The 56,024-nt window shown below is 68.3% G+C and carries 52 protein-coding genes (2 of these 52 running past the window's edge); 30 read left to right on the top strand and 22 right to left on the bottom strand.

What is annotated here, in order from left to right; genetic code table 11:
- From C5C17_RS16580 to C5C17_RS16595, 4 genes are all read left to right on the top strand, one after another.
- On the top strand, positions 1-395 hold the end of the coding sequence (locus C5C17_RS16580; protein WP_104254475.1) for a uroporphyrinogen-III synthase. Its footprint begins 517 nt before the window's first position; the window shows 395 of its 912 coding nt (coding positions 518-912); the start codon falls outside the window, past its left edge; its stop codon occupies positions 393-395.
- A gap of 97 nt (positions 396-492) precedes the next feature.
- The gene (gene hemB, locus C5C17_RS16585; protein WP_104254476.1) at positions 493-1,518 is read left to right on the top strand and encodes a porphobilinogen synthase; all 1,026 of its coding nucleotides are present in this window, start codon (positions 493-495) and stop codon (positions 1,516-1,518) included.
- On the top strand, positions 1,515-2,867 hold the full coding sequence (hemL, locus tag C5C17_RS16590; protein WP_104254477.1) for a glutamate-1-semialdehyde 2,1-aminomutase: 1,353 nt from the start codon (positions 1,515-1,517) through the stop codon (positions 2,865-2,867). Before hemB ends, hemL begins: the two co-directional genes overlap by 4 nt.
- 6 nt (positions 2,868-2,873) lie before the next feature.
- Complete coding sequence (locus tag C5C17_RS16595; RefSeq protein WP_104254478.1) at positions 2,874-3,512, top strand: DedA family protein; 639 nt, start codon at positions 2,874-2,876, stop codon at positions 3,510-3,512.
- A gap of 199 nt (positions 3,513-3,711) precedes the next feature.
- Here the strand turns inward: C5C17_RS16595 and C5C17_RS16600 are convergent, their stop codons facing one another.
- Positions 3,712-4,371, bottom strand: a complete 660-nt coding sequence (locus C5C17_RS16600; protein ID WP_104254479.1) for an FMN-dependent NADH-azoreductase — start codon at positions 4,369-4,371, stop codon at positions 3,712-3,714.
- Between the two features lie 78 nt (positions 4,372-4,449).
- On the opposite strand from C5C17_RS16600, the gene C5C17_RS16605 reads away from it, so the two are divergent.
- A complete protein-coding gene (locus tag C5C17_RS16605; RefSeq protein WP_104254480.1) occupies positions 4,450-4,797 on the top strand; it encodes a helix-turn-helix domain-containing protein in 348 nt (115 codons plus the stop codon).
- Between the two features lie 43 nt (positions 4,798-4,840).
- Here C5C17_RS16605 and C5C17_RS16610 read toward each other — a convergent pair whose 3' ends face one another.
- Positions 4,841-5,860: an MDR family oxidoreductase gene (locus tag C5C17_RS16610; RefSeq protein ID WP_104254481.1), complete on the bottom strand. Its 1,020-nt coding sequence runs from the start codon at positions 5,858-5,860 to the stop codon at positions 4,841-4,843.
- A 54-nt stretch (positions 5,861-5,914) separates the two neighbouring features.
- Between C5C17_RS16610 and C5C17_RS16615 the strand changes: the two genes are divergently transcribed.
- Together C5C17_RS16615 and C5C17_RS16620 are read left to right on the top strand one after the other, a co-directional pair.
- Positions 5,915-6,391 (top strand): GNAT family N-acetyltransferase, encoded by a 477-nt coding sequence (locus tag C5C17_RS16615; protein ID WP_104254482.1) that lies wholly within the window; start codon positions 5,915-5,917, stop codon positions 6,389-6,391.
- Between the two features lie 110 nt (positions 6,392-6,501).
- Positions 6,502-7,854, top strand: a complete 1,353-nt coding sequence (locus C5C17_RS16620; RefSeq protein WP_104254483.1) for an ABC transporter substrate-binding protein — start codon at positions 6,502-6,504, stop codon at positions 7,852-7,854.
- Positions 7,855-8,451: 597 nt separating this feature from the next.
- On the opposite strand, the gene C5C17_RS16625 is transcribed toward C5C17_RS16620, so the two are convergent.
- From C5C17_RS16625 to C5C17_RS16645, 5 genes are all read right to left on the bottom strand, one after another.
- Entirely contained in the window at positions 8,452-9,258 is an 807-nt protein-coding gene (locus C5C17_RS16625) for an ABC transporter ATP-binding protein (RefSeq protein ID WP_104254484.1), read from the bottom strand.
- On the bottom strand, positions 9,255-10,280 hold the full coding sequence (locus tag C5C17_RS16630; protein ID WP_181028650.1) for an ABC transporter ATP-binding protein: 1,026 nt from the start codon (positions 10,278-10,280) through the stop codon (positions 9,255-9,257). The genes C5C17_RS16625 and C5C17_RS16630 overlap by 4 nt, the downstream gene beginning before the upstream one ends.
- Positions 10,273-11,253, bottom strand: coding sequence for a branched-chain amino acid ABC transporter permease (locus C5C17_RS16635; RefSeq protein ID WP_104254485.1), 981 nt, complete (start codon positions 11,251-11,253; stop codon positions 10,273-10,275). The genes C5C17_RS16630 and C5C17_RS16635 overlap by 8 nt, the downstream gene beginning before the upstream one ends.
- A 9-nt stretch (positions 11,254-11,262) precedes the next feature.
- Positions 11,263-12,537 carry a branched-chain amino acid ABC transporter permease gene (locus tag C5C17_RS16640; RefSeq protein ID WP_104254486.1) on the bottom strand — a complete coding sequence of 425 codons (1,275 nt, stop codon included), beginning with the start codon at positions 12,535-12,537 and terminating at the stop codon, positions 11,263-11,265.
- Between the two features lie 374 nt (positions 12,538-12,911).
- Positions 12,912-13,844, bottom strand: a complete 933-nt coding sequence (locus tag C5C17_RS16645) for a rhodanese-related sulfurtransferase (protein ID WP_104254487.1) — start codon at positions 13,842-13,844, stop codon at positions 12,912-12,914.
- 79 nt (positions 13,845-13,923) lie between these two features.
- Here C5C17_RS16645 and C5C17_RS16650 point away from each other — a divergent pair, with 79 nt between their 5' ends.
- Both C5C17_RS16650 and C5C17_RS16655 read left to right on the top strand, forming a co-directional pair.
- Positions 13,924-14,856, top strand: coding sequence for a DNA-3-methyladenine glycosylase (locus C5C17_RS16650; protein WP_104254488.1), 933 nt, complete (start codon positions 13,924-13,926; stop codon positions 14,854-14,856).
- A 160-nt stretch (positions 14,857-15,016) separates the two neighbouring features.
- Positions 15,017-15,430 carry an Hsp20/alpha crystallin family protein gene (locus tag C5C17_RS16655; protein WP_104254489.1) on the top strand — a complete coding sequence of 138 codons (414 nt, stop codon included), beginning with the start codon at positions 15,017-15,019 and terminating at the stop codon, positions 15,428-15,430.
- A 60-nt stretch (positions 15,431-15,490) separates the two neighbouring features.
- Here the strand turns inward: C5C17_RS16655 and C5C17_RS16660 are convergent, their stop codons facing one another.
- Complete coding sequence (locus C5C17_RS16660; RefSeq protein WP_104254490.1) at positions 15,491-16,930, bottom strand: xylulokinase; 1,440 nt, start codon at positions 16,928-16,930, stop codon at positions 15,491-15,493.
- A gap of 137 nt (positions 16,931-17,067) precedes the next feature.
- Positions 17,068-18,264 (bottom strand): xylose isomerase, encoded by a 1,197-nt coding sequence (gene xylA, locus C5C17_RS16665; RefSeq protein WP_104254491.1) that lies wholly within the window; start codon positions 18,262-18,264, stop codon positions 17,068-17,070.
- A 125-nt stretch (positions 18,265-18,389) separates the two neighbouring features.
- Here xylA and C5C17_RS16670 point away from each other — a divergent pair, with 125 nt between their 5' ends.
- From C5C17_RS16670 to C5C17_RS16715, 10 genes are all read left to right on the top strand, one after another.
- Positions 18,390-19,550 (top strand): ROK family transcriptional regulator, encoded by a 1,161-nt coding sequence (locus C5C17_RS16670; protein WP_104254492.1) that lies wholly within the window; start codon positions 18,390-18,392, stop codon positions 19,548-19,550.
- 164 nt (positions 19,551-19,714) lie between these two features.
- Complete coding sequence (locus tag C5C17_RS16675; protein ID WP_104254493.1) at positions 19,715-20,998, top strand: ABC transporter substrate-binding protein; 1,284 nt, start codon at positions 19,715-19,717, stop codon at positions 20,996-20,998.
- 61 nt (positions 20,999-21,059) lie between these two features.
- Positions 21,060-22,034: a carbohydrate ABC transporter permease gene (locus tag C5C17_RS16680; protein WP_104254494.1), complete on the top strand. Its 975-nt coding sequence runs from the start codon at positions 21,060-21,062 to the stop codon at positions 22,032-22,034.
- The gene (locus C5C17_RS16685; protein ID WP_104254495.1) at positions 22,031-22,912 is read left to right on the top strand and encodes a carbohydrate ABC transporter permease; all 882 of its coding nucleotides are present in this window, start codon (positions 22,031-22,033) and stop codon (positions 22,910-22,912) included. The genes C5C17_RS16680 and C5C17_RS16685 overlap by 4 nt, the downstream gene beginning before the upstream one ends.
- 14 nt (positions 22,913-22,926) lie before the next feature.
- Positions 22,927-25,275 carry an alpha-xylosidase gene (yicI, locus tag C5C17_RS16690; protein ID WP_104254496.1) on the top strand — a complete coding sequence of 783 codons (2,349 nt, stop codon included), beginning with the start codon at positions 22,927-22,929 and terminating at the stop codon, positions 25,273-25,275.
- Positions 25,272-26,687, top strand: coding sequence for a GH1 family beta-glucosidase (locus C5C17_RS16695; RefSeq protein ID WP_104254497.1), 1,416 nt, complete (start codon positions 25,272-25,274; stop codon positions 26,685-26,687). The genes yicI and C5C17_RS16695 overlap by 4 nt, the downstream gene beginning before the upstream one ends.
- Before the next feature lie 189 nt (positions 26,688-26,876).
- Positions 26,877-27,998, top strand: a complete 1,122-nt coding sequence (chvE, locus tag C5C17_RS16700) for a multiple monosaccharide ABC transporter substrate-binding protein (RefSeq protein ID WP_104254498.1) — start codon at positions 26,877-26,879, stop codon at positions 27,996-27,998.
- Positions 27,999-28,136: 138 nt separating this feature from the next.
- On the top strand, positions 28,137-29,678 hold the full coding sequence (gene mmsA, locus C5C17_RS16705; protein ID WP_104254499.1) for a multiple monosaccharide ABC transporter ATP-binding protein: 1,542 nt from the start codon (positions 28,137-28,139) through the stop codon (positions 29,676-29,678).
- 50 nt (positions 29,679-29,728) lie between these two features.
- Positions 29,729-30,883, top strand: coding sequence for a multiple monosaccharide ABC transporter permease (mmsB, locus tag C5C17_RS16710; RefSeq protein ID WP_104254631.1), 1,155 nt, complete (start codon positions 29,729-29,731; stop codon positions 30,881-30,883).
- A 131-nt stretch (positions 30,884-31,014) separates the two neighbouring features.
- Positions 31,015-32,166 carry an ROK family protein gene (locus C5C17_RS16715; RefSeq protein WP_104254500.1) on the top strand — a complete coding sequence of 384 codons (1,152 nt, stop codon included), beginning with the start codon at positions 31,015-31,017 and terminating at the stop codon, positions 32,164-32,166.
- A gap of 572 nt (positions 32,167-32,738) precedes the next feature.
- On the opposite strand, the gene C5C17_RS16720 is transcribed toward C5C17_RS16715, so the two are convergent.
- Both C5C17_RS16720 and C5C17_RS16725 read right to left on the bottom strand, forming a co-directional pair.
- Entirely contained in the window at positions 32,739-33,719 is a 981-nt protein-coding gene (locus tag C5C17_RS16720; RefSeq protein ID WP_104254632.1) for a beta-ketoacyl-ACP synthase III, read from the bottom strand.
- A 119-nt stretch (positions 33,720-33,838) separates the two neighbouring features.
- Positions 33,839-34,204, bottom strand: a complete 366-nt coding sequence (locus tag C5C17_RS16725; protein ID WP_258066264.1) for an META domain-containing protein — start codon at positions 34,202-34,204, stop codon at positions 33,839-33,841.
- A 169-nt stretch (positions 34,205-34,373) separates the two neighbouring features.
- Here C5C17_RS16725 and C5C17_RS16730 point away from each other — a divergent pair, with 169 nt between their 5' ends.
- Both C5C17_RS16730 and C5C17_RS16735 read left to right on the top strand, forming a co-directional pair.
- Complete coding sequence (locus tag C5C17_RS16730; protein WP_104254501.1) at positions 34,374-34,751, top strand: ankyrin repeat domain-containing protein; 378 nt, start codon at positions 34,374-34,376, stop codon at positions 34,749-34,751.
- 88 nt (positions 34,752-34,839) lie between these two features.
- Positions 34,840-35,763, top strand: coding sequence for an AraC family transcriptional regulator (locus tag C5C17_RS16735; RefSeq protein ID WP_219820525.1), 924 nt, complete (start codon positions 34,840-34,842; stop codon positions 35,761-35,763).
- Between the two features lie 95 nt (positions 35,764-35,858).
- Here C5C17_RS16735 and C5C17_RS16740 read toward each other — a convergent pair whose 3' ends face one another.
- On the bottom strand, positions 35,859-37,073 hold the full coding sequence (locus tag C5C17_RS16740) for an MFS transporter (protein WP_104254503.1): 1,215 nt from the start codon (positions 37,071-37,073) through the stop codon (positions 35,859-35,861).
- 107 nt (positions 37,074-37,180) lie between these two features.
- Positions 37,181-38,266 carry an AI-2E family transporter gene (locus C5C17_RS16745; protein WP_104254504.1) on the bottom strand — a complete coding sequence of 362 codons (1,086 nt, stop codon included), beginning with the start codon at positions 38,264-38,266 and terminating at the stop codon, positions 37,181-37,183.
- A gap of 173 nt (positions 38,267-38,439) precedes the next feature.
- Between C5C17_RS16745 and C5C17_RS16750 the strand changes: the two genes are divergently transcribed.
- From C5C17_RS16750 to C5C17_RS16765, 4 genes are read left to right on the top strand one after another with little or no spacing between them, the layout of a single operon-like run.
- Entirely contained in the window at positions 38,440-39,150 is a 711-nt protein-coding gene (locus tag C5C17_RS16750) for a GntR family transcriptional regulator (RefSeq protein ID WP_104254505.1), read from the top strand.
- Positions 39,147-40,682 carry an MmgE/PrpD family protein gene (locus C5C17_RS16755; protein WP_104254506.1) on the top strand — a complete coding sequence of 512 codons (1,536 nt, stop codon included), beginning with the start codon at positions 39,147-39,149 and terminating at the stop codon, positions 40,680-40,682. The genes C5C17_RS16750 and C5C17_RS16755 overlap by 4 nt, the downstream gene beginning before the upstream one ends.
- Positions 40,682-41,596, top strand: a complete 915-nt coding sequence (gene prpB, locus C5C17_RS16760) for a methylisocitrate lyase (protein WP_104254507.1) — start codon at positions 40,682-40,684, stop codon at positions 41,594-41,596. Before C5C17_RS16755 ends, prpB begins: the two co-directional genes overlap by 1 nt.
- Complete coding sequence (locus C5C17_RS16765) at positions 41,593-42,708, top strand: bifunctional 2-methylcitrate synthase/citrate synthase (RefSeq protein ID WP_104254508.1); 1,116 nt, start codon at positions 41,593-41,595, stop codon at positions 42,706-42,708. Before prpB ends, C5C17_RS16765 begins: the two co-directional genes overlap by 4 nt.
- A gap of 132 nt (positions 42,709-42,840) precedes the next feature.
- On the opposite strand, the gene C5C17_RS16770 is transcribed toward C5C17_RS16765, so the two are convergent.
- The 4 genes from C5C17_RS16770 to upp form a co-directional block, all read right to left on the bottom strand.
- Entirely contained in the window at positions 42,841-43,179 is a 339-nt protein-coding gene (locus C5C17_RS16770) for a helix-turn-helix transcriptional regulator (RefSeq protein ID WP_104254509.1), read from the bottom strand.
- Positions 43,157-43,621, bottom strand: a complete 465-nt coding sequence (locus C5C17_RS16775) for a MarR family winged helix-turn-helix transcriptional regulator (protein ID WP_104254510.1) — start codon at positions 43,619-43,621, stop codon at positions 43,157-43,159. The genes C5C17_RS16770 and C5C17_RS16775 overlap by 23 nt, the downstream gene beginning before the upstream one ends.
- A gap of 143 nt (positions 43,622-43,764) precedes the next feature.
- Positions 43,765-44,460 carry a winged helix-turn-helix domain-containing protein gene (locus C5C17_RS16780; RefSeq protein WP_104254511.1) on the bottom strand — a complete coding sequence of 232 codons (696 nt, stop codon included), beginning with the start codon at positions 44,458-44,460 and terminating at the stop codon, positions 43,765-43,767.
- 379 nt (positions 44,461-44,839) lie between these two features.
- A complete protein-coding gene (gene upp, locus C5C17_RS16790) occupies positions 44,840-45,475 on the bottom strand; it encodes a uracil phosphoribosyltransferase (RefSeq protein ID WP_104254513.1) in 636 nt (211 codons plus the stop codon).
- A gap of 81 nt (positions 45,476-45,556) precedes the next feature.
- On the opposite strand from upp, the gene C5C17_RS16795 reads away from it, so the two are divergent.
- Positions 45,557-46,018 carry a nucleoside deaminase gene (locus C5C17_RS16795; RefSeq protein ID WP_374953923.1) on the top strand — a complete coding sequence of 154 codons (462 nt, stop codon included), beginning with the start codon at positions 45,557-45,559 and terminating at the stop codon, positions 46,016-46,018.
- A 16-nt stretch (positions 46,019-46,034) separates the two neighbouring features.
- Here C5C17_RS16795 and C5C17_RS16800 read toward each other — a convergent pair whose 3' ends face one another.
- On the bottom strand, positions 46,035-46,334 hold the full coding sequence (locus C5C17_RS16800; RefSeq protein ID WP_146079215.1) for a hypothetical protein: 300 nt from the start codon (positions 46,332-46,334) through the stop codon (positions 46,035-46,037).
- A 114-nt stretch (positions 46,335-46,448) separates the two neighbouring features.
- Between C5C17_RS16800 and proC the strand changes: the two genes are divergently transcribed.
- The 3 genes from proC (at position 46,449) to C5C17_RS16815 (ending at position 50,262) form a co-directional block, all read left to right on the top strand.
- Positions 46,449-47,288, top strand: coding sequence for a pyrroline-5-carboxylate reductase (proC, locus tag C5C17_RS16805; protein WP_104254515.1), 840 nt, complete (start codon positions 46,449-46,451; stop codon positions 47,286-47,288).
- A gap of 89 nt (positions 47,289-47,377) precedes the next feature.
- The gene (locus tag C5C17_RS16810; RefSeq protein ID WP_104254516.1) at positions 47,378-48,931 is read left to right on the top strand and encodes a DnaJ domain-containing protein; all 1,554 of its coding nucleotides are present in this window, start codon (positions 47,378-47,380) and stop codon (positions 48,929-48,931) included.
- A gap of 101 nt (positions 48,932-49,032) precedes the next feature.
- Positions 49,033-50,262: a CPBP family intramembrane glutamic endopeptidase gene (locus C5C17_RS16815; RefSeq protein WP_104254517.1), complete on the top strand. Its 1,230-nt coding sequence runs from the start codon at positions 49,033-49,035 to the stop codon at positions 50,260-50,262.
- An 81-nt stretch (positions 50,263-50,343) separates the two neighbouring features.
- On the opposite strand, the gene C5C17_RS16820 is transcribed toward C5C17_RS16815, so the two are convergent.
- Positions 50,344-51,543: a M20 family metallopeptidase gene (locus C5C17_RS16820; protein WP_104254518.1), complete on the bottom strand. Its 1,200-nt coding sequence runs from the start codon at positions 51,541-51,543 to the stop codon at positions 50,344-50,346.
- Between the two features lie 55 nt (positions 51,544-51,598).
- The gene (locus tag C5C17_RS16825) at positions 51,599-53,173 is read right to left on the bottom strand and encodes an AbgT family transporter (RefSeq protein ID WP_104254635.1); all 1,575 of its coding nucleotides are present in this window, start codon (positions 53,171-53,173) and stop codon (positions 51,599-51,601) included.
- A gap of 109 nt (positions 53,174-53,282) precedes the next feature.
- Between C5C17_RS16825 and C5C17_RS16830 the strand changes: the two genes are divergently transcribed.
- Positions 53,283-54,302 (top strand): Lrp/AsnC family transcriptional regulator, encoded by a 1,020-nt coding sequence (locus C5C17_RS16830; RefSeq protein ID WP_181028652.1) that lies wholly within the window; start codon positions 53,283-53,285, stop codon positions 54,300-54,302.
- Here C5C17_RS16830 and C5C17_RS16835 read toward each other — a convergent pair.
- Both C5C17_RS16835 and C5C17_RS16840 read right to left on the bottom strand, forming a co-directional pair.
- Positions 54,295-54,963: a TrkA family potassium uptake protein gene (locus C5C17_RS16835; RefSeq protein WP_068478414.1), complete on the bottom strand. Its 669-nt coding sequence runs from the start codon at positions 54,961-54,963 to the stop codon at positions 54,295-54,297. The genes C5C17_RS16830 and C5C17_RS16835 overlap by 8 nt on opposite strands.
- Positions 54,956-56,024 carry the 3' portion of a TrkH family potassium uptake protein gene (locus tag C5C17_RS16840; RefSeq protein ID WP_104254520.1) on the bottom strand. It continues 389 nt past the right edge of the window, so only the last 1,069 of its 1,458 coding nucleotides appear in the window; the start codon falls outside the window, past its right edge; the stop codon is at positions 54,956-54,958. The genes C5C17_RS16835 and C5C17_RS16840 overlap by 8 nt, the downstream gene beginning before the upstream one ends.

Below are 56,024 nucleotides of genomic sequence, written 5' to 3' on the forward strand. Positions count from 1 at the left end.
CAGCCGCGGAAAGCATCCAGTACGACATCCGGAACAGCCGGATCCGAGCGATCCTCGTGACGAGCGGGTCCGTGGCCGAGCAGGTCGACAAGCAGTTCTCGCCCATCCCCGATGAGATCTACCTCGCCGCCATCGGCCCGCGCACCGCGAAGGACGCCAGGCAGCTCGGCCTCCGCGTCGACGTCGTGGCGAAGCAGCGGTCGGTCGCGTCGCTGCTCGACGGACTCGAATGGCTTGCCAGCGGCAGCGACATGCCCGTCACGGAGGCCATCGACCTCAAAGCGGTCCGGGCACTGGAGGCGGAGTTGCACGCCGAGCATGACAATCAGCCGGTGCCCAAGGAAGACATCCCCGCGCTCGACGAGGGCCGCGGTCAGACTCCGGGTGACCGCTGAGCTGCAGGATCGCAGCACGGCGCCGGAATCGGAATGAAGGCAGGGTCGGATCGCGGTCGCGAAGCCGACGCTGAACGTTGAGGAAGGACACGATCGCATGATCTCCCCGAGCCGCAGGCCACGCCGTCTGCGCCAGAGCGACGCCGTGCGCCGCCAGGTCCGCGAGGTGCGAGTGCACCCGAACGACCTCATCCTGCCCCTGTTCGTGCGCGAGGGGGTCAGCGAGCCCATCGACATCTCGTCGATGCCCGGCGTGCAGCAGCATTCGCTCGACTCGCTCCGTCGCGCCGTCGACGAGGCGGCGGGGCTCGGCGTGGGCGGGGTCATGCTCTTCGGCGTTCCGGAGACGCGTGACGCGGTGGGCTCTGGAGCCACCGACCCGAACGGCATCCTCAACGTCGCGGCGGAAGTGCTCGCGGACGAGTTCGGGGATGCCATCGTCGTGCAGACAGACCTCTGCCTCGACGAGTTCACCGACCACGGGCACTGCGGGGTGCTGGATGCAGCCGGCCGCGTCGACAACGACGCGACCCTCGAGCGCTACGACGCGATGGCGATCGCGCAGGCAGATGCGGGCGCCGCAATGCTCGGCATGTCCGGGATGATGGACGGCCAGGTCGCCAGCGCGCGTGCCGCGCTGGACGCCGCCGGACACACCGATGTCGCGATCGTCGCCTACTCGGCGAAGTACGCGTCGGCCTTCTACGGTCCGTTCCGCGAGGCCGTCGACTCGCAGCTGCAGGGCGATCGCCGCACCTACCAGCTCGACCCGGCGAACCGTCGTGAGGGCATGCGCGAGGCCCTCATCGACATCGACGAGGGTGCCGATGTCGTCATGGTCAAGCCTGCGGGCTCGTACCTGGACGTGCTCGCCGACGTCGCCGCCGAGTCGATCGTTCCCGTCTGGGCCTACCAGGTCAGCGGGGAGTACGCGATGATCGAGGCGGCCGCCGCGAACGGCTGGATCGACCGCGACCGCGCGATCGCCGAATCCATCACCTCCATCCGCCGCGCTGGGGCCGATGCCGTGCTCACCTACTACGCGAGCGAGCTCGCGCGCACCCTGAACCTGCAGGCGGGCACTGGAGTGTCGGCGGCCCATGGCAGAGTGGACGCACGATGAACCACGAAGCCTCAGCAGCCCTGTTCGCTCGCTCCCTCGACGTCACTCCGGGCGGCGTGAACTCCCCGGTCCGTGCATACGGCTCGGTCGGTGGCACACCTCCCTTCGCAGCTTCGGCCAAGGGCCCGTACCTCACCGACGTCGACGGCAACGAGTACGTCGACCTCGTCAGCGGATGGGGGCCCATGCTTCTCGGGCACGCCCATCCTGCGGTCGTTGCCGCAGTTCAGGACGCCGCGGCCCGCGGGCTGTCGTTTGGCGCGCCGACCCCGGCTGAGACGCAGCTCGCAGAGCTGGTCGTCGAGCGCATCACCCCCATCGAGCAGGTCCGTCTGGTCTCGACGGGCACCGAAGCGACCATGACGGCGCTCCGACTCGCGCGCGGGTACACGGGCCGCGACCTCATCGTGAAGTTCGCCGGCTGCTACCACGGCCATTCCGACGGCCTCCTCGCGGCCGCCGGCTCGGGACTCGCGACGCTCGCGCTCCCCGGTTCTGCCGGCGTGCCAGAGGCCATCACCTCGCAGACCATCGTCGTGCCCTTCAACGACCTCGAGGCCGTGCGTGCCGCGTTCGTCGAGCATCCCGGCGAGATCGCCGCCGTCATCACCGAGGCCTCGCCCGCCAACATGGGCGTCGTGCCTCCGGAACCCGGTTTCAACCGTGCGCTCGCTGAGCTCTGCTCGGCGGAGGGTGCGCTGCTCGTCTGCGACGAGGTGCTCACGGGCTTCCGAACGGGACCAGCGGGCTGGTGGGGCGAGGAGCAGAAGAGCGAGACCTCAGGCGGCTGGCAGGCCGATCTCTACACGTACGGCAAGGTCATCGGCGGCGGCATGCCCGTTGCGGCGCTCGGCGGGTCTCGCGAGATCATGAGCCACCTTGCGCCTCAGGGCCCCGTGTACCAGGCGGGAACGCTCTCGGGGAACCCGGTTGCGGTTGCGGCGGGTATCGCGACGCTTGCTCTTGCCGACGCCGACGTCTACGCACGGGTCGACGCGGCCGCGGAGCGCATCCGCACTGCCACGTCGGAGGCGCTCACGGCAGCCGGAGTCGCCCACTCGGTGCAGAACGTCGGCAACCTCTTCAGCTTCACCTTCGGTGACGGCGCGGCGCTCGGCTGGACCGGCACCGGCGGAGGGCCGCGCGACGAGGACGAGGTCAAGCGACAGGAAGCCTGGCGCTACCCGCCGTTCTTCGCCGCCATGCTCGACGCGGGGGTCAACCTGCCGCCGAGCGTGTTCGAGGCGTGGTTCGTGTCGGCGGCCCACGATGACGCGGCCATCGAGCGAGTCCTAGCGGCGCTGCCCGCCGCAGCGAAGGCCGCGGCAGACGCTGTGGCGCCAGAGTAGGGGCGCGTGGAAGAGCTCTCGGAGTGGGTGCTCGGCCTCCGCGGCTCCGGGTGGAGCTTCGCGGTGGCCGCGCTCGTGCTGCTCATCGGCGGTGTCGTCACGTTCTTGCCCAGCCAGTCGCTGGTCGTCGCGCTCTCCGCGCTGACGGCCGGGGATCAGGGCTGGACGGCGCTCATCAACCTGTTCGGCCTCTTCGTCTTCTGTGTCGCCGGCATGGTGCTGGGCGACATCGGCACGTACTGGCTCGCGCGAGGCATCGGCTTCGGCAAATGGAGTTGGATGAACGGGCGACGGCTCACCGCCGTGCGCACACGGGTCGGCGACCAGCTCAAGACCCGGCCGAAGTGGGTCATGGTGACGGTCAGGCTCCTGCCGATGGGCCGCATCGCGACCGTGCTCGCCGCATCCGACGCCCGCATGCCCATGCCGCGGTTCCTGCCGCTCTCCGTGCTGGCCAGCGCCGTCTGGGTCGGCTACGCGGTGCTCATCGGCGCGGCGTTCGGTTCGTGGAGTCAGAGCAACCCGCTCCTCATGATGGCGCTTGCCGTGGTCACCGCCATCGCCCTCGGCGTGCTCGCGCAGCTCGTCAACGGCTGGTTCGAGAAGCTCGCGGAGCGCCGGAAAGCGCACCACGTCGCCAGCTGAGCCCTGAGCTTTGAGCCCTGAGCTTTGGGCCCCCCGTTGACAACCGCTCGCTGCTGACACGCGTTTCGGGGTGGGTTGCGCGCTTCGGGATGGGTTGCAACCCATCCCGAAGCGCGGAACCCACCCCGAAAGAGGCCACTCGGTGAGCGAGGCCCGGCGGTCTGCCTGGCAGGGCGGCCCTGCAGGGCGGGTGCGCTGCCTACGCGGCGTCTGCCTTGCCGCGGAGCTCGGCCAGCTCACGGCCTGACTGCGTCGCCTTGGTCTCGGCATCGGACTTGAGGTCAGCGGCGAGGTCAGCGAACTGATCGAGGGCCGGGTTCACGCCGACGAGCGTGAAGGGGCGCTGGACGACGCGGAGGTCAAGACCCCAGACGTCCTGGAGCAGGCGCGTGAGGTACGGCGTGGAGTGGTCCCAGCCGGCCTTCGGGGTGCCCTCGTCGTAGTTGCCGCCGAGGACGGTCGCGAGCGTCGCCGGCTTGCCGTTGAGGGTCGTGCTGCCCGGGTTCGTGCGCGGGTCGGTGTAGGCGAGGTCGAACCAGAGCTTGAAGTGCTGCGAGACGCCGTAGTTGTAGAGCGGGACGGTGAAGAGGAGGGCGTCGGCTTCGATGAGCTCGTCGGCCAGCTGCGTGGCGAGGGCCACGGCGGCGCGCTGCTCTTCCGTGCGGTCCCCTTCCGGGGTGAAGCCGGCATAGACGGCGTTCTGCCAGGCGTCGGCGGGGATGGGGGAGTCGACGAGGTTGCGGCGGGTCACGACGGAGTCGGGGTGGGCTGCAACCCATTCGGCCTCGACGAGGTCGCCGAGGGCGCGGCTCGCGGAGGTGGCGGGCATGAGGCTCGCGTCGATACGCAGCAGGGACATGGTGCTCCAATCTGATTCGCAGAGTCGCTCTGAAAACCAGAGTGACTCTGTGCAGATTAGCACGGGTACACTGGCGGCATGGCAGAGAACGTGCAGGAGCACAGCGCGGTGACGTGCGACGGCGCCATCTCGCTCGCCTTCACCCTGCTCGGCAAGCGCTGGAACGGCATGATCATCGACGTGCTCGGCTCACAGCCGCTGACCTTCGTCGCCCTGCGCCGCGCTGTGACCGGCATCAGCGACGCCGTTCTCTCCGACCGTCTCAGCGAGCTCGCGGCCGCTGGCCTCGTGGAGCGGACCGTCAGCAACGGCCCGCCCGTGTCGGTCAGCTATGAGCTCACGACCGCCGGCCAGCGACTCATCCCGGTGCTCAAGCAGCTCGGCACGTGGGCATCAGAGAACCTCGCGCACGGTCCCCGCAACTGATCCGACGCTCCGCGGTGCGTGCCCGCAGCCGCGACCGCTCGACTCAGAGATCACCGCGCACGCGAACCACGGTCCTGCCGCGCACCTTGCCGTCCAGAATGGGGTGCGCGTAGTCGAGCGCCTCCTCCAAGCCGATGACCTCGGTCATCGACTCGAGCAGCTCGCTGTCGAGTTCCAGGAGCCGGTTCCAGGCCTCAGCCCGCACCTCGACGCTCTGCACCACCGAGTTGATGCCCCGCAACGTCACGCCCCTGAGGATGAACGGCATGACCGTCGTCGGCAGGTCCGTGCCCTGCGCCAGGCCGCACGACGTCACGATCCCCTCGCGCCTCGTCTGAGCGATCACGTTGGCGAGGGTGGTGGAGCCGACAGCATCGACGGCGCCCGCCCAGCGTTCGGTCTGCAACGGCTTGCCCACTGCATCCGACAGCTCGTGCCGGTCGATGATCTCGGCCGCACCGAGCCTCCGCAGGTAGTCGCCCTCCTGATCGCCACGGCCCGTGGAGGCCACCACCCGGTAGCCGAGGCTCGCCAGCAGCGCGACCGCGATGCTGCCCACCCCGCCGGCCGCCCCGGTCACGAGCACGTCGCCATCACCGGGCTCGACCTGCTTCTCCAACGCGAGCACTGAGAGCATCGCCGTGTATCCGGCCGTGCCGATCGCAGCACCGTCGACCAGCGACATCGCCTCCGGCAGGTGGATGAGGGACTCGTCGTCCACGAGGCACAGCTCGGCCAGGCCGCCGTGCCGGGTCTCGCCGAGTCCCGCACCGTTCAGCACCACGCGGTCACCAGGCACGAAGTTCTGGGTGCGGGACTCGCGCACGACTCCGACGACGTCGATGCCCGGCACGAGCACATCCGCCCGGCTCACACCGGGCTTTCCCGCAAGCAACAGTGCGTCCTTATAGTTGAGGCTCGTATAGGCCACGTCGACCAGCACCTGGTCTCGCCGCAGGTGGCCGCCCCCGAAGAGCTCATCGTCGAGCTCATCGAACGCGACATCGATGCGGGGCTTCCCCGCGTCGTCGGTGGACTTCGTCGTCAGGTATCCGCGAACCATGGCGCCATCGTAAGCGGCCAGTCTCCGAACTCCACCTCTGCGACACTTGCTGACATGATCACGGTTCGCACCTTCCCCGAACTCAGCGCGGCCGAGCTGTGGGGCATCCTGCACCTGCGCTCGAGCATCTTCGTCGTCGAACAGGACTGCGTCTACCTCGACCCGGACACCGCCGACTTCGCCGAGGGCACCCAGCACGCGTTCATCGGCGACGACCCCCTCTACCCCCACAGCTACGCCCGACTCCTTCCGCTCGGCTGGCCCGACGAGCACCTCCCGACGCATCTCTCGCGCGCGATCGGCCGGGTCGTCACCGCCGAGAACTCGAGAGGCCTCGGCTACTCGGCCAGGATCATCCGCCATCTCATCGAGATCGCAGACAGCGAGGGGGTGGCGACGGCCCTCAACGGGCAGGCGCACCTCGAATCCTGGTACGCCCGATTCGGGTTCGAACGATGCGGTGAGAACTTCATCGAAGACGACATTCCCCATGTCCCGATGGTGAAATACACATCGAGCCCCCACTCATGATTTACTCGCTCGTAACAAGCATGAATCAGTTCGTCGCAGTGCCGCGGCTAACTTGAGATCCGGGCGCCGCTGCGCGGCGCTCGCTCTCTGCTTACGTATAAAGGAGCACCATGAGTAACCTTGCCAAGTCGTCTCCCTCCAGGAAGTTGCGCATCACCACAGGAATCGCCGCCATGAGCGTCGGCGTGTTCATGCTGGCCGCGTGCTCTTCGACGACAGAAGGTGGCGAACCAGCCGCGGACGGCGACGCCGCTGCCGCGGTCTGTGGCCCGGACACGGCTGAGACCGTCACCGAGGTCTCGCCCGTCGAAGCCCCGACCGCTCAGGAGCGCTCCGAAGCGCTCAAGATCGGCTCGCTGCTTCCGCAGACCGGAACCCTCGCATTCCTCGGCCCGCCCGAGATCGCCGGTGTCGACCTCGCCGTCGCCGAGATCAACGCCTCACCGTCCGGCGTGCTCGGCGGCAACATCAGCGTCGTGCACCGCGACTCCGGTGACACGTCGACCGACATCGCCACGCAGTCGGTCACCGACCTGCTCAGCCAGAACGTGTCCGCCATCGTCGGCGCCGCATCGTCCGGTGTCTCGATGACGGTCATCGACCAGATCACCGGTGCGGGCGTCGTGCAGGTCTCACCGGCCAACACGTCCGCCGAGTTCTCCACGTACGCAGACAACGGCTTCTACTTCCGCACCGCCCCCTCGGACATCCTCCAGGGCCGCGTCAACGGAAACACGATCGTCAACGACGGCAACGCATCCGTCGGCATCATCTACCTGAACGACGCCTACGGCTCGGGCCTGTCCGAGAGCATCACCACGGCCGTCGAAGCCGCTGGCGGCGAGGTCGTCGCCTCTGAGGCCTTCAACGAGGGCGACAGCCAGTTCTCGGCACAGATCGACGCCGTCACGGCAGCCGACCCCGACGCGATCGCGCTCGTCGCGTTCGACCAGACGGCGACCATCGTCCCGCAGCTCATCGGCACCAAGGGCTTCCCCGCCGACAAGCTGTACATGGTCGACGGCAACATGGCCGACTACTCCGCTGACTTCGAAGAGGGCACGCTGAACTGCGCCAAGGGCACCATCCCCGGCGTCGTCGCCTCCGACGACTTCCGCGCGAAGCTGCTCGGCATCGACCCCGACCTGAAGGACTACACGTACGGCGCTGAGTCGTACGACGCGGTCATGCTCGCTGCCCTCGCAGCGCAGGCCGGTGGGGCAGCTGACCCGACCACCATCAAGGACAACATGCAGAAGGTCTCCGTCGATGGTGAGAAGTGCACCACCTACGCCGACTGCGTCACGCTCCTCGAAGCTGGCACCGACATCGACTACGACGGCGTCTCCGGCCCGATCTCGTTCGACGAGAACGGCGACCCGTCAGAGGCCACGATCGGCATCTACCAGTACGGCAGCGGCAACACCTACTCCAACATCGGAGAAGAGGCCGGCCAGCTCTAAGCTGACTCGCTGAACGAAGGCCCGGGATGCACGCATCCCGGGCCTTTCGCATGCCCCGACGCTGCCTTCTGCTTGGTGCCATCGCTGCCCGACCTCTGGCCGGTCGGAACCACTCGCGAGGGGCCAGACACCGGGCAGCGCTTGCGGGCGGAGGTCGCTGCTTCCCACCACCCGAGTATCCGACCGCTGCCAGTCAAGTGGCCGTTCCCGAGCGCTGTGAGGGGCACATCGGCTGGCAGCGTTCGGGATGGAAGCACGCGGAAGGGCACATCGGCTGGCAGCGTTGGGGTGTGGATGCGCAGCCAGGGCGCGACGCGGGGGAAGGCGACATGCGCAGGGGCAGGCAAGCGGGGAGCGCAGACATGCGCAGGGCGCAGACGAGCGGGGAGCGCAGACATGCGCAGGGGGGCAGACGATCGGGGAGCGCAGACAAGCGCAGGGCGCAGACGAGCGGGGGGCGCAGACAAGCAGGGAGCGCAGACAGGCGGGGGGGCGCAGACGAGCGGGGAGCGGAGACGGTGCAGGGCACAGAGACGGGCGGGAAGGTCTCAGCGTCTGCTGGGGGCCTCCCCGCCCGTCTGCGGTGGATGCTGGCGGCTAGTGGGCCGTGTCGCCGTCTTTCGCCTGCTCGTCGGCTGCGAGCGTGCCGAGGTAGAGGGCGATGACCTTGGGGTCGTTGAGCAGCTCGCGGCCGGTGCCCGTGTACGCGTCCTTGCCCTGGTCGAGGACGTAGGCGCGGTCGCAGATCTGCAGGCAGCGGCGTGCGTTCTGCTCGACCATGATGACGGAGACGCCGGCGCGGTTGATCTGGCGCACGCGCAGGAACGTCTCGTCCTGGCGGACGGGCGAGAGGCCTGCGGAGGGCTCGTCGAGCAGCAGCACCGACGGGTCCATCATGAGGGCGCGGGCCATGGCGACCATCTGCCGCTCACCGCCGGACAGTGAGCTGGCGCGCTGCTTGCGACGCTTCCCCAGCTCGGGGAAGAGGTCGGCGACGAACTCGAAGCGCTCGTTGAAGACCTTGGGTCGCAGGAAGAGCCCCATCTCGAGGTTCTCCTCGATCGTGAGCGACGGAAAGACGTTGTTGTTCTGCGGCACGAGGCCGACGCCCTTGGCGACGAGCTTGTCGGCGCGCAGGCCCGTGATGTCCTCGCCCTTCAGCATGACGCTGCCGCCGCGGATCTTGATCTGCCCGAAGATGGCCTTGAGCACCGTCGACTTGCCGGCACCGTTGGGGCCGATGATGCCGATGAGCTCACCGGGGTAGGCGTCGATCGAGCAGCCGTTGAGGATGTTCACGCCGGGCAGGTAGCCGCCGACGAGGTCGATGGTGGACAGCACTGCGTCGCCTCGCGGCGCGGTCGCCGTCGGTGCAGCGGATGCGGTGGGTTGCGTCTCGCTCATTTGCTGTCACTCTCCTTCGTCTCGGGCGCTGGCTCGGTCTTGGTCTCGGCGATCTCGTCGGCGATCGAGGTCGTCCCGAGCACTTCGGCCTCGTACTCGGCCGCCGCTTCCACGCCCTGTTCCTCTGCGATGCGCTCGACTTCCAGCTCCTGGATGTCGAGGTCGCCGAGGTCCTGGTCGTGGTGCGCGCCGAGGTACGCGTCGATGACGGCCTGGTCCTTCATGACCGTCTCGGGTGGGCCCTCTGCGACGATCTGGCCCTCGGCCATGACGACGACCCAGTCGGAGATGTTGGTGACCATGTGCATGTCGTGCTCGACGAACAGCACCGTGGTGCCGTCGTTCTTGAGCTCCTTGACGTGGCCGAGCAGCGACTGCACGAGCGCCGGGTTGACGCCGGCCATGGGCTCGTCGAGCATGATGAGCTTGGGGCTGCTCATGAGCGCGCGGGCCATCTCGAGCAGCTTGCGCTGTCCGCCCGAGAGGGACGCCGCATAGTCCTCGCGCTTCGCGTCGAGCTTGAAGCGAGCGAGGAGCTCGTCTGCCTTCGCCGTGATCTCGGTCTCGCGCTCGCGCCACAGCGGCTTGAAGAGCGCGCGCAGCATGCCCTCGCCGCCCTGCTGGTCGGCGCCGAGCAGCATGTTGTCGAGCACCGTCATGCGGCCGAGTGACTTCGTGAGCTGGAAGGTGCGGACCATGCCGGAGCGCGCCACCTTGAAGGCTGGCACGTTCGCGAGCGAGGTGCCGTCGAACGACCAGGTGCCTGTGTTGGGCTTGTCGAAGCCGGTCAGCAGGTTGAACATGGTCGTCTTGCCTGCACCGTTCGGACCGATGAGCGCGGTGATCTTGCCGCGCGGGATCTCGAGGTGCTGCACATCCACTGCCGTGTTGCCGCCGAACTGGCGGGTGACGCCGTCGGCGATGACGATCGGGTCGACCTTCTTGCAGCCGGGTCCGACCTTGCCGTCGACGAACTCGTGGGTGGGGAGGATGCCCGTTGGTGGGCTCGTCTGCTCAGGCACTGAAGCTCAGCTCCTTCTTGTTTCCGAAGATGCCCTGGGGTCTGAAGACCACCAGCAGCATGAGCGCGATCCCGACGATGATGAAACGGAGCTGGGCGCCCTGTGTCATGGAGAGGAAGGTGATCGCCCCGGATTCGATGAGTCCGTTGATCACGCCCTGCGTGAGGGAGAGGACCACCCAGAAGATCATGGCGCCCACGATGGGGCCGAAGATCGTCGCGGCTCCACCGAGGAGCATGATCGTCCAGATGAAGAACGTGAGGCCCGTCGTGTAGTTGGCGGGCTGCACGGCTCTCGGCAGGATGAAGATGATGCCGGCCAGCGAGCCGAGGAGACCTCCCGTGATGAGGGCCTGCATCTTGTAGGCGAAGACGTTCTTGCCGAGGCTGCGCACGGCATCCTCGTCCTCACGGATGCCGCGGACCACGCGACCCCAGGGGCTGCGCATGAGGGCCCACACGAGGAGCGTCGCGAGGAGGACGATGCCCCAGCCGACGATGCGAGTCCACCAGTCGTACGCGTTGTACGTGAAGGGACCGAAGCCGTAGGTGCCGTCCGGGATCGGGTTGATCGCGGCGAAGGTTCCCTTGAAGCCGTTGAGCCCGTTGGCGGCACCCGTGACCGAGGTGAGGCCCGTCGTCGTCACGATGTACCGGAGGATCTCGGCGGAGGCGATCGTCACGATGGCCAGGTAGTCAGCTCGCAGCCGCAGTGTCGGGACACCCAGGATGAACGAGAAGATCACCGAGACCACGATGACGCACAGCACGGCGGCCCAGAGCGGCCAGCCGAGGCTGATCGTCGGGATCGCGAACGCGTACGCGCCGATCAGCATGTACGCGGCCTGACCGAAGTTGAGGAGGCCGGTGTAGCCGAAGTGGATTCCGAGGCCGATCGCGGCGAGCGCGTAGGCAGCGGTGGTGGGGCTGAGGAGCTCGCCGACGGCGTTGCTCAGGATGTTTGACCAGTCCATGTTCGTCTCCTAGCCGACTCGCTCGCGGCGGCCGAGAATGCCCTGGGGCCTGACGAGCAGGACCAGGATGAGGATGAGGAGCGCCGCCGCGTACTTGAGGTCGGCGGGGATGAAGAGGGTCGAGAGCTCGACGAAGATGCCGACGACGAGCGATCCGACGAGCGCGCCGTACGCGGAGCCGAGGCCACCGAGGGTGACGGCGGCGAACATCAGCAGCAGCACCTGGAAGCCCATGTCCCACGACGACTGGCGGTACAGGGCGAGCATGACGCCGGCGAGGGCGGCGAGGCCACCTGCCGTGGTCCAGACGATGCGGATGATGCGGTCGACGTTGATACCGGATGCGCTCGCGAGCGACGGGTTGTCGGAGACCGCGCGGGTGGCCTTGCCCACTCGGGTGCGGGTCAGGAAGAGCCCGACGAGCACGAGGGTGACGATCGAGATGCCCATGCTCAGCAGCGAGCCGGTCGTGATGCGCACGGGGCCGAACTCGATGGCACCGCTGAGTCCCACGGAGCTCATCGGGAGGATCGCACCCCCGAAGAACAGCTGGTAGATGTAGCGCAGCGCGAGACCGAGGCCGATGCTCACGATCATGGCGGGCACGAGGCGCACACCGCGCTTGCGCAGCGGCTTCCAGAGCGCCGCATCCTGGACCCACCCGAAGGCGGCGCCGAGGATGACGACGATGATGAGAGCGACGAAGATGTTGAGGCCCATCACGACGGCGAAGAGCCAGGCCATGAGGCCACCGAACGTGACCAGCTCGCCGTGCGAGAAGTTGTTCAGCCCGGTCGTGCCGAAGATCAGCGTGATGCCGATCGCGCCGAGCGCGATGAGCAGGCCGAAGTTGAGCCCCGCGACGAGGCGCTCGATGAGCTGTGAGCCGAAGTTGCTGCTCTGCCTCGTGTCCTCACCGAGCGCGAAGAGGCGTCCGACGTTGGTCGTCGACCACTCGTCTTCCGTGACCTCGGCTGTCGCCCCGTCTTCGTTGCGGAGGTCCACACCGTCGGGCAGGGTCTCCGTGTCGAGCGTCACCGTGTAGTTGCCGGGGCCGGGGACGGGGACGCGCCAGCGTCCGTCCTCACCCGACTCCACCGTCTCGGTGTAGCCGTCGCCTTCGACGGTGAGTGAGACGCCCTCGACGGGTTCGCTCTCGAAGTTCAGGATGCCGCTGATCGAGTACGCCGACTCTTCCGGGGGCTCGGACTCCGCGTTCGCGGGGCCGGCCATCGTGAAGACGCCGAGGAACGCGAAGAGCGACATCGCGAGGGCTGCGAGCATTCGGTGTGTTTGGGTGAGCCGGGAGCGCCTGGCGGTCGCTGAGCGCGATCCGGCTGGCGGGAGCGGACTGAGGAGAAGGGGCACGGAGTACCTCCAGTGCGAGTCGGGCTGGGCACGACGACTGAACGAGATTCTGGAACTGCTATTGCTGCAAGCGAGGATTCGCCACTCTGCGAATCTACGGATGGTTTGTATCGGCAATGTTTCTTTGCCGCTACACACGATAGCCGTGTGGGAGTGCGGCCGTGCGTCGTATGCGGCCCGAATGCGCAATTTTGTTCTACGTCGCCACAAATGTGGCGGCTCAGCGGTTCAGAGACTGCGGATGGTGCCAAGATCCTCGGTTTGGGAAGAACGTGGTCGCCTTCGGCGTGTCACCGACCGGATGGTGCCCCGCTGCCGGTGGTCGCGTGCGCGAGAGCATGCCGAGCGCAGAAGATCGGCAGCTCGCCGCAGCGCTCGCAGGCGACGAAGCGCTCACGGCAGGAGGCGTCGCTGCAGTTCTGCGTGCGGTGCGTGGGCGCCGCGCACTCCCGGCAGCGCCCGAGCTTCTCGGTGTTCGGCCCGAACTCGAGGTGCTCGCGGGCGTCGAAGACGGCGAGCGATCCCTTCCAGAGGCCTTCGTCGCCGAACTGCTCGGCGTAGCGGACGATGCCGCCGTCGAGCTGGTACACCTCGCTGAAGCCGCGCTTCACCATGAGCGCGGAGAGGACCTCGCAGCGCACGCCGCCCGTGCAGTAGGTGACGACGGGCTTCGACTTGAGCTCGTCGTACTTGCCGGACTCGAGCTCGGCGATGAAGTCGCGGGTCGTGCCCGTCTCTGGCACGACGGCGCCCTCGAAGCGACCGATCTGGGCTTCGATGGCGTTGCGTCCGTCGAAGAAGACGATGTCGTCGCGCGACTCGACCAGTGCGTGGAGCTCGTCCGGGGCAAGGTGGGTGCCGCCGCCGACCACGCCGTGCTCGTCGACCTCCAGTTCCCCGGGGGCCCCGAAGCTCACGATCTCGTCCCGCACCTTGACGCTGAGGCGCGGGAAGTCGAGGCTCTGTTCGTTCTCATCGAGGCCGGTGCCCTCCGACCACTTGTAGTCGGCGTCCTTGAACGCCGCGTACTCGCGGGTGGTGCGCACGTACCGCTTGAGCGCGTTGAGCTCACCGCCGAGGGTGCCGTTGATGCCGTCCTTCGAGATCAGGATGCGCCCGCGCAGCCCCAGCGACGCCGCGAGGTCTCGCTGCCAGAGGCGGATCGCTTCCGGATCGGCGAGGGGCGCGAAGGCGTAGTAGAGCACGATCTTGGGGACAGCCATGCGGTCGATTTTAGGTGAGCGGCGGTGTTCCGAGCGCCGAGGGTGCGCGGATGTCGGTGGGTCTGCGTACCCTTGCCGCATGCCAGATCGGGTCATGACGCTCTATCGGCCGGCGCTGCCGGTCGATGTGGTGCAGACCCTGTCGCCGCTCATGCGGGGCAGGCGTGACCCGACCTGCTGGATGCACCCGGTGTCGCGGGATGTGTGGCGCACGTCGCACGCGCTCGCGGGTGGGGCGACGACCGTCTTCCGGCAGGCGCGGGACGGAGTCCGCATCGTGTCGTGGGGCGAAGCCGCCGAGATCGCGGTCGACGAAGCCCCGGTCCTTCTTGGCCGCGATGACGACTGGAGTGAGCTGCGCCTCGATGCGCTCCCCGAGCTGGCGGATGTGCGGCGTCGCAACGAGGGGCTCCGGCTCCCGAAGTCGGGGGCGGTCTTCGAGGCGCTCAGTGCCGCCATCATCGAGCAGAAGATCACGGGCCTCGAAGCGCATCGAGCGTGGGACATCCTGCACCGCGACTACGCCGACCCTGCCCCAGGCGCAGCCGGCCTCGTGCCGCGCCACCTGCGGCTTCCGCTCACCCCGGAGCAGTGGCGGCGCATCCCGAGCTGGGACTGGCATCGGGCGGGCGTCGACCACTCCCGGACGGGTACGGTCATCCGCTCGGCGACGGTCGCATCGGCGCTGGAGCGCACGGCGAGCCTGCCAACCGGGTCGGAAGAGCCCCTGCGCCGCCTCCGCTCGATCGTGGGCGTCGGCGTGTGGACGGCAAACGAGACCGTGCAACGCTCGCATGGCGACCCGGATGCGCCGAGCTTCAGCGACTACCACATCCCCAACATGGTGGGGTGGGCGCTCGCGGGTTGCGACGTCGACGACGACGGCATGCGGGAGCTGCTCGAGCCGTGGCGGGGGCACCGCGAGCGGGTCGTGCGCCTCATCAAGCTGGCTGGCAACCCGCGTCCGAAGCACGGCGCACGCATGACCGTGCAGGACCACCGCTTCCACTGAGGGGGTCGTTCGCCCACGGCTGACGCGGTTTTCAGCAAATTTTCTGGCACTCGACTTGGGTGAGTGCTAATTTTCTGACCAAGGAAGTTGACACCAGTCGACTCAAGTTCACCGCAGTCGCTCACGATCGTGAGTGTGCGTACAAGGAAGGGAAAACGACATGGCACGCGTCTTCGATCCGTTCCAGGAGATGGAACGACTTTTCCAGGGAGCACCGAACAGCCCGCGTTCGATGCCCATCGACCTCTACCGCGAGGCCGACCACTACATCCTCACCGCCGACCTGCCGGGCATCGACCCCAGCTCGATCGACGTCGACCTCGACGGACAGCAGCTCACGATCCGCGCCGAGCGCAGCACCGTGAACGCGGAGGGCGCCAAGTGGCTCGTGCGTGAGCGCAACGGGGGCAGCTACCTCCGCCAGTTCACGCTCGGCCAGGGCCTCGACACCGAGCGCATCGCTGCGAGCTACGAGCATGGCGTGCTCACGGTGACGGTTCCCGTCAGCGAGCGTGCGAAGCCGCGCAAGATCGAGATCGAGACCGGTACGAAGGTCGAGACCATCCAGGCGTAGCCGACAGGCGACGCAACAGAAGGGGGCAGTGCGAGATCGCACTGCCCCCTTCGTGATGTCTCAGACGGAACGCAGGCCCTTGCCTGACTCCTCGGCTTCCCGCGCGAGCTCCGCGGCCGCCGCGAACCGGGCTCGAAGTGCCGCATCAGGGGCCGGCTCGAGGCGCGCGATGGTCTCCACGGGCCAGTCGGGGCGGCTGCCGGTCGCGACCCAGGCGGCCTGGCGGGCCGCGCCGTCGGCGACGTACTCGCCGGGCGCGGGGATCTCGACGGGTACCTCGAAGAGGGTCGGGGCGACGGCGCGCACACCCTCGCTCAGGGCGGCGCCGCCGATGAGCATGACGCGCTTCGCGTCGACGCCGAGCGCACGGTGCGCGTCGAGCGCCTGAGCGAGGCTGCCGAGCATGCCCTCGACTGCGGCGCGGGCCAGGTTCTCGCGTGTGAAGGATCCACGCGTCATGCCGAGCAGGGATGCCGTCGCGTCCGGCAGGTCAGGAGTGCGTTCGCCGTCGAGGTACGGCACGAACGCGAGCCCGCCGGAGCCCACGGGGGCGGACGCGGCCAGCCGACCGAACTCCGCGTGGTCCACGCCGAGCACTGTCGCGGTCGTGTCGATGACGCGCGCCGCGTTGAGCGTGGCGGACAGGGGGAGGAACTCGCCCGTCGCGTCGGCGAAGCCCGCAAGACCGCCGTTCGGGTCGACAACCGGCCGCTCGGCGACCGAGAACACGGTGCCGGAGGTGCCGATCGAGACGACGACGTCACCGGCGCGAGCATTGAGGCCGAGCGCGGCACCCGCGTTGTCGCCGGCTCCCGCGGCGACGAGCGCGCCAGTCGGAGTCTTGCCGGCGACCTCGGACGGCCCGAGCACGCGCGGCAGGATCACGTCATGCCCGAGTGCGGCGACGAGCAGCTCGCGGTCGTACTCGCCCGTGAACGGCGACCAGTAGCCGGTTCCGGAAGCGTCGGAGCGGTCGGTTGTGAGCTTCGTCAGGTCGGGGCCGAGGGGGCTCTCGTCGGCGGGGCCGTAGCCGAGGAGCCGCCACGTGAGCCAGTCGTGGGGGAGTGCGACGGCGGCGACGCGTGCCGCGTTCTCGGGTTCCGCATCCCGGAGCCAGCGCAGCTTCGTGATGGTGAAGGAGGCGACGGGGACGAGGCCTGTGCGCTCGACGAGCGCCTCCTGCCCGAACTCCGCGATCAGGTCTCTGGCGGCACCGGCGCTGCGTGTGTCGTTCCAGAGGAGCGCGTCGCGCACGACGTTGCCGTCGGCGTCGAGCGCCACCATGCCGTGCTGCTGGCCGGCGACGGACAGTGCCGCGACGTCATCGAGCCCGCCAGCCGCTGCGGTCGCGTCCTGGACGGCGGCCCACCAGTTCTCCGGGTCCACCTCCGTGCCAGGGGCGTGGGACGCGCGGCCCTGGCGGATGAGCTCGCCCGTCACGGCGTCCCGGATGACGAGCTTGCAGCTCTGCGTACTCGAGTCGAAGCCGGCGACGAGCATGGTGGTCTGCTTTCTGTAGTGCTGGGGTGTGGTGCACGACAGAGCTGGGGCGAATGCATGCGCGTCGTTGGACGTGCGTGCATCCGCCACAGCTCTGTCAGGGGGGACGGGGGAGTCCGTCGGGCGAGCGGCGGGGACTAGCCGCGGGCGCCCATGAGGTGCTCGAGCGCGAGCTGCTGCAGGCGCACGAAGCCGAAGCCCTTGCCGTTGAAGTACGCGTTCGCGTCGAAGTCCTCGTACGCGGAGCGGTCGGCGAGGAAGTCGTCGTACGTCTCGCCCTCGCCGAGCGTGTTCGTGGAGAGCTCGTCGACGCGGGAAGCGGCGAGCGCCTCCTGCACCTCGGGGTCGGCGCGGAATGCCGCGGCGCGCTCCTTGAGGAGCAGGTACGTGCGCATGTTCGCCGCTGCCGACTCCCATACGCCCGTCTCGTCTTCGGTGCGCGAGGGCTTGTAGTCGAAGTGGCGCGGACCCGTGTAGGTCTGGCCGCCGCCCGGGCCACCGTTCTCGAGCAGGTCGACGAGCGCGAACGCGTTCTGCAGGTCGCCGTGACCGAAGACGAGGTCCTGGTCGTACTTGATGCCGCGCTGGCCGTTGAGGTCGATGTGGAACAGCTTGCCCTGGTAGAGGGCCTGTGCGATGCCGGCGGCGAAGTTGAGGCCGGCCATCTGCTCGTGACCGACTTCGGGGTTCACGCCGACGAGTTCCGGACGCTCGAGCGTCTCGATGAAGGCGAGGGCGTGGCCGACCGTGGGGAGGAGGATGTCGCCGCGGGGCTCGTTCGGCTTCGGTTCGATCGCGAAGCGGATGTTGTAGCCCTTGTCGGTGACGTAGTCGCCGAGCAGGTTGACGGCCTCGCGGTAGCGCTCGAGTGCCTGGCGGATGTCTTTCGCGGAGTCGTACTCGGCGCCTTCGCGGCCGCCCCACATGACGAACGTCTCGGCGCCGAGCGAGGCGGCGAGGTCGAGGTTGCGGAGCACCTTGCGCAGCGCGAAGCGGCGCACGTCGCGGTCGTTGGACGTGAAGCCGCCGTCCTTGAAGACGGGGGCGGAGAAGAGGTTCGTGGTGACCATGGGAACGACGAGGCCCGTCGAGTCCAGGGCGCCGCGCAGGCGGGAGATCTGGGAGTCGCGCACCTCGTCGGTCGAGCCGAACGGGAAGAGGTCGTCGTCGTGGAACGTGAGTCCGTAGGCGCCGGCCTCGGCGAGCTTCTCGACGACGTGCACGACGTCGAGGTCGGCGCGCGTCGGGCCGCCGAACGGGTCGGTGCCGTTGTAGCCGACGGTCCACAGACCGAACGAGAACTTGTCTGCGGGGGTGGGGGCTGGCGTGGACATGGTCCTCCTGGTTCGACATTGAACAAAATTGTTGCCGTCGCCAACATATACGTTCGCGGCCGAGATCGCCACTCCCGGTGCGTCTCGAATGCGATCAGTGCTCAGCGCGGGGCTAAGCTCGCGCAATGAACGACGCGCTACCCGCCTCATTCGAGTCGTGGCCCGAACTCGGCGAGACGCAGGGGGTCATCCTGCTCGAGCTCCTCCTCGGGGGGCCAAGGTCGCGTGCCCGCCTGGCTGAGGCCGCCGGGCTCTCGCGCACGAGCCTGACCCGCATCGCGAGGGAGCTGATCGAGGCCGGCCTGCTCGGCGAGGGTGAGCTCCAGCCGTCAGGGCATCGCGGACGCCCATCCGAGAGCCTCTTCCTCCGCCCGGAGCGTGCCCACTTCGTCGGTGTGAAGCTCACGGGCGAGGCCGCGTACGTCGTCGTCACCGACCTGACGGCGCAGGTCGTCGAGAAGGTGTCTGCCCCGCTCCCGAATCGCTCCGTGGATGCGGTGGTCGAGCTCGTCGCGGGGCTCATCGCCGAGGTGTCCGTCGGCTTCCCGCTCGTTGCGGCGGTCGGCATCGGCGTCGCAGGCGATGTGTCCGACGTGGGCGGCGTCGAGGTGCTGCACCGCTCGAACTTCCTCGGCTGGGACGGGATCGCGCTGTCGCGCCTCGTCGCGGAGGCCACGGGCCTGCCCACCTCGATGTCGAACGACGTGCACGCGCTCGCGGCCTCGCTGCACTGGTTCGGCGGCCTCGGCGCGCATCGATCGCTCATCGTCTACGGCCTCGGGGCCGGCATCGGAAGCGGACTCGTCGTCGCGAACGACGCGGCGCCGGGAGCGCACGGACGGGCTGGTCGCATCGGCCACAGTCGGATGTCCGGCAGTGGCGTGACGTGCGCCAAGGGGCACCAGAACTGCATCCACAGCTTCGTGACCATGCCGGCCATCGAGGCCAACGCCGGCGTGGATCCTGGCCAGTACGAGGTTGCCCTGCAGCGCGCTCGGGCGGGTGACGAGCGGGCGCTCTCGGCCTTCCGCAGCGCGTCGTTCGCGCTCGGTGTCGCCGTCGCTGAATCCGTGAACACCGTCGACCCGGAGATCGTTGCGATCATGGGCGAGGGGCGCCACATGCTCGACCTCGCGCCGGATGATTTCGTCTCGGCCGCGACGGAGTACCTGGAGCAGGTCGACTTCTCGCAGGTCCGGATCGAGCGCCCTGACTTCCACTTCGACAGCTACGCGCAGGGTGCCGCCGTCGTGGCCATCCGGAGGCTGCTCACCTCGCGAACCTAATTTGTTTCACTGCTTGACAAAAACAATGCGGTGACTTCAAACTGGTGCCCGTCGGACCCAAAGGAAGTGTCCGTCACGTCAGTTCGAGGCACTCGGTTCGGAGGGCTGGCGTCGAATCGTCGGCCCCGCCGACGCGTCTGCAGGAAGAACAAAGGAGTTCACTCATGCGAAAGAAATGGGCAGCCGCGGCCGTGATCGCGGTCAGCAGCCTGGCACTGGCTGGCTGCAGTCCAAGCGCTCCTGAAGGCGACGGAGTCCTGACGCTCTGGCACTTCGAGGCGGAGAACAGCGCGATGGGCATCGCCTGGGACGAGGCGATCAAGGTCTTCGAGGAGGAGACGGGTGCGACCGTCGAGTTCGAGGAGAAGAGCTTCGAGCAGATCCGCCAGACCGCAAGCCAGGTCCTCAACTCGGATCAGGCGCCGGACATCCTCGAGTACACGAAGGGCAATGCCACGGCCGGGCTCCTCGCCAGCCAGGGCCTGCTCACCCCCATCACCGAATCCGTCGAGGAATACGGCTGGGCCGACAAGCTCGCGCCCGCACTGCAGACCACTGCGCGCTACAGCGAAGACGGGGTCATGGGATCCGGCGAGTGGTATGGCGTGCCGAACTACGGCGAGTTCGTGACCGTCTACTACAACAAGGCGGCGTTCGCCGAGCAGGGCATCGAGGTGCCCACGACGATGGCCGAGTTCGAAGGCGCACTCAAGACGTTCGCGGATGCGGGCATCACGCCGCTCGCGCAGGCAGGCCTCGAGTACCCCCTCGGTCAGCTCTGGTACCAGTTCCTCCTGCAGGAATCCGACCGCGACTTCGTCGACGACTACCAGCTCTACGAAGGCGAAGTCGACTGGCAGAGCGAGGCGATGAAGAACGCGACCGACAAGGTCGTCGAGTACGTCGATGCCGGCTACATCTCCCCGAACGCCTCCGGGCTCAAAGCCGAGGACGCGGGCGTCTCGTTCATCAACGGCGACGCACCCATCTTCGTGTCCGGCAGCTGGTGGTACGGGCGGTTCGCCGACGAGATCTCGGGCTTCGACTGGGGCATCGTGCCGTTCCCCGAGACGGAGCTGAGCCTCGGCTCTGCCGGCAACATGTGGGTCGTGCCGGCGGCGGCCGGCGACCCCGACCTCGCGACGCAGTTCATCGAGATCACCATGCGCCCCGAGATCCAGGCGCTCATCGGCAACAACGGCGGCCTCCCCGTCGCCGCGAACGTCGACGACATCACCGACCCGAAGAGCCAGGAGCTCATCTCGGCCTTCAACGACATCAACGAGAAGGACGGGCTGGCGTTCTACCCGGACTGGCCGACTCCCACCTTCTACGACGAGCTCGTCGCGCAGCTCCAGGAGCTCGTGAACAAGACGAAGACCTCGGATGAGGTCCTCGACAGCCTCGGCCAGTCGTACGACTCGTACGCGGTCGACTTCCGCGAGTAATCAGATGCGGGGCCGGACGCTGTTCTACGGCCGGCCCCGCCCACTCTGAAAGAGACCAACCATGGCTCAGCTGCCGCTTGCGAAAAAACCAGGGCGTCGCCCGCTCCCCGCCGATGTCAGCTCCTTCCCGGAGCGAGGCGCCCCCCGCTGGGGGTGGTGGCTCTACCTCGTCCCCGGGGCGCTCCTGCTCATCGTCGTCATCGTCGTCCCCCTCTTCTGGAACGTCTACCTCAGCTTCACGGAGTACCGGGGCATCCGCCCGCCCGAGTTCGTCGGGCTCGAGAACTGGGTGAAGCTCTTCGGGGACTCCGCCTTCTGGGCGTCGTTCCGGAACACCATCGCGATGATCATCGCCATGGTCGTGATCCCCACCGCGCTCGGTCTGCTGATCGCCGTCGTGCTCTTCGACGTCATCGGCAAGAAGTTCGGCGGTCGCATCGCCAGCTTCCTGCGAGCCACCTACTACCTCCCGCAGATCCTGCCCATGGCGATCGCGGGCATCGTGATCGGGTGGATCCTGCGCCCGGAGAACGGCGCGCTCAACGTCATGCTCGAGGCGGTCGGGCTGGGCGGGCTCGCCAGCAACTGGCTCGGGAGTCCGGACACGGCGCTCCTGAGCATCATGCTCGTGCTCGTGTGGGTGCAGCTCGGCTACCCGATCGTCATCTTCATGGCCGCGCTGCAGCGCGTCGACCCCGAGCTGTACGAGGCGGCGGAACTCGATGGCGCGGGATGGTGGGACCGGTTCACGGCGATCACGCTCGGGCAGATCCGGCCCGAGGTGTTCGTCGTCACCCTCACCTGCACCATCGCGGCGCTGAAGGTCTTCGGCCCCATCTACGTGCTCACGCGCGGCGGCCCGGGCACCAGCACGCTCGTCCCCAGCTACTACGCGTACAGCGAGTTCTTCCAATCCCAGCAGGTCGGCTACGGGGCGACCATCGCCACAGCCCTCACCATCGTCATCGCGATCGTCGCGATCTTCTTCATCCGAGCGCAGACCTCGGTGGAGCGGAAGGAGCGTGCGGGACTATGACCGCAGACGCAGTGTCGAAGCAGCGCGCACCCAAGCGGCCGCGCTCCAAGTACCTCGCCCCGAACGGCAAGGACTGGATCGCGATCACCCTCACGGTGATCGGCGGGCTCATCATCCTCTTCCCGTTCATCCTCATCCTCCTGAACTCGTTCAAGTCCCCGAGCGACTACAGCGAGGGCGGCCCGCTCGCGTTCCCGTCGTCGCTGTACTTCGACGGCATCGTCGCGTTCTGGGAGCGCACGAACTTCCCGCAGAAGCTGTGGAACTCGATCTGGATCTCCGGCACGGTCGCCGTCGCCGCCGTCCTCATCTCGTTCCTCAACGCCTACGCCATCGGGGTTGGCCGCGTCAGGGGGCGGATGTGGATCATCGTCGCATTCCTCTTCGCGAACCTCCTGCCGCAGGAAGCGCTGCTCTACCCGCTGTACAACATGTTCAAGATGGTCGGCCTCTACGACAACCCGTGGAGCGTCGTGATCATCTTCACGGTCATCCAGAGCGCATTCGGCACCTACCTGCTCGCGTCGGTGCTCGGCACGTTCCCCAAGGAGATCCTCGAGGCCGCCGCGCTCGACGGCGCGAGTCGCTGGACCGTGCTGTGGCGTGTCGTGTTCCCGATCAGCATGCCGACCCTCAGCGTGCTCATCATCTTCTTCTTCATCTGGACCTGGAACGAGTTCCTGATCCCCCTCACCTTCCTGGTCAGCAACGCCTCCCAGACGGTCCCCGTCGCAGTCAGCGTGCTCCAGGGCGACCGAATGATGGACGTCACGACGACCAGTGCATCCGCCCTGCTCGGCGTCATCCCGACCCTCATCTTCTTCCTCATCTTCCAGCGCACGTTGACCCGCGGCATCACCGCCGGCGCGGTCAAGTAAGGCGAAAGGCAACCATGAAATTCACCGACGGATTCTGGCAGATCCGACCAGGCGTCGAGGTCCTCTACGCACAGGAGGTCTACGACCTCGAGCAGTCGTCCGACGGGCAGGGCCTGCAGATCACGGCCCCCACGAAGGTCATCGGCTCGCGCGGCGACACCCTCAACAGGCCGATCCTCACCGTCTCCATCCACTCGCCGCTCCCCGACGTGATCGGCGTGACCATCGAGCACCACCAGGGCGGCAAGCCCCCGCTGGGCTTCTCACTTCCGGGTGCGACGAGCGGTCACGCGCAAATCAGCGTGGACGAGACGGAGGGCACGCTCAGGAGCGGCAGCCTGACGCTGCGGGCTGCCCGCGGTGAGCCGTGGTCGCTCTCGTTCGAGTCGGGGGGACGCGTGCTCACGAGCAGCGGGCACCGCTCAGTCGGGTACGCGGGCCTGCAGGCGGATGCGCAGGTCGACGCAGGAGTCGTCGGGTCGCCGCGGTCCGGCATGGCGCTGCCTCTCGCCGAGCACTACGTGCACGAGCAGCTGTCGCTCGAGGTGGGCGAGCTCATCTACGGGCTCGGCGAGCGCTTCGGGCCACTCGTCAAGAACGGCCAGAACGTCGAGGTCTGGAACGCCGACGGCGGCACGTCGAGCGAGCAGGCCTACAAGAACGTCCCCTTCTACCTCAGCGACCGGGGCTACGGGGTGCTCGTCGACAACGCCGGCCACGTCAGCTTCGAGGTGGGGTCCGAGGCGGTCGAGCGGGTGCAGTTCTCGGTGCCGGGCGAGCGCCTCACGTACTACGTCATCGGCGGAGGCTCGCCCGAGGCGGTGCTCGATCGCTACACGCAGCTGACGGGACGCCCCGCGAAGGTGCCAGCGTGGTCATACGGGCTCTGGCTGTCGACGAGCTTCACGACCGACTACGAGGAGACGACGGTCACCGAGTTCATTGACGCGATGGCGGAGCGGGAGCTGCCGCTGAGCGTGTTCCACTTCGACTGCTTCTGGATGCGCGAGTTCAACTGGTCCGACTTCACGTGGGATGCGCGCACGTTCCCAGAGCCAGAGCGGATGCTCGCGAGGCTCCACGCGAAGGACCTGCGCGTGAGCGTGTGGATCAACCCGTACATCGGGCAGCGCTCGCACCTGTTCGCGGAGGCGAAGGAGCTCGGCTACCTGGTGCGCAAGCCCAACGGCGACGTCTGGCAATGGGACAAGTGGCAGGCCGGCATGGCACTGGTGGACTTCACGAACGCGGAGGCCACCGCCTGGTACCAGGGCAAGCTCCGCGCGCTCATCGACCAGGGCGTCGACTGCTTCAAGACCGACTTCGGCGAGCGCATCCCCGTCGACGTCGTCTACGCGGATGGCTCCGACCCCGTCGGCATGCACAACTCCTACACGCAGCGGTACAACGAGGCCGTCTTCGAAGTGCTCGAGGGCGCCAGGGGAGAGGGCGACGCGGTGCTGTTCGCGCGCTCGGCGACGGTGGGAGGACAGCGCCTCCCGGTGCACTGGGGTGGGGACTCCACGTCGAGCTACGTGTCGATGGCGGAGACGCTGCGCGGCGGCCTCTCGCTCGCGCTCAGTGGATTCGGATTCTGGAGCCATGACATCGGCGGCTTCGAGGGCACGCCTGACGCCGGCGTCTTCAAGCGCTGGGTCGCGTTCGGTCTGCTGTCGAGCCACTCGCGGCTCCACGGTTCGAGCTCGTACCGCGTGCCGTGGGTCTTCGACGAGGCCGAGGGGCTCGACGAGTCCGATCCGCAGAGCGCCGTCTCGGTGCTGCGGAAGTTCAGCCGGCTGAAGCTGCAGCTCATGCCCTACCTCTACGCGGCGGGCCTGGAGGCGCACGAGCGCGGCATCCCGATGCTCCGGCCCATGGTGCTCGCGTTCCCCGATGACCCGAGCTGCCGGTACCTCGACCGGCAGTACCTGCTCGGCGAGCACCTCCTCGTCGCCCCGGTCTTCTCGGCCGATGAGGACGTCGAGTTCTACCTTCCCGCCGGCCGCTGGACGTCCCTGCTCGAGGGCACGACCGTGCAGGGAGGCACGTGGCGGCGCGAACGGCACGGCTTCGACAGCCTCCCGCTGTACGTGCGCGAGGGTGCGGTGATCGCGCGGCATGAACGTTTCGACCGCCCAGACCACGACTACCTCGACGGCGTCGTCATCTCCGCGTACCCAGGGGCGGGCGCTGGATCCGCGGCGACGACCGTGACGACACCGGATGGGGCGAGCGCTGAGTTCGTCGTGAGCTGGGGCGACGACTCGGTCAGTGCGACCGGACCGACCACGAGCGCCTGGTCGCTGCAGCTCGGGGACATCCGGGTGAACGCCGACGGCGCAGCGGCTCGGATCGAACGATGAGCCGCGCTGGTGCGGACTTCCCTCCCGAGTTCCTCATCGGGGCGGCCACCGCGGCATTCCAGATCGAGGGCGCTGCTCGTGAGGATGGGCGTGGCCCGTCGATCTGGGACACCTTCAGCCACACGCCTGGCAAGACCTGGAACGGCGACACGGGCGACGTCGCGGCCGACCACTACCACCGCGTCGAGGCCGACCTGGACCTCATGGCGGAGCTGGGTCTCGAGGCCTACCGCTTCTCGATCTCCTGGCCGCGCGTGCAGCCGGGCGGATCAGGGCGGGTCGAGCCGCGAGGCCTCGCGTTCTACGACCGCCTCGTCGACGGGCTCCTCGAGCGGGGCATCAGGCCCATCGCGACGCTGTACCACTGGGATCTGCCCCAGGAGCTCGAGGACGTCGGCGGCTGGGCGAACCGGGAGACGGCGTTCCGCTTCGAGGAGTACGCCCGCATGGCCGCGGCGCACCTCGGCGACCGGGTGCACACGTGGACGACCCTCAACGAACCCTGGTGCTCCGCCTACCTCGGCTACGGATCTGGCGCTCACGCGCCTGGCCGGACCGACGGCGCTGACGCGCTCGCGGCGGTCCACCATCTCAACCTGGCCCACGGGCTCGCGGTGTCGGCCATCCGTGGCGCAGCCAGCAACGCCCCCGACGTCTCGGTGACCCTGAACTTCCACGTGACGCGAGGGGATGACCCCGACGCGAAGCGACGCGTGGATGCGCTCGCCAACCGCGCGTTCACGTCTCCCATGCTCCTAGGGAGATACGACGAGGACCTCCTGCGGGACACGGCCTCAGTCTCGGACTGGTCGTTCGTCGAGCCAGGGGACCTCGAGCGCATCCACCAGCCGCTCGACTTCCTCGGCGTGAACTACTACTCCACCGTCACCGTGCGCACCTGGGACGGCGTGAGCGAGCGGGTCAAGAACGACGGCCACAAGGATATGGGCGGATCCCCGTGGCCAGGGAGCCCGGACATCGACTTCCTGCCGCAGGCCGGCCCGTACACGGACATGGGCTGGAACATCGCGCCGGACGGGCTCGAGGAGCTGCTCGTCTCGCTCTCCGAGCAGTTCCCGGACCTGCCGCTCATGATCACGGAGAACGGCGCAGCCTTCGCCGACGTCGTGACGGTCGACGGAGATCGGCAGGTCGTCGACGACCCCGAGCGCACCGACTACCTACGGCGTCACTTCGCCGCCGCGCGTCGGGCCATGGATCGCGGCGTCGACCTCCGCGGGTACCTCGTCTGGTCGCTCATGGACAACTTCGAGTGGGGGTACGGGTACTCGAAGCGGTTCGGCGTGGTCCACATCGACTACGAGACGCAGCGGCGCACCGTGAAGAACAGCGGTCTGTGGCTGTCTGATCTCATCCGCAACCGGCAAATTTCGGGGGTTGTCCGCGAATAAGTTGGAGGAGACAACCAAGGCGTTTGACAGTCAGCATCCGCAGGATGGCAGGCTAGGCCCCGAATACAAGGTGGCCGTACGTCGCAGTTCGGTCACGAATCTCTCCGAAGAGGTCGCGCGCAAGCCCAAGTAGGTATATGTTTGGCGCGACAACTTAGGGCAAGACATTTCAGAGAGGAAATGACCTTCATGTCAGCAACGAAGAAGTTGCTCGGTCTCGCAGTCGTTGGAGGCCTCGCACTCGGCCTCACCGCCTGCGACGCGCCAGCAGACCCAGCAGCAACCGGCGACGCAGGAGCAGCAGTCGAGGTCGAGAGCGTCGGCATCTCCATGCCGACCCGCGAGCTCGAGCGTTGGATCAACGACGGCGCGCAGCTCCAGAGCAAGCTCGACGAGGCCGGCTTCACCACCGACCTCCAGTACGCCGAGAACGACCCGGACACGCAGATCTCGCAGATCCAGAACCAGATCGCCTCCGGAGTCGACGTGCTCGTCGTCGCCGCCATCGACGGCTCGGTGCTCGCACCGGTCCTCCAGGACGCGGCTGACGAAGGCGTCACGATCATCGCCTACGACCGCCTCATCAACGACACCGAGAACGTCGACTACTACGCGACGTTCGACAACTACGCGGTCGGCAAGCTGCAGGGCGAGTACATCGTCGACACGCTCGACCTCGAGAACCAGCCGGGACCGTTCTACCTCGAGCCGTTCGCCGGCAGCCCCGACGACAACAACGCCAAGTTCTTCTTCTCCGGCGCATGGGATGTCCTCAAGCCGTACATCGACGAGGGCAAGCTCGAGGTCGCCTCGGGCAAGGCACCCGCATCGAACGACGACTGGGCCTCCGTCGGCATCCAGGGCTGGGAGAGCGCTGGCGCTCAGGACGAGATGGAGAACCGTCTCGCCTCGAACTACAGCGACAAGAAGGTCGACGTCGTCCTCTCCCCGAACGACAGCCTCGCCCAGGGCATCTCGGAGGCGCTCGTCTCCTCCGGCTACACGCCCGGCTCCGAGTGGCCCATCCTCACGGGTCAGGACGCTGACAAGGCCTCCGTCGTGAACATCCTCGCCGACAAGCAGTCCATGACGGTCTGGAAGGACACCCGCCTCCTCGGCGACCAGGTCTTCGCCATGATCGAGTCCCTCAAGGCCGGCACCGAGGTCGACGTCAACGACACCGAGAGCTACGACAACGGCGTCAAGGTCGTCCCCTCGTACCTCCTCGACCCCGAGGTCGTCACCAAGGACAGCGTGCAGGAGAAGCTCATCGACAGCGGCTTCCTCAAGGCATCGGACGTCGGACTCTAACGAGTCACCGACACCACACACGGAACGCGCTCGGGCTGGCTGTGCCCCCACACCAGCCCGAGCGCGCTTCCGTGACAGCTCGCGCCTGAACGCGCAGAGCAACACCGAGCGTTGCAGCTCGGAAAGCGAGACGGAGCAATGGTGCAAGACGACAAGATCCTGAAGATGTCGAACATCGTGAAGGAATTCAGCGGTGTGCGGGCCCTCTCGGGCGTCAACATCGAAGTCCAACGCGGCGAGGTGCACGGCATCTGCGGCGAGAACGGCGCTGGCAAGTCGACGCTCATGAAGGTCCTGAGCGGCGTCTACCCCCACGGCACCTTCGAGGGGACCATCGAGTTCGATGGCCGCGAGGTGCGGTACAAGAACATCAACGACAGCGAGCACGACGGCATCGTCATCATCCACCAGGAGCTCGCCCTCAGCCCCTACCTGTCGATCGCGGAGAACATCTTCCTCGGCAACGAGGTGCAGCGCTTCGGCATCATCGACTGGGATGAGACCAACCGCCGCGCGGCAGAGCTGCTGAAGCGGGTCGGCCTCAACGAGAACCCCGCCACCGTGATCCGCGAGATCGGCGTCGGCAAGCAGCAGCTCGTCGAGATCGCGAAGGCGCTCTCCAAAGACGTGAAGCTCCTCATCCTCGACGAGCCCACCGCCGCCCTCAACGACGAAGACTCCGCCCACCTGCTCGGCCTCATCGAACAGCTGCGCGAGCAGGGCATCACCTCGATCATCATCTCCCACAAGCTCAAGGAGATCCGGCGCATCGCAGACCGCGTCACGATCATCCGCGACGGGGCGACGATCGACTCCATCGACATGAGCGAAGAGGATGCGACCGAAGGCCGGATCATCCGCGCCATGGTCGGCCGAGAGCTCAGCTCCATGTTCCCGCCGCGCGACGCGGTCATCGGGGAAGAGAAGCTGCGCGTCGAGAACTGGACCGTGCACCACCCAGCGGACCCGAGCCGCAAGGTCGTCGACGACGTGTCGTTCCACGTGCGCGCCGGCGAGATCATCGGCTTCGCAGGACTCATGGGTGCAGGCCGGACGGAACTCGCGATGAGCATCTTCGGCCGCAGCTACGGCACCAACATCTCCGGCGAGGTGTACAAGTCGGGGCAGCTGATCTCCACGAAGACCATCGACGAGTCCATCAAGAACGGCCTCGCCTACACGACGGAAGACCGCAAGCACCTCGGCCTCAACCTCATCGGCGACATCCAGGCGAACATCTCCGCCGCCGCCGCCAGGAAGGTCGCCCGCTGGGGCGTCGTCGACGGCATCAAGGAGAACGGCGTCGCCGAGGGCTACCGCAAGTCCATGAACATCAAGACGGCAAGCGTCGCGACCCTCACCGGCAAGCTCTCCGGAGGCAACCAGCAGAAGGTCGTCCTCAGCAAATGGCTGCAGACCGACCCCGACGTGCTGTTCCTCGACGAACCAACGCGCGGCATCGACGTCGGCGCCAAGTACGAGATCTACGGCCTCATCAACAAGCTCGTCGAACAGGGCAGGGCCGTCGTCGTCATCTCCTCCGAACTCCCCGAGCTGCTCGGTCTCGCCGACCGCATCTACACGATCTCCGAAGGCCGCCTCACCGGCGAAGTCACCAAGGAGAACGCAACCCAGGAACTCCTCATGCAGTACATGACCGCTGGAAAGGACGAGTCGTGACCACCACGAACACCGAGGCCGCGAGCGAAGCAGGCACCCGCAAAGTCAGGATGTCCGTCGACGTCCGCCAGTACGGGATCCTCGGCGCCCTCGCCGTCATCATCATCCTGTTCCAGATCCTCACCGGCGGGAAGCTGCTGCTCCCCGCCAACATCAACAACCTCATCCAGCAGAACGCGTACGTGCTGATCCTCGCGGTCGGCATGATCATCGTGATCATCGCCGGCCACATCGACCTGTCGGTCGGATCGGTGGTCGCCGTCGTCGGCGCCATCACGGCCATCGCCATCACCCAATGGGGCCTGCCGTGGTTCGCGGCCGTGCTCATCGGCCTCGCGGCCGGGGCGGTGATCGGCGTCTGGCAGGGATTCTGGATCGCCTACGTGGGCATACCCGCGTTCATCGTGACGCTCGCCGGCATGCTCCTCTTCCGAGGCCTCACCCTCGTCCTCCTCACGGGCGGCACGATCAACGCGCTCCCCGACGAGTTCGTCGCCATCGGCAAGGGCTCGCTGCCACAGTCGATGGGCACCATGCTGGGCGGACACGACGTCGTCACCATGCTCATCGCGCTCGTCGTCGTCGCCGCGGTCATCGGAAGCCAGCTCCGCACCCGCGCCCGCCGCAAGAAGCTCGACCTCCCGGTCGAACCGGGCGGAGCGCTCATCGCGAAGCTCGCCATCGTCGCGGTCGCCGTCCTCGCCTTCGCGTGGCTGCTCTCCGCACACAAGGGCCTCCCGATCATCCTGATCATCCTGGCCGTGCTCATCATGCTCTACACGTTCATCCTGCAGCGCACCGTCTTCGGCCGAAACGTGTACGCCATGGGCGGCAACCTCTTCGCGGCCAAGATGAGCGGCGTGCGCACCGAGCGCGTCAACTTCCTCATCTTCGTCAACATGGGTGTGCTCGCTGCCCTCGCCGGCATCGTCACGACCGCCCGCGCAGGTGGCGCCGTCGCCTCCGCCGGAAACACGTACGAGCTCGACGCCATCGCGGCTGCCTTCATCGGCGGCGCGGCCGTGACCGGCGGAGTTGGTACCGTTATCGGCGCAGTCATCGGCGCGATGATCATGGGTGTCCTCAACATGGGACTCTCGATCCTCTCGGTCGACTCGGCGTGGCAGTCGGTCATCAAGGGCCTCGTGCTGCTGCTCGCAGTCGCCATCGACGTGCTCGGCAAGCGCCGAGGCGGGCGCAGCTGATCAGTGCTCCGCCGCCCGCGCCCATCCGGCGCTGGCGGCGGAGCGGCTCGGCCGAGCGCCGACGTGCACGAACCAGGACAGCAGAAGACCAGAATCACCACCACCACGATGAGCGAGAGAAGGGGACGCGCATGCCCACCGATCGCGTCGCGTCGTCGAACCTCTCCCTCATCCTCGAGCGCCTCCACCGCGGCGGCCAGGCATCCCGAGCCGAGCTGACCCGCGAGACGGGCCTCAACCGCTCCACCATCGCCGCCCTCGTCGCAGAGCTCGCGGATCGACGCATCGTCGAGGAGCAGGAGCCCGTCGCCACGAACCTCGTCGGACGGCCCAGCCCCATCGTCAACGTGTGCGACAAGATCGTCGCCGTCGCCGTCGTCCCAGAAGTGGACGCGCTCAACGTCGGCGTCGTGAGCTTCCGCGGCGAACTGCTGAAGCGCATCCGCTTCGAGACCGAGAAGCCACCGACCGCCAAAGAGGCCGTCGCCATCGTGAAAGCGCTCGTCGAGGGGCTCAGCGAGAGCCTCGACACCCTCTACGAATGCGTCGGCATCGGCGTCGCCGTGCCCGGCCTCGTCCGCGCCTCCGACGGCTTCGTGCGCTGGGTGCCCCACTTCGAGTGGCGCGACGTGCCACTCGCCGAGCAGCTGCAGCAGGCGACGGGCCTCCCCGTCCTCGCCGCGAACGACGCCAACCTCGGCGCCGTCGCCGAGCACATCTTCGGCGCGGGCCGCGGCATCAGCAACATGCTCTACATGAACGGCGGCGCGAGCGGCATCGGCGGCGGAATCATCGCCGACGACCGCCTCCTGCACGGTGTCGCCGGGTACGCGGGGGAGTTCGGCCACAACCTCGTCGCGACCCCCGCCGCGCTCGGCACCTCCGGCGACGACGAACTCGAACGCGTCGTCAGCAGGCGCCGACTCCTCGCCGCGCTCGGCACCAAGAGCGCGAGCGACGACGAGCTGGAGCGCATGCTGCAGCAGAGCATCGACCCCGCCGTGAAGCTCGAGACGCACCGGCAGCTCGGCGTGCTCAGCGTCGGCGTGCGCAACATGATCAACATCCTCAACCCCGAACGCGTCGTCCTCGGCGGGTTCCTCGGCGTGCTCCTCGACCTCGAACGCGACTACTTCCTCGAGATCCTCGCCGAGCACACCCTCGCCCCGAACTACGGCGAGGTCGAAGTGGTGCGCGCCGGACTCGGCAGCGACCTGCTCTTCATCGGCGCCGCCGAGCTGCAGTTCCAAGCGCTCATCGAGCGCGCCCACCTGCACCGCTGACGCCGCGCGCGGCTCCGCGCCCCGTGGCCGCGTCGCCTCGTCCGCGTTTGCGCCGCGCGACCGCGTCGCGTCGAGTCGCGTCGCGTCGCCCGAGTTTCGGGATGGGTTTGTCGCTCTGTTGCGAGAAACTCCCCGCAACGGAGCGAGGTTCCCATCCCGAGATTGCGTGGTCGGGCTTGCGGGGCAGATTCCGCTGTCGGCCCCGACTCGGGATGGCTTTCACGCACGCGGATGGCTTGCAATCCATCCGGAGGCGCGAAACCCATCCGCAGACGTGGTAGATGGCGGCGTCCGCGGACTGTCGTCGAGATCTGCGTCTCGGGATGGATTTCTCGCTCTCTCGCGGGAAACTTCCCGCAACGAAGCGAGCTTCCCATCCCGAGATCGCGTGTTCGGGCTTGCGGGGCAGATTCCGCTGTCGGCCCCGACTCGGGATGGCTTTCACGCATGCGGATGGCTTGCAATCCATCCGGAGGCGCGAAACCCATCCGGAAACGCGAAACCGGTCCGCAGACGTGGTTGGCGGCGTCGGCCGCCGGGCAGGATCCCGGGGACTCGGCCGGCGCTCGCGCTTATGCGGGGTTGCGGACCTCGGGGAACGCGATGACCTGCCCGGAGTAGCAGAATCCGCCGCCGAAGCCGAGCAGCAGGGCGGGCCCACCTGGCTCGGCGACACCGGCTTCGACCTGCTTCGCGAGGGCGATCGGGATGGACGCGGCTGAGGTGTTGCCCGAGTAGACGACGTCGCGTGCGACGACCTCGTCGGCGAGGCCGAGCTGCTTGCCGAGGGCGTCGATGATGCGCAGGTTCGCCTGGTGCGGCACGAACGCGACGAGCTCGTCCGCTCGCACGCCGCCCTTCGCGAGGGCGTCGATCGCGACGTGCTGCGCCTGCGTGATGGCCCAGCGGAAGACGCTGCGCCCTTCCTGCTCGAAGCGGCCGGAGGGCTGCTGGATGCGCACCAGGTTGCCGAGCTCGGGCTGCGAGCCCCAGGCGACGGGCGCGATGCCGGGTGTCCCGCTGCGCTCGAGGACGACGGCGCCTGCACCGTCGGCCATGAGGATGGCTGTGGTGCGGTCGGTCCAGTCCATGAAGTCGCTCATGCGCTCGGCGCCGATGATGAGGGCACGGCTCGCGGAACCGGCCTGGATCGCCTGGTCGGCGACGGCGAGGGCCTGGGAGAAGCCGGCGCACGCGGCGTTGAGGTCGAAGGCGACAGGGTGGGTCGCGCCGATGCGCGTCGCCACCTGGGCGGCGGTTGATGGCGAGCGGTCCATTGCCGTCATCGTGGCGACGATGACCATGTCGATGTCCGAGCCCTGCACGTCGGCGGAGAGCAGCGCCTTGACGCCTGCTCCCGCCGCGAGGTCGGTGACGCTCTGCCCCTCTGCGGCCAGGCGGCGCTCGCGGATGCCGACACGCGAGGTGATCCACTCGTCGCTGGTGTCGAGAGTCTGCGACAGCTCGTCGTTGGTGACGACGCGCTCCGGCGACTCGTAGCCGACTCCGACGATGCGCGAGTGCACTGGCTGAGGTGGGGAGAAGGAAAGCATGATCAACGCAGAATCCTACCCTCCGGTCAGTGTCTGTCTCTGTGGGTGGTATTCGGAACGCGCGGGCTCGCCGGATTGCCTCTAGGCGCGGAGGTGGCGGGCGAGGATGCGGCGGGCCGTCAGCCGCGGGGCAGCGTGCCGATCTGGTCGCCCGCTTCGTTGTAGATCACGAGCGAGTCGCCGTCGACCTCGGCGGAGCTCGCGCCGAGCAGCCACGTGTCGACGCCCTCGCAGAACATCATCGTCGAGGCGAGCGCCCCGAATTCGACCGTGCCGTCGGTCTCCGTCCAATCGCCCATGAGGCGGTTGCAGCCGTCGTTGCCCGTGACCTTGCCGTCGTCGGCGAGGTTGAGGCCTGGTTCGCCTTGCCCGCTCGATTTCGGGGTGCCCCAGGCCCCGGCGGCGGATTCGGCGGGACTCGCGCATCCCGTCAGGAGCAGGAGAGCGGCTGCTGCGATTGCGATGCTGACGCCGATGGTCTTCACGGGGGCTCCGATGCTCAGGGGATGGCGACATCGTAGCGACCCGGGTGCAGAGGATCGGAGACGCCCGTCCGGCGCATCGTGCGACGGAGCGGACGGGGCAGCACCCCGCGCGGTTCCCCTCCGGGGCTCGCCTCCCAGCGGCACACGAGCGAGCGGATACCCTGTCGGCATGCCCGAACTGACCCCAGAGCAAGTGGTGGCCCTCAAGGAGCTCGCGATGGGCTGTGCTCGTCGCGGGGACAGCCAGACGCTGCTGGATCTCATCGATCAGGGCATGCCCGTCGATCTGCAGGATGCGGCCGGCAACACCGCGCTGATGCTCGCCGCGTACAGCGGTCACGCGGGCACCGTCGAAGCGCTCATCGGTCGCGGCGCGGACGTCGACCTGCGCAATGCGCGAGACCAGTCGCCCATCGCCGGCGCTCTCTTCAAGGGGGAGGACGAGATCGTTCGGCTGCTCCGGGCGGCGGGCGCCGACCTCGACGCGGGGACGCCATCCGCGCGAGCGACCGCGGACATGTTCGGGCAGGCGCACCTGCTGAGCTGATCGCCCGACGGCGAACCCGACGACCGGGATGCCCCATCGCTCCGGTGAGCCGTGGAACAAGCGCTTGCCCCTGGGCGTTCGAGTGAACGTGACCACTTTGACGCCGCACGCACCCACGAGCGATGCCCTCGATCGGGCCCTCGCGTCGCTCGAATGGACGCTCGTCGGCTCGCACCGGCACCAGCTCACGTCTGGCGAGCCGTTCGCGCGACGCCACGATGGGCCGGGATTCGTCTACGTCTTCAGCGGTGTCGCGCGACTTGCGGTGCGGGGCGCGCCGAGCGAGGACCTCTCGGCTGGTGAGCTCGTGTTCTTCCCGCGCGCGCACTCGACATCGGTGCTGGCGACGGGCGACGTCGAGTTCATCGACGTGGTTTTCGAGGCGGCCCCGTTCGCGCATGCCGCGGCCGAGACGCTGCCCGCCGCGCTGGTCGTGCGCGACTTCGCGCGGCAGGAACCCTCGATGGTGGCCCTCATCGACGGCATGGCGTGCGCCTGGGGCCGTGACAGCGAGTCCGGTCGGCGCGGGGGCTCGAGCGCGCACCCTCGCGCAGGCGACGCCGTCATCTGCAGCCGCATCGCGACGACCATCGTGTCGACGGCGCTTCGGGCCTGGAACGAGGCGGGATGCGCGCCGGCGGGTTGGCTGCGTGACGTCGCCGAGCCACGGATCGCGGCCGCGCTCGAGGCACTCCACCAGGAGCCGGGCCACCCGTGGACGCTCGACGATCTCGCGAGGGTCGCGAGGATGTCGCGTTCGGCGTTCGCCCTCCGGTTCCAGGAGGCGGTCGGGGAGACGCCGATCGGGTACCTCACGCGTGTGCGCATGGAGACGGCGAAGGGGCTGCTGCTGCGGAGCGAGCTGACGATCGGCGCGGTCGCGAGCGGGCTGGGCTACGAGTCGCAGGCTGGCTTCAGCCGCGCGTTCCAGCGCCACTCCGGGTGGACTCCGGGTCGCTGGCGGGTCGAGGCGCGGTCGGGAGCAGTCCAGGAGCCTCGCGCGAGCTCGTAGCGGGCATCCGCTCCCGTGCGGGGCCTGGACGACACGCGAGCGGATGCTGGCGCCCGCGAAGCCTCGCGCGTCCGGCGCCAGCATCCGAAGCGACCTCAGTCGGTGCGGCCCGGGAACCGTGCGCTGCCGAAGATGAGGCCGCCGACGATCGCGGACGCCGAGGCGACGATGAGGGCGGGTGTGACCCCGATCAGGTCGATGAGGAGCCCACCGACGCCGGCGCCCAGCGTGATGGCGAGCTGGAACCCCGCGACCGAGAGCCCGCCGCCCGACTCCATGCGGTCGGGCACGAGTCGACCCATCCACGTGCCGAGGGTCGTGAGCCAGCCGCCGAAGCCGATGCCCCACGTGGTGACGGCCACGGCGATGAGCCAAAGCTGGCCTGGCGCGAGCGCGACGATGCCGATGGAGACGCCGATGAGCAGTGGGACGGCGAAGCGGAGCACCGCGAGGTGTCGGTCGACGAGGAGTCCGACGAGGAAGTTGCCGGCGACGCCTCCGATGCCGAACGCGACGAGCAGTGCGGCCACGCCGACGCTGTCGAGTCCGGGCACTCGGTCGATGGCGAGGCGGATGTACGTGAACGCGACGAAGTGTCCGAGGACGGTGAGGATGTGCCCCGTGAGCCCGACGCGGATGCCCGGTACGCGCAGCGTGTCCACCAGGGAGCGCAGGCCGCCGCTCGACGCGGTCGGCGGCACATGGGGCAGCGCGACGCGCAGGGCGATGGCGACGGCCACGGTCACGACGGCGACGCTCGCGAAGATGAGGCGCCAGTCCATGATCGTGCCCAGGTAGCTGCCGAGCGGCACGCCGGCGACGGTCGCGACGGTCGTCCCGGTGTTGACGAGCATGATGGCGCGGCCCAGGTGCTTGGGCTGCGAGAGGCTCGCCGCGATGGCGATCGACATGGCCCAGAAGGCGCCGAGCGCGGCGCCGAGCAGGAGGCGCGCGACGAGCAGCAGCACGAAGCCAGGCGCGACGGCCACGATCGCACTCGAGAGTGCGGCGGCCCCGGCGAGGATCACGAGCAGCGTGCGGCGGTCGAGGCGGGGAACGAGGATGCCGATGGTCGGGGCGGTGAGGAATCCGACGAACGCGGTCACCGTGACCGTCTGGCCCGCCTGCCCCTCGGTGATGCCGAGCGAGGCGGCCATCGAGGGCAGCAGGCTCGGCGGCAGGAACTCGGCGAGGACGAGCACGAAGCTCGTCGCCATCATGGCCGCGATGGCGGCCCACGCCGTCTTCGCGGGAATCTGCGTCCGTGGTGACGGCGTCGCGGGGACAGTGGGGATGGTTCCGGTGGTCATGCTCTCACCCTCGCCGAAGACGGCGCCTCGTGGTTGATCGTGCGTCCGCGGGAGGTGATCGAACGTCCCGTCTCGCGGGCCGCACGGGCTTCGAGGCCGGGGCGATCTCAGTTGCGTGCCTTGCGGGGGATGACGACCTCGCGGATGAGCAGGATGATGCCTGCGGAGATCGGGATCGCGACGAGCGCGCCGAGCAGGCCGAGCAGCGTGCCGCCCGCGAGGGCCGCGATGAGCACCACGGAGCCGGGGATCTGCACGGCCTTCGACATGACTCGCGGGGTGAGGACGTACGCCTCGATCTGCATGTAGACGAGCATCGAGATGAGCACGATCAGCGCCGAGATCGGCGACGCGAAGAGCGCGATGATCGTCATGACGATGGTCGTGATGATCGTTCCGATGAGTGGGATGAGCGTGATGAAGAACACCACGACGGCCACGATGAACGGGTACGGGGCGCCGACGGCCCACAGCAGCAGGCCGCTGAAGACGGAGTTGATGAAGGCGAGCACGACCATGCCGCTCAGGTAGGACCCGACGGACGCCATGATGCGCTCGGCGTAGTCCTCGAAGCGCGGTCGCACCGACGCGTCGATGAGCGAGTAGCCGGCCTGCTTCATCTTGCCGAGAGTCGCGACGAAGTTGATGACGAGGATGAAGATGAAGATGCCGCTCGAGACCCCGTTGACGATGGTCGTGCCGACCTGCAGGGCCCCGCCGCCGACCGTCGCCCACGTGTTCGGGTCGACGAGCGTGTCCTGTGCCCAGTCGAGGGCGTTCTGGGCGGCGCCGTTCGTCGCCCTGTTGACGTCGTCGAACCAGCCCTCGGCGATGAGGCGGTCGACCTCCTGCGGCACGGTCGTCGCGAGCTGCGTGATCTGCGAGACGAGGATGGGGACGACGACCCAGACGAGGCCGACGACGATCGCGATGAAGGCCAGGATGACGACGACGATCGCCATCCCGCGCTTGAGGCCCTTCCGCTGCAGCCAGCGCACGAGCGGGTCGAGTCCGAGGGTGATGAAGAACGCCACGAAGATCGATACGAGCACGGAGGACAGCTGCATGACGGTGGTTGCGAGGAGCGCCGCGAGCAGCAGTCCGATCGCGACCCAGAACCCCCACATGACGGGGTTCCTGCGGAACAGGTCGGCCGTCGTCTTGGACAGTGCCGCTCGGGTTGGGTCGGCCATCGGTGCCTCCTCGGCAACAGGGGGTGCGCTCGCCAGGGAGGGCGTCTGCTCGCCAAGGTTATGGCACGTTCGACTCACGTGGTTATGTATGCACAAGCTGGTAATGCCCGGAATGTGCTTGCCTGAAAGTCACCTAATGCATACATTAAGGGATGTTCGAACGAGGAGGTTCCATGCGTGCCAGTGATCGGGTCTACGCGGTGCTCCGCGAGGAGATCCTCGCGGGCGCGCTTCCACCCGGCACCGTCCTCACCGAGGTGGAGCAGGGAAGCCGCCTCGATGTCTCCCGCACGCCGGTCCGCGGCGCCTTCACTCGGCTTCTCGCCGATGGCTTGGTCCGCAGCCAGTCGCCTCGGGTCCTCGTCGTCTCCGAGATCAGCACCGAGCGGGTCGTGCAGCTCTACGAGCTCCGAGAGGCGCTCGAGACGCAGGCCGCGGCGCTCGCGGCGATGCGCCGTGACGCGACGCAGTTCGAGGCCATCCGCATCCGACTGCTCGAGGCCCCTCAGCTGCTCGAGCTCGGCGACGCGGGTGTCATCGAGTACTTCGAGCTGGTGGATGCCCTCGATCGTGCCATCGATGAGGCGGCCGCCAGCGAGTACCTGAGCGTGGCGCTCGAGTCCTGCCGCCTTCACTCGTCACGGGTGCGCAGGCTGTCGAGCCACAATCCGGAACGACTCCGGGAAGCGGCGAGCGAGCACCTCGGTGTCGTCGACGCGATCCTCGCGAGGGACCCGCGCCTCGCATCGCACGCGACCCACTTCCACCTGCATCGGAGCCTCACGACCGCGCTCGCCTCACTGCAGGCGCATGAGCCGCAGCCGAGCGCGCCACGCCCGACCCTGCCCCAGCCATCTCCTCCCGAAGGGATCCTCTCCACGTGAATCTCCACGACGTCCGAGTCCACCGAAGCGACGAGAACCTCGACCGCCACGACCAGTTGGCGTGGAAGATCGCCGAGGTCGCGGCCGACCCCGTCCCCGTCCAGGCGGACGTGACCGACATGGTCATCAACCGGGTCATCGACAACGCCGCAGTCGCAGCGGCCTCCCTCACCCGGGCCCCGATCGTCGCGGCCCGCGACCAGGCGCTCGCGCACGGCGTCTCGCGGCACGGCGCCGGCGCGACGCTCTTCGGGCTCGAGGATGCGCAGCGCACGTCGCCGGAGTGGGCGGCCTGGGCGAACGGCGTCGCGGTGCGCGAGCTCGACTACCACGACACGTTCCTCGCCGCCGAGTACTCGCATCCGGGCGACAACATCCCGCCGATCCTCGCCGTCGCCCAGCACCTCGCCGGCCAGCGGGCGATCTCCGGTGAACAGCTCGTGCGCGGCATCGCGACCGGCTACGAGATCCAGATCGACCTCGCCAAGGGCATCTGCCTCCACAAGCACAAGATCGACCACGTCGCGCACCTCGGCCCATCGGCCGCCGCGGGCATCGGCACGCTCCTCGGCCTCGACGCGGAGACGATCTTCCAGGCCGTCGGCCAGGCACTGCACACGACCACCGCGACGAGGCAGTCGCGCAAGGGCGAGATCTCAACGTGGAAGGCGCACGCGCCGGCCTTCGCGGGCAAGATGGCGGTCGAAGCCGTCGACCGCGCCATGCGCGGCCAGACCAGCCCGACCCCCATCTACGAGGGTGAAGACGGGGTCATCGCCTGGCTCCTCGGCGGCGTGGATGCGCGCTACCAGGTGCCGCTCCCGGGTTCGGGAGAGTCGAAGACCGCGATCCTCGACAGCTACACGAAGGAGCACTCGGCCGAATACCAGGCGCAGGCCTGGATCGACCTCGCCCGCAAGCTCCACAACGAGCACCCGCAGCTGGCGACGGCCCCCGACCGGATCGAGCGCATCCTCATCCGCTCCTCCCACCACACGCACTTCGTGATCGGCTCCGGAGCGAACGACCCGCAGAAGTACGACCCGACGGCCAGCCGGGAGACGCTCGACCACTCGATCCCGTACATCTTCACGGTCGCCCTGCAGGACGGCGCCTGGCACCACGTCGGCTCGTACGCGCCGGAGCGTGCGGCGAGGCCGGACACGGTCGAGCTGTGGAAGCGCGTCGTGACCGAGGAGGATCCCGAGTGGACCCGCCGCTACCACTCGCTCGACATCGCCGAGAAGGCGTTCGGCGGCAGCGTTGAGATCACGCTCACCGACGGCACGGTCATCCGTGACGAGATCGCAGTCGCCGACGCGCATCCGCTGGGCGCGCGGCCGTTCGCGCGCGCAGAGTACGTGAACAAGTTCCGCACCCTCGCGGCCGGAGTCGTCGACGACGGCGAGATCGAGCGCTTCCTCGACACGGCCCAGCGCCTCCCCGAGCTCGCGCCTGGAGAGCTCGGCCAGCTCGGCTTCGTCGCGCTGCCCGGCACGATCGAGTACACCGAGGGTGGGGGGATCTTCTGATGCTGTACGCCAAGACCAGCCCCGCCGACAAGCGCGCCGCGTTCCGCGCGAGCCTCGCGAGCGGCGAGCTGCTTCGCTTCCCTGGCGCCTTCAACCCGCTCTCGGCCCGCCTCATCGAGCAGAAGGGCTTCGAAGGCGTCTACATCTCCGGAGCCGTGCTCTCGGCCGACCTCGGGCTGCCGGACATCGGCCTCACGACGCTCACCGAGGTCGCCGGGCGTGGCAAGCAGATCGCCCGCATGACCGAGCTGCCCGCCATCATCGACGCGGACACCGGCTTCGGCGAGCCGATGAACGTCGCCCGCACCGTGCAGGAGCTGGAAGATGCAGGGCTCGCGGGCATGCACATCGAGGACCAGGTCAACCCGAAGCGCTGCGGACACCTCGACGGCAAGCAGGTCGTCGACGAGGAGACCGCGCTGAAGCGCATCAGGGCGGCGGTGGATGCGCGGCGAGACGACAACTTCCTCGTCATGGCCCGCACCGACATTCGGGCGGTCGAGGGGCTCGACGCCTCCATCGACCGCGCCAGGAAGCTCGTCGACGCGGGTGCCGACGCCATCTTCCCCGAGGCCATGGCCTCGCTCGAGGAATTCGAGGCCATGCGCGCCGCGGTCGACGTACCGCTGCTCGCCAACATGACCGAGTTCGGCAAGAGCGAGCTCTTCACGGTGCAGCAGCTCGCCGACGTCGGCATGAACCTCGTCATCTGGCCGGTCTCGACGCTCCGCATCTCCATGGGGGCGACCGCCGGTGCGCTCGACGAGCTCATCAGCCACGGGACCCTCACCGGCAAGCTCGACGAGATGCAGCACCGCTCGGAGCTGTACGACCTTGTCGACTACGAGGGGTATAACCACTTCGACAGCGGAGTGTTCAATTTCAGCGTTCAGGAAAGGCCGGGTCAACGATGACTGAGCAGGAGATCTACAAGGGCCTCGCAGGGGTGCCCGTCGACTACAGCGCCATCTCGAAGGTCAATCCGGAGACGAATTCGCTGCTGTACCGCGGCTACCCGGTGCAGGAGCTCGCAGCGCAGAAGAGCTTCGAGGAGGTCGCCCTGCTGCTGTGGGGCGGCGAGCTGCCCAGCGAGTCCGAGCTCGCCGACTTCGTGGCGCAGGAGCGCGCGGGTCGTGCGCTCGCGGACAACGTGCGCGCCGTGATCGACGCGCTGCCGACGACAGCGCATCCCATGGACGTGGTGCGCACGGCAGTGAGCATCATCGGCGCCAACGACCCGGACGCGGAAGACCCGTCGGCGGAGGCGGAGCTCGCGAAGGCGAAGGCGCTCTTCGCCGCGCTGCCCGCGATCGTCGCGTACGACCAGCGGCGCAGGCACGGGCTGGAGCTCGTCGAACCGCGCGATGACCTCGACTACTCGCAGAACTTCCTCTGGATGACCTTCGGTGAGGAGGCGGCCCCCGAGGTCGTCGACGCCTTCCGCGTCTCGATGGTGCTCTACGCCGAGCACTCGTTCAACGCATCCACGTTCACCGCCCGCGTGATCACCTCCACGACGGCCGACCTCTACTCGGCGGTCGTCGGCGCCGTCGGCGCGCTCAAGGGCGCGCTGCACGGCGGCGCGAACGAGGCGGTCATGCACACGTTCGACGAGATCGGCGAGGCCGCCAACGTCGAGGCGTGGCTCGACGACGCCCTCGCGAACAAGAAGAAGATCATGGGCTTCGGGCACCGCGTCTACAAGAACGGCGACTCACGCGTGCCCACCATGCACGCGGCGCTCGAGCGGCTGGTCGAGCACTACGACCGCCGGGACCTGCTCGAACTGGCCGAGGCCCTCGAGAGGAGCTTCGGCGAGCGGAAGGGCATCAAGCCCAACCTCGACTATCCGGCTGGCCCCGTGTACCACCTCATGGGGTTCGACACCCAGACCTTCACGCCGCTCTTCGCGGCGGCGCGCATCACCGGATGGACGGCTCACATCATGGAGCAGGCGGCGGCCAACTCGCTCATCCGCCCGCTCGCGGTCTACAACGGCGTCGACGAGCGTCACCTCGACGGCTGACCCGCGGCCGGGCCTCGCTGGACCACTCGGGATGGGAATGTCGCTTCGTGTTGGGGAACTTCCCGCAACGAAGGGATGTTTCCAGCCGGAGCGTCGAAGATGCCTCGATCGGGGCCGCGCGTGCGGCGTCGCTCAGCGCGGACGGATGCTGGCCGACGTCTCGAGAAGCCTCGGCGCCTCGAGACGGTACAGCCCCCACGTGCCGCTGCGCTCATAGCTGAGGTACCCGCCGTCGACGAGGATCCGCAGGTGGTGCGAGGCCGTGGACTGCGCGCATCCGAGAGCAGCGACCAGCTCGGTCACCGTCGTCGGCCGATCGGGATTCGCCGCGACGAGCGAGAGGATTCGCAGCCTCGTCGGGTCTGCGAGCACCTGGAGTCCGTGGGCGAGCGCGTTGGCGCTCGCAGCGTCGAGCGGAGCCGCGGAAGCGGCACCGGGCCACGCGAAATCAGGAGTCGGCGTCACGACCACGCCCGCCCGCCTGCCCGAGGCGCAGCTTGGTGCACAGGTACTGCAGCGTGCGCAGCTCGTCGGCGTCGAGCGCGCTTGTCATCCGCTCCTGGATGTTGCGCATGTGGGTGCGCGCCGCGCGCGTGAACTCGGCCCGACCGTCCGGGGTGATCTCGATGAGCGTGGAGCGCAGGTCGAGCCGGTCGTCGATCTTGACGAGGAAGCCGCGCTGCACAAGCCGATCGACGAGCCGCGACACGGACGACTGCGTGATGAGCACGTTGCGGTTCAGGTCTCGCAGGCGGATGCGACCCTGCGGTTCGCGGACGACGTTGAAGAGCACGTCGTACTCGTTCATCGACATCGAATTGCTCGCGAACTCGCCGCGCAGCTCACGCATGATGGAGACCTGCGCACGAAACAGCGATTCCCACGCCTCTACGGGGTTGCTCGTCGTCGGCATCGGGCCTCCTGCTTCTTCGTCTCGGCAGCTTCCGTCGAGTGTACTGGCCAGTACATTGCTCGGCGGAATCCGGCGCGATGATGGGGCAGGACTGCCCTGATCCGGGTGCTTCGATGCGGAGGAGGGAACGGTTCGGCGTGCCCTCAGAGGCGGTCGGGTGACTGCGCGTTCGGGTACAGCACGTCGACGTCGGCGTGTCGGTCGAAGCGGTACCCGGTTCCGCGCACCGTGCGCACGATGTCGCCGTACGCGCCGAGCTTCGAGCGGAGGCGTCGGACGTGCACGTCGATGGTGCGCTCGTTCGGTCGCTCCTCGTCGCTGTCGCGCCAGAGGATGTCGATGATCTCCGTGCGGTCGACGGTGCGGCCCTCGCGAAGCACCAGCGCCTGGAGGAGCTCGAACTCCTTGTAGGTGAGGCCGGCGTTCTCGCCGGAGACGCTCACGCGCTTGCGGGTCGTGTCGATCGTGACGCCCTCCGCCGGGTCCGGCTGGTGGTCCTCCTCGACGCCGCGCGCGGCCAGCGCCTGCGGGTCCTGGAGCGCGAGGCGAACGACCTCGACGTCGCGACCTCCCGCGCCCTTGGGGGCGAGCGCCACGGCGGCGTGCGTCTCAGCATGCGGCGCAACCTCGGCCGTGACGCGCTTGAGCGCTTCGACGAGCTCGGTGAGCGTCGTTCCGTCGAGGTTGGCTTTGGCCTCGTCGAGGCCGACGTAGAGAACGAAACCGCGCGCCTCTGGCGCGGCGGGGACCGCCTGGACGTAGGCGGGGCGGGGGGTTTCTGGGATCTGGGTCACGGCATTCAGGGTGCGGGGGCGGCGGAAGTCGGTTGCGAGAGACATTGGATGAAGTCCTTTGAGGTGATGATGCTCGAGGCGCCCGCGTGCAGGCGGGTCCGGTTCGCGACGGTTCGCGAACGATGCCGAGGGGCTGGAGCCTCGGCGGGATGCGACCGGGTGCAGAGAGCTGTGCGGTCACGCTGGCCCAAGGGGCGCAGTGTTCCTTCTTCGAGAGAGAGCTTCACGGAGAAGGGGGCGAAGAATGCGGCGACTCGACGAGCAGAATTCGGAGTCAGCGACACATTCGACAGGACATCGCGGTGCTGGGCATCATCATGCCAGCGGTTCCCGTCGCCGAAAAGGCGGTCAGGGTGCGCGATGGGTTCGTCATGCGGCCAGTATGTTTCGTCGTGACCGCGCATGTCAACAGATGACGCGAAGTTTATTCCGCGACACCGTAGAGGCGGTCGCCCGCGTCGCCGAGGCCAGGCACGATGAAGCCGTCTTCGTTCAGGCCCTCGTCGAGCGCTCCGACGACGACGGTGACGTTCCGGTCCGCGAACGCCTCGCGCATCCGCTCGATGCCCTCGGGGGAAGCGACGATGCAGATCGCCGTCACGTCGACCGCGCCTGCATCGAACAGGAAGTCGATCGCGGCGACAAGTGAACCGCCGGTGGCGAGCATCGGGTCGAGCGCGAAGCACTGTCGGTTCGCGAGATTCTCGGGAAGACGCTTCGCGTAGGTCTCCGGCTGCAGCGTCTCCTCATTGCGGCGCATCCCGAGGAAGCCGACCTCGACGTTCGGGACGAGCTTGAGGAAGCCGTCGAGCATGCCAAGGCCAGCGCGGATGATCGGCACGACCAGCGGGACGGGGTCGGTCATGCGCAGCCCCGTGGTCGTGGCGACGGGCGTCTGCAGTTCGTAGGACTCCGTGCGCACGTCGCGGGTCGCCTCGTAGCTGAGCAGCGTCACCAGCTCCTCGACAAGCGAGCGGAACTGCTGCGACGAGGTCTTCTCGTCCCGCAGCACCGAGAGCTTGTGGGTGATGAGCGGGTGGTCGGCTACGTGCAGGCGCATGAAATACAGAGTAACGAAGCCGGAGGCATCCCGGTGACATCCGCGCAGACCCGCAGCCCCGGCGGTGGGAAGATGGGCAGCGTGTCACTCCACGTCGACGAGCGCCTGCACGAGCTCATGGGAATCGCCCTTGGCGAGGCAGAACTGGCGCTCGCGAGCGAGGACGTGCCCATCGGGGCCGTCGTCACCGACGCATCCGGCGCCGTCATCGCGACCGCTCACAACGAGCGCGAGCTGACCGGCGACCCGACCGGTCACGCCGAGGTGCTCGCCCTGCGCCGCGCCGCGGAGCGGCTCGGTACGTGGCGGCTCGACGGATGCACGCTCGTCGTCACGCTCGAGCCGTGCGCCATGTGCGCTGGCGCGATCCTCTCCGCCCGCATCGGCACCCTCGTCTACGGCGCCTGGGACGACAAGGCAGGCGCCGTCGGGTCGCGGTACGACCTCGTGCGAGATCGACGGCTGCCAGAACGGGCGGTCGTCATCGCGGGCGTGCGCGAGGCGGAGTGCGGGGCCCTCGTGCGGGGCTTCTTCCGCGACTGACTCCCGAGCGCTCCGGCTAGTCGACGGAGCGGATGACGATCGACTCGGTGCTCACGTGCACGTTGTGGCGTTCCGTCACGTCCGGCTCCACGAAGATCGCCTCCGCGTGAGGCGCCGCCTCACGGACGAGGGCGCGCAGCTGGGCGAGGACCGGGGGAAGGTCGAGCACCTGGGGGAGGTTCAGCACGGAGACGCGCACGCCGACGAGCGTGACTCGGTCATCGACTTCCACGCTGCGCACCTGGAGCACTTCACCCACGTGCGGGTTTTCGAGCAGCAGTTCGCGGATGTGTGCGGCGAGTTCCGGATTCGGCACGAGTTCCCCTTCGACGGTGACGAGTAACGGCCAGCATACCGAGACCACCCTGACGTCTCTCAGAGCAGGTGCTGCATTCGGGCGTTGTCGGTGGTGCATCCGTACAATCCGGGTATGACGGCACTGACTTACGCGTTCCTCGGCGGCGGCAACATGAACGGCGCGATCCTGCGCGGGCTGCTCGATGCGCCCCTCGGCGAAGGTGCGCGCGTCCACGTCACGACGAGGTCGGCGGCTTCCGCCGCCGCCGCTGACAGCGACGTCCGGGTCACGACGACGGCGCTCGAGAACGAGCCGCGTGCGAACCTGGCCGCAGTCGAGCACGCGGACGTCGTCGTCCTGGGCGTCAAGCCCTATCTCATCGGCGAGCTCCTCGACGAGATCGCGTCCTCGCTCAAACCGGATGCAGTGGTCATCTCCGTGGCCGCCGGCGTGCGCCTCGAGAGCCTGGCCGCCCGGCTGCAGGAGGGCGCCCAGATCGTCAGGTCGATGCCCAACACGCCCGCGAGCATCGGGCTCGGGGTGACGGGCCTTGCCGCCAACGCGTCGACGAGCGAGCAGTCGCTGGCCGTCGCGGTGGCGCTCTTCGAGAGCGTCGGACGCGTCGCCACCGTCGACGAAGACCGCATCGACGCGCTCGCGGCCGTCTCCGGCTCAGGGCCTGCGCACGTGTTCCTGCTGATCGAGCAGTACCTCGAGGCGACGAAGCGCCTGGGCTTCGATGAGGGCCTCGCCAGGGAGCTGGTGGTCGGCACGTTCGAGGGAGCCGTCGGCATGGTCGTGCGCGACCCGGACACCGAGCCGGCCGAGCTGCGCCGGCGCGTGACCAGCCCGAACGGCACCACCGAGCGCTCCGTCGCCGAGTTGCAGGACGGCGACCTCGCGAGTCTCTTCGAGCGTGCGTTCGCCGCGAACCAGCGACGCTCGGCCGAGCTCGCCGCCGAGAACTCCTGAGCACCACACGCTTCGCCCGCACGGCGGCGGGCACTGGGGCAGGGGATGCGTAGGCTTGATGACTTGAACGAACAGCGGGAGGGGCGGCCATGAGCGGTCGGAAGCACGTCTTCACGGAAGACCTGTACCTCGTGCTCGGCGTCTCCCGCAGCGCGTCCTTCGAGGAGATCCGGCGAGTCGGGCGCGCACGGCAACGTGAGTCGCATCCCGACCTCGGCGGCAGCTCCGACGACTTCGTGCGGGTCCGCCTCGCGGTCGAGGTGCTCACCGAGGAGAGCACCCGCCAAGAGCATGACGCCTGGCTCTCCGGCGGCGGCTCGCGGCGTGTCCGCTCGCAGCAGCGGACCCAGTGGGCTCCGACGAGCAGACGCTCGGCCGGCGGGGGTGGTCGATTCCGCACGCCACCGCGCTCCGGGGCGACCAAGGAGTCCGCCACCTCAGCCCCGCGCCGCAGCGCGCACGCGGAACCCGCGACCCGCGACGCCCCGCCCCCTGCCCGCATCCCGGCCCAGAGCTTCGACGTCCGGCGCATGGCCTGGTTCCGCACCCGCTGGCCGGAGCACCCCGTGTACTGGCCGCCGGCTGTGGCCGCGACGCGTCCGTTCACGCGCCGCGAGCTGACGGCAGTGTCGGTGCACGCCGCCATCGTCATCGTCGGCGCGCTGCTCCTCGTGCTCGACGTGTCGTTCGCTCGGCTCACCGTTCCCACGTTCGGGCCAGGCATCGAGCCGACGATGTGGCCGGCCGTGCTCCTCTACGTGGGATTGAGCGCTGCCTGGCTCGCCCTGCGTCTCAGAGTCCGCGCGAACCGCTGGGCGCTGGCCATGTGGCTCGCGACCCTCGTGATCGCCATCGCGGCGAGCGTGCTGTCTGCGACCCTCGGCGTCATGTCCCTGTTCGCCACGACGGCCGGCATGCAGAACCCGGCCTTCGCGAGCCTGCTCGTGCAGGCCGCCATCTACCTCGCCGCGGCCGTGTCCGGCTACTTCGCGTGGTCGGGTCTCGCCCAGCGACGCATCGCGGTCACCAGGGAGCGGCTGCTGGTGCAGCTCGCCAACGAGTCGGCCCCGCCTGCAGGCGGTGGCAGGCGGGTCTGGGGCGAACCTGGCCAGACCGCCATGGATGCGGGTGGCACTGCGGGCGGAACGAACCCCATGCGCGCGTTCCTCGCCCAGCGCTCCGTCGGCGAGCCGCTCGCCCAGCTTCTCCGCATCCCCGGTGTTCGAGTCGTGCACGGGCTGCGCGTCCCCGGCCAAGCGGCTGGTTCGATCGCGCACGCCATCGTCAGCGGTCGCAGGGTCGCGCTCGTCGACGACGAGCTGTGGGCGCCCGGCACGTACGGCATCTCGCGCGACGGTGAGCTCACCCACAACGGCGTCGCCTTCTCCTCACCTGCCGCCGAGTTCCCACACGCTGTCGAGCGCTTCCACGAGCTGTTCGGCGAGATGTCCGAGGTTCGCGGCTGGATGACGGTGGTCGCGGAACGCGAGGGGCCCCTCGAGGTCGACAACGCGCTCACCTGGCAGCGAGTGCGCCTCGCGACGACGGAGTCGCTGCTGCGCGAAGTCGGCGACTGGCTCGCCGGCGACGGCAACCGGGTCGACCGGCTGCTGCTGCGCGACCTGATCGCGCACAAGCGCTGACCCGGGCTCGGCAGGGCCTCCGTCGCGCAGCCGACACCCGGCGGAACGGAATCAGTCGTGCGGCCGATCCCACGGCATCCGCCGCTGAGTAGCGTCGAAGCATGAGCAACCACAGCATGACTCCGACCCCGACCGGCAGTGCTCCGCTCACCGAGCAGCGCGCCTCCGGCAGCAGCAGACTCACGTACGACCACGCGCTGAGCCCGATCGGTCGCGGAAAGGGCTGGTGGAGGGGCGTTCTCTTCATCGCGTTCCTCGTGGCCGGGTTCTTCGCGACGTCGCTGACCATCGGCCTGATCGGGTTCGGTATCTCGGCGCTCACCGGCGAGCTCACCGAGGCGCAGATGACGGCGATGATGGAAACCGGCGTCGTCCCGATGACGCCCTCGATCTTCGTCACCAACAACCTCGCGCTCGCGGCCCTCCTCCCGCTCGCCTACCTCGGCCAGCGGATGCTGTTCGGCGTCCGGCCGGGCACCATCTCGTCGGTGACGGGCCGCTTCCGCTGGTCCTGGTTCCGCAAGCTCGCGCTGGTCATCGTTCCGGTCTTCGCCGTCTACTCGGCCGCGCTCTTCCTGCTCGAGCCAGCCGAGCTCAACATCGACGGCACCGCGATGCTCATGCTCGCGTTCGTGCTGCTCACGACGCCCTTCCAGGCCGCAGCTGAGGAGTATGTGGCGCGCGGCGGCTTCCAGCGCGCCGCCGGCTCATGGTTCGCTGGCCCACAGCTGTCCTTCATCGTCGGAACCGCCGTCTCCGCAACGCTCTTCTGCCTCGCGCACGGTGCGGGCGACTGGTGGCTCATCGGGTACTACTTCTTCTTCGGCGTGATCATGTCGGTCACCGTCAAGTACACGGGCGGGCTCGAGAGCGCCGTGCTCATCCACGCGTCGAACAACGTCATGCTGTTCATCCCGGCCGTGCTCACCGGCCAGCTCAGCGAAGGCATCGACCGCTCCGCGGGGGCGGGTGGCCCGATCATGCTCCTCCCTGCCGCGTTCCTGGCCGTCGTCGCCGCCTTTGTCATCTGGCGCGCGAAGAAGGAGGGCATCGAGACCACGACGGCCCCGCTCGTCACCGCCAAGCAGCGTCGCGAGGCCGAGGCTCGGGCCGCCTACGAACTGCACGCTCAGCAGCAGGCGCAACTCGCCCAGCAGGCCGCGCAGCAGCCCATGCAGACCTACGGCGGCACTCCGAATCAGGGCTACGGTCAGGCTTCGAGCCAGCAGCCCGGCCAGGTGCCGAACCAGCACTACGGCCAGGCCCCGAACCAGGGTCAGCCGCAGCCGGGTTCGACGCCGCCGGCTGGCACGAACCAGCGTCCCGAGTAGCGCCGGTCGCTCGGCCGAATCCCCGGTACGACGAAGCCCCTCGAGATGGAACCAGCGTCCATCGCGAGGGGCTTCTCTGCGTCAGCGGGCGTCGAACGCGTGCTTCGCCTCGGCCGCGAGGCTCGGTTCGCGGAACACGGCGAGCGCGGTCGCCGCGAGCATCCGAGCCCCGTCGGCGATCGTCGCTGAGGCGTTCGGGCCGTCTGCGGCCTCGGCGAACTCCCTCGTGTGCGTGACGCCGTCGGGAATGAGCTGGATCATCGGGTGAATCGACGGGACGACGTGGCTGACGTTGCCCATGTCGGTGGACCCGGTGATGGGCTCCTCCGTGACCGGCCGCCCGATCCGCTCGTAGGCCGAGTGGGCGAGACCCGCGAGCACCGGATTCGAGATGAGCGAGTAGTAGGCGGGGGTGTTCTCCTCGATCAGCACCGAGGATCCCGTCGCGAGCGCGGCACCTTCGAAGCAGGCACGCACCCTGGGCACGATGTTCTCCAGCAGATGGTCCCGCTCGTTGGCGCGCACGAAGATGCGAAGCGCCGCACGCTCGGGGATGATGTTGGGCGCCTGCCCACCGTCGGTGACGATGGCGTGCACGCGGGCATCGTCGGTCAGCTGCTGCCGCAGCAGGCCGATCGCCGTCAGCGACAGCGTGGAGGCGTCGAGCGCGTTGATGCCCAGCTCGGGGCTCGCGGCGGCGTGGCTGGCGCGCCCCGTGAACGTGACGTCGAGCGCCACCCGGGACAGCGTCGAGCCGCCGACGGTGTTCGTCGCCGCCGGATGCACCATGATCGCGAGGTCGATGCCGTCCAGCACCCCTCCCTCGATCATCGGGACCTTGCCAGCAGCGCCCTCCTCGCCTGGGCTGCCGATCACCACCAGGTGGGCGGGGGTTCCAGGGGTGGCCGTGAGCGCGTCCTTCAGCAGCATCCCCGCGCCGAGCCCGCTGGCCGCGATGATGTTGTGTCCGCAGGCGTGGCCGATGCCCTCCAGTGCGTCGTACTCGCAGAACACGGCGATCGTCGGGGTCTCGTCGCCCGCATCCGGGGTCGACCAGCGGCCGACGAATGCCGTGTCGAGGCCAGCGAAGCCGCGTTCGACCGCGAACCCGGCCGACTCGAGCTCGGACGAGAGCCGCGCCGCGGCGTGCACCTCGGTGAAGCGGATCTCCGGGTTGGCGTGCAGGTCGGCGGCGACGTCGACGAGCAGGGGCAGTCGGGCCGGCAGGTGTGCGCCGAGCTCGTCGACGATGGCGGGCACGTGGTCGGTGCGGATGTTCATATTCGGTGTTCCTCCACTTGGTTCGGGGTCGGAGTCGGGTCGACGGGCGCGCAGATCAGCCGCCCATCATGAGGGAATGGCCGGGGCCGACGGGCAGCTCGAAGAGGCCCCACACGAGCAGCTGCAGCAGCCAGACACCCCAGATCGCGATCGTGAACGGCATGACCAGGCTGAACAGGGTGCCGAGGCCGCCCTTCGGCGCCCACTTCTGCATGAGGCCGAGGACGACCGGGAGCAGCGGGTTCATCGGCACGAGCGGGTTCGAAGCCGAGTCGGTGATGCGGAACGCGGCCTGCACGTAGGCCGGGTCGACGCCGTTGAGCATGAACATGGGCACGAAGATCGGCGCGAGCAGGGTCCACAGTGCAGACCCGCTCGTGAGCAGCAGTGCGGGGACGAACACGAAGACGCTGAAGATCATGAGGCCGCCGATGCCGCCGAGCCCTGTCGCCTCCATCGCGTCCGCCCCGCCGGTGGCGAGGAGCAGGCCGATCTGCGACCACGAGAACCAGGCGATGGCCTGGGCCGCCGTGAAGATGACGACGATGAACGGCACGAGCTCCTTGACCGCGTCCGTCATCATGCTGGGGACCTGCGCCCAGCTCGTGAGGGTGCCCGCGATGATGCCGTAGGTGATGCCGCCGATGAGGAACATGAAGAGGATGAAGATGGGGATGCTCGACATGAACGGCGAGCGCAGGATGGCGCCGTCCTCACCTTGCAGGGCGGAGCCCGGCAGCAGGAGGAGGACCACCAGCACCGCGAGGTAGGCGACGATCGCGACCGCCGCGATGAGGAGTGCGCGGCGCTCCTTGCTGGTGACCGGCTTCGGGTCGGAGTCGGGAGTGAGTGCGCCCGGGAGGAGCTTCGTCTCCGGGGGTACGTACGTGCCGAGCTTCGGTTCGAGGAAGCGCTGGCAGACCAGGGTGATCGTGATGGACAGAATCACGGTCGACGACGCGAAGAAGTAGTAGTTCGCGAGCACGGAGACCTCGGCGCTCGGGTCGACGATCTGCGCGGCGCTCGTCGTGATGCCGGACATGAGCACGTCGGTGCCTGCGGGGACCACGTTCGCGCTGAAGCCCGCGATGACGGCGGCATACGAGGCGATGAACCCGGCGAGCGGGTGCCGACCCGCGGCGAGGAAGGCGGCCGCGGCGAGTGGGGGCAGGATGATGACCGCCGTGTCCGACGCCAGGTTGCCCATGAGGCTCACGAAGACGACCACGTACGTCACGGCCCACTTCGGTGCGGAGAGCACCGTGGCGCGCATGAAGGTGCTCAGCAGGCCCGTGCGCTCCGCGACGCCGATGCCGAGCATGACCGTGATGATGAGGCCGAACGGGGGGAACGTGATGAAGTTCTCGATCGCCGTCGAGACCGCGTAGACGAGGCCCTCCGAGGAGAGGATGCTGCGGATGGGGACGACGTCGCCGGTTGCCGGGTCGATCGTCGAAGCGCCGAGTCCTGCCGCAATGGCCGAGGCGACCGCGACGAGGCCGGCGAGGATGAGGAAAAGGAAGAACGGATGCGGGAGGCGGTTGCCGATGCGCTCGACGCCGCGCAGCATCCTTCCGCTGAGTCCTGGCGCCTCTGCGAGCGTGAGCTCCGTGGTGTCAGTCCGAGTCATGAGCACTCCGATGTTCGAGGGGACTTCGCTGTCCTGAGTGTTCTGATTCTGCTTTACGGCTTTGTTACGGTGGTCGCATCTGGCCAGAAATTGGTCCAGTATGTTCGATATGGATCTCCAGGTGCGAGAAGCGTCCCCGGTGCTGTCCGAATCGGACCTCGCGCTCATCGACGTCATGCAGGAGGACCCGCGGGCGCCGTGGGCGCAGATCGGTCAGACGATCGGCGTCAGCGCTCCCACCGCCCGCCGCCGCTGGGAACGGCTCCAAGCTGACGACTCCGCCTGGGTCACGACGCACGTCGGCTGGAACTCCGGGGTCGTCACCGCCATCGTCGCGGTGCAGTGCAGGCCAGGGGCCGTCGAGACCGTCATCGAGGCGTTCGTCACGCACCCGCGGGTCGTGACGATCGCCGAGATCACCGGCGACCACGACCTCATGCTCACCGTCCTCGTCCCTGACGTGCACGAGCTGCGTCGGTTCCTCCGTCTCGGCCTGACCTCGCACGCCGACGTCGCACGCATGCGCACCATGCTCGTGACGCGGATGTTCCTGGACGGCTCGCACTGGCGATCCGGGTTCGGCACCTCCTCCCGACAGGTAGAGGCCCGAGACGGCAGCACGTCCCCGTCTGCGTCGCTCTCACCCGCCCTTGCGACGGCCATCAGCATCCTCGAACGCAACGGTCGCGCGCCCAGCAGCGAGCTGGCCTCGGCGCTCGGGGTCTCGGAAGCGCACGCGAGGCGGTTCGTGCACCGCGCAGTGAGGTCCGGGCACATCGTGCAGCGCATCGACGTGCAGCTCGAGCAGCCCCGCTGGCCGTATTCGCTGGTGCTGTGGATGGTCGTCCCGGCCGGCCGCCTCTACTCGGCCGCCGCGCGCATCAGCCAGCGGCAGTCCGTGCGTGCCTGCGCGGCGCTCGCGGGAGGCAGCGCGAACCTGTACGCCATCGTCTGGCTGAGCTCACTCGCAGAAGCGCCGGACGTGGAGATGCAGATCGTGCAGGACGGTGACGTGCGCGTCGTCGAGCGCAGCATCATGCTCCACTACAGCAAGCGCATGGGGCACGTGTTCGACGGCAGCCAGCGCCGCACCGGCCACGTGCCCTGGGTCGACGGTGCGGCTACGTGAGGGCGGCGAACCGCTCCACGTCGGAAGCTGAACCCGAGACGATCACGAGGTCGTGGTTCGAGACCACGGTGTCGGCCATCGCGTAGGTGAACGGCTTGCCCGGGCTCTTCACGCCGACAACCGTCACTCGGTACTTCGTGCGCACCCCGGACTCCATGAGCGGCACCCCGCGGATCGCCTTCGGCGGGTAGAGCTTCACGAGCACGAAGTCGTCGTCGAACTGGATGAAGTCGAGCATCCGCCCCGAGAGCAGGTGCGCGATGCGCTCACCCGCCTCACGCTCCGGGTAGATGACGTGGTGCGCGCCGATGCGGCCGAGAATCTTGCCGTGCGTCGCCGACATGGCCTTCGCCCAGATCTGCGGCACCTTCAGGTCAGACAGGTTCGCCGTCACGAGCACGCTCGACTCGAGCGACGTGCCGACCGCGACGACGGCGACCGCGAACTCGTGCGCACCGATCTGCCGCAGCGCCTCGATGTTGCGCGCATCCGCCTGGACGGCGTGCGTCACGCGCTCCGCCCACTTCTGGACGAGGCCCTCGTCGGTGTCGACCGCGAGCACCTCTCGCCCCTGACGCTGCAGCTGGCCCGCAGTCGCAGCGCCGAACCGGCCGAGGCCGATGACGAGCACCGGCGCATTGTGTGGAATCGGCTCACCCAACGATGATCCTTTCTTCGGGCAGCCGGAACAGCTGCTTGTGCTCGCTGGACGCGAGGGCTGCGGCCATGGTGACCGTGCCGACGCGGCCGAGCCACATGGTGATGGAGAGAATGTACGCGCCCTGCTCCGGCAGATCGCCGGTGAGGCCCGTCGACAGGCCGCAGGTCGCGAACGCGCTGATCGCCTCGAAGAGCGCCTCGTCGAACGGCACGGAGGCGAAGTGCATGAGCGAGATGGAGGAGACGGCCACGATCGTCGCGCCCCACAGCGTCACGCTGACGGCGAGGCGGAGCACGTCGTTCGGGATGCGGCGACCGAACGCCTGGATGTCGTTGACGCCCTTGGCCTCGGCGAACGCGGCGAGGAAGAGGATGGCCAGCGTCGTGACCTTGATGCCCCCGGCGGTCGATGCGCTGCCACCACCTACGAACATCAGCATCTGCATCGCCAGCATTGTGGCAGGGTCGGCGTTCGCGAGGTCGATCGTGGAGAACCCGCCGGAACGGGTCATGGCAGACATGAAGCCCGCTGTCATCGGACGGAACACGGGCTCCTGCGCGCCGATCGTCGCAGGGTTGTCACCCTCGAGGAAGTAGATCGCGATCGCGCCCAGCACGAAGAGCAGCACGGTCGTCGACAGCGTCAGCTTCACGTGCACGGAGATGCGCTGCCTCGTCTTCACCCAGCGCGTGAGCGCGAAGATGACGGGGAAGCCGAGGCTGCCGAGGAACACTGCGGTCGCGAGGCAGGTCAGCATCCACGCATCCGTCGCGAACGGCTCGATGCCGGTGCTCGTCGGCATGAAGCCCGTGTTGGTGAAGGCCGAGGTCGCCCAGAAGAAGCCGTCCAGGATCGCGTCCCACAGCGGCTCACCGGCGATGAGCAGGCGCGGGATGATGAGCAGCGCGACGCACGTCTCGATGATGACGAGCGAGATCGCGACCGTCGCGAGGATGCCGCCGATGTCGCCGAGCTTCACGGCCTGCGACTCGGAGACCGGGCCAGCGTGCGTGCGCAGGGCGTTGCTGTCGCTCGCGGCGACGAGCTTCTGCCGCAGGCCG

This window comes from Pseudoclavibacter sp. RFBA6 (assembly GCF_002931575.1).
Lineage (GTDB): Bacteria > Actinomycetota > Actinomycetes > Actinomycetales > Microbacteriaceae > Pseudoclavibacter > Pseudoclavibacter terrae.

Bases quoted from the DNA above. Each gene is read 5' to 3' on its own strand.
- proC (WP_104254515.1), top strand. From the start codon at position 46,449: ATGACGGCACTGACTTACGCGTTCCTCGGCGGCGGCAACATGAACGGC.
- C5C17_RS16730 (WP_104254501.1), top strand. From the start codon at position 34,374: ATGCCCGAACTGACCCCAGAGCAAGTGGTGGCCCTCAAGGAGCTCGCG.
- C5C17_RS16610 (WP_104254481.1), bottom strand. From the start codon at position 5,860: ATGGTTCGCGGATACCTGACGACGAAGTCCACCGACGACGCGGGGAAG.
- C5C17_RS16745 (WP_104254504.1), bottom strand. From the start codon at position 38,266: ATGGCCGACCCAACCCGAGCGGCACTGTCCAAGACGACGGCCGACCTG.
- hemB (WP_104254476.1), top strand. From the start codon at position 493: ATGATCTCCCCGAGCCGCAGGCCACGCCGTCTGCGCCAGAGCGACGCC.
- upp (WP_104254513.1), bottom strand. From the start codon at position 45,475: ATGCGCCTGCACGTAGCCGACCACCCGCTCATCACCCACAAGCTCTCG.
- C5C17_RS16815 (WP_104254517.1), top strand. From the start codon at position 49,033: ATGAGCAACCACAGCATGACTCCGACCCCGACCGGCAGTGCTCCGCTC.
- prpB (WP_104254507.1), top strand. From the start codon at position 40,682: ATGCTGTACGCCAAGACCAGCCCCGCCGACAAGCGCGCCGCGTTCCGC.
- yicI (WP_104254496.1), top strand. From the start codon at position 22,927: ATGAAATTCACCGACGGATTCTGGCAGATCCGACCAGGCGTCGAGGTC.
- C5C17_RS16820 (WP_104254518.1), bottom strand. From the start codon at position 51,543: ATGAACATCCGCACCGACCACGTGCCCGCCATCGTCGACGAGCTCGGC.
- C5C17_RS16680 (WP_104254494.1), top strand. From the start codon at position 21,060: ATGGCTCAGCTGCCGCTTGCGAAAAAACCAGGGCGTCGCCCGCTCCCC.
- C5C17_RS16695 (WP_104254497.1), top strand. From the start codon at position 25,272: ATGAGCCGCGCTGGTGCGGACTTCCCTCCCGAGTTCCTCATCGGGGCG.
- C5C17_RS16635 (WP_104254485.1), bottom strand. From the start codon at position 11,253: ATGGACTGGTCAAACATCCTGAGCAACGCCGTCGGCGAGCTCCTCAGC.
- C5C17_RS16605 (WP_104254480.1), top strand. From the start codon at position 4,450: ATGGCAGAGAACGTGCAGGAGCACAGCGCGGTGACGTGCGACGGCGCC.
- C5C17_RS16650 (WP_104254488.1), top strand. From the start codon at position 13,924: ATGCCAGATCGGGTCATGACGCTCTATCGGCCGGCGCTGCCGGTCGAT.
- C5C17_RS16775 (WP_104254510.1), bottom strand. From the start codon at position 43,621: ATGCCGACGACGAGCAACCCCGTAGAGGCGTGGGAATCGCTGTTTCGT.
- C5C17_RS16830 (WP_181028652.1), top strand. From the start codon at position 53,283: ATGGATCTCCAGGTGCGAGAAGCGTCCCCGGTGCTGTCCGAATCGGAC.
- C5C17_RS16825 (WP_104254635.1), bottom strand. From the start codon at position 53,173: ATGACTCGGACTGACACCACGGAGCTCACGCTCGCAGAGGCGCCAGGA.
- C5C17_RS16720 (WP_104254632.1), bottom strand. From the start codon at position 33,719: ATGCTTTCCTTCTCCCCACCTCAGCCAGTGCACTCGCGCATCGTCGGA.
- xylA (WP_104254491.1), bottom strand. From the start codon at position 18,264: ATGTCCACGCCAGCCCCCACCCCCGCAGACAAGTTCTCGTTCGGTCTG.
- C5C17_RS16620 (WP_104254483.1), top strand. From the start codon at position 6,502: ATGAGTAACCTTGCCAAGTCGTCTCCCTCCAGGAAGTTGCGCATCACC.
- C5C17_RS16810 (WP_104254516.1), top strand. From the start codon at position 47,378: ATGAGCGGTCGGAAGCACGTCTTCACGGAAGACCTGTACCTCGTGCTC.
- C5C17_RS16750 (WP_104254505.1), top strand. From the start codon at position 38,440: ATGCGTGCCAGTGATCGGGTCTACGCGGTGCTCCGCGAGGAGATCCTC.
- mmsB (WP_104254631.1), top strand. From the start codon at position 29,729: ATGTCCGTCGACGTCCGCCAGTACGGGATCCTCGGCGCCCTCGCCGTC.
- C5C17_RS16600 (WP_104254479.1), bottom strand. From the start codon at position 4,371: ATGTCCCTGCTGCGTATCGACGCGAGCCTCATGCCCGCCACCTCCGCG.
- C5C17_RS16645 (WP_104254487.1), bottom strand. From the start codon at position 13,844: ATGGCTGTCCCCAAGATCGTGCTCTACTACGCCTTCGCGCCCCTCGCC.
- C5C17_RS16740 (WP_104254503.1), bottom strand. From the start codon at position 37,073: ATGACCACCGGAACCATCCCCACTGTCCCCGCGACGCCGTCACCACGG.
- C5C17_RS16675 (WP_104254493.1), top strand. From the start codon at position 19,715: ATGCGAAAGAAATGGGCAGCCGCGGCCGTGATCGCGGTCAGCAGCCTG.
- C5C17_RS16715 (WP_104254500.1), top strand. From the start codon at position 31,015: ATGCCCACCGATCGCGTCGCGTCGTCGAACCTCTCCCTCATCCTCGAG.
- hemL (WP_104254477.1), top strand. From the start codon at position 1,515: ATGAACCACGAAGCCTCAGCAGCCCTGTTCGCTCGCTCCCTCGACGTC.
- C5C17_RS16655 (WP_104254489.1), top strand. From the start codon at position 15,017: ATGGCACGCGTCTTCGATCCGTTCCAGGAGATGGAACGACTTTTCCAG.
- C5C17_RS16615 (WP_104254482.1), top strand. From the start codon at position 5,915: ATGATCACGGTTCGCACCTTCCCCGAACTCAGCGCGGCCGAGCTGTGG.
- C5C17_RS16625 (WP_104254484.1), bottom strand. From the start codon at position 9,258: ATGAGCGAGACGCAACCCACCGCATCCGCTGCACCGACGGCGACCGCG.
- chvE (WP_104254498.1), top strand. From the start codon at position 26,877: ATGTCAGCAACGAAGAAGTTGCTCGGTCTCGCAGTCGTTGGAGGCCTC.
- C5C17_RS16670 (WP_104254492.1), top strand. From the start codon at position 18,390: ATGAACGACGCGCTACCCGCCTCATTCGAGTCGTGGCCCGAACTCGGC.
- C5C17_RS16780 (WP_104254511.1), bottom strand. From the start codon at position 44,460: ATGTCTCTCGCAACCGACTTCCGCCGCCCCCGCACCCTGAATGCCGTG.
- C5C17_RS16640 (WP_104254486.1), bottom strand. From the start codon at position 12,537: ATGCTCGCAGCCCTCGCGATGTCGCTCTTCGCGTTCCTCGGCGTCTTC.
- C5C17_RS16765 (WP_104254508.1), top strand. From the start codon at position 41,593: ATGACTGAGCAGGAGATCTACAAGGGCCTCGCAGGGGTGCCCGTCGAC.
- C5C17_RS16685 (WP_104254495.1), top strand. From the start codon at position 22,031: ATGACCGCAGACGCAGTGTCGAAGCAGCGCGCACCCAAGCGGCCGCGC.
- C5C17_RS16660 (WP_104254490.1), bottom strand. From the start codon at position 16,930: ATGCTCGTCGCCGGCTTCGACTCGAGTACGCAGAGCTGCAAGCTCGTC.
- mmsA (WP_104254499.1), top strand. From the start codon at position 28,137: ATGGTGCAAGACGACAAGATCCTGAAGATGTCGAACATCGTGAAGGAA.